The 57,671-nt window shown below is 41.9% G+C and carries 55 protein-coding genes, 1 other RNA gene and 3 pseudogenes (1 of these 59 running past the window's edge); 20 read left to right on the forward strand and 39 right to left on the reverse strand.

The genetic code is table 11. The annotated features are described in order from the left end of the window. Positions 1-215: 215 nt before the first annotated feature. Positions 216-821, forward strand: a complete 606-nt coding sequence (locus V7K38_RS00720) for a sporulation/spore germination protein (RefSeq protein WP_334854809.1) — start codon at positions 216-218, stop codon at positions 819-821. Positions 822-1,026: 205 nt separating this feature from the next. Here the strand turns inward: V7K38_RS00720 and V7K38_RS00725 are convergent, their stop codons facing one another. Next, entirely contained in the window at positions 1,027-3,657 is a 2,631-nt protein-coding gene (locus V7K38_RS00725) for a DNA polymerase III subunit alpha (RefSeq protein ID WP_334854810.1), read from the reverse strand. Positions 3,658-3,849: 192 nt separating this feature from the next. On the opposite strand from V7K38_RS00725, the gene V7K38_RS00730 reads away from it, so the two are divergent. Then, positions 3,850-5,142, forward strand: a complete 1,293-nt coding sequence (locus V7K38_RS00730; protein WP_334854811.1) for a dicarboxylate/amino acid:cation symporter — start codon at positions 3,850-3,852, stop codon at positions 5,140-5,142. A 20-nt stretch (positions 5,143-5,162) separates the two neighbouring features. Here the strand turns inward: V7K38_RS00730 and V7K38_RS00735 are convergent, their stop codons facing one another. The 3 genes from V7K38_RS00735 to V7K38_RS00745 form a co-directional block, all read right to left on the reverse strand. Next, positions 5,163-5,342, reverse strand: a complete 180-nt coding sequence (locus tag V7K38_RS00735; RefSeq protein ID WP_323230256.1) for a hypothetical protein — start codon at positions 5,340-5,342, stop codon at positions 5,163-5,165. Between the two features lie 406 nt (positions 5,343-5,748). Continuing rightward, positions 5,749-7,461, reverse strand: coding sequence for a diflavin flavoprotein (locus V7K38_RS00740; RefSeq protein WP_334854812.1), 1,713 nt, complete (start codon positions 7,459-7,461; stop codon positions 5,749-5,751). A 266-nt stretch (positions 7,462-7,727) separates the two neighbouring features. Further along, entirely contained in the window at positions 7,728-9,467 is a 1,740-nt protein-coding gene (locus V7K38_RS00745) for a diflavin flavoprotein (RefSeq protein ID WP_334854813.1), read from the reverse strand. Positions 9,468-10,578: 1,111 nt separating this feature from the next. Between V7K38_RS00745 and V7K38_RS00750 the strand changes: the two genes are divergently transcribed. After that, positions 10,579-11,034, forward strand: a complete 456-nt coding sequence (locus tag V7K38_RS00750) for a helix-turn-helix domain-containing protein (RefSeq protein WP_334854814.1) — start codon at positions 10,579-10,581, stop codon at positions 11,032-11,034. A gap of 225 nt (positions 11,035-11,259) precedes the next feature. Here V7K38_RS00750 and ssrA read toward each other — a convergent pair. The 11 genes from ssrA to V7K38_RS00805 all read right to left on the reverse strand — a co-directional run bounded on the left by ssrA (position 11,260) and on the right by V7K38_RS00805 (position 20,638). Continuing rightward, positions 11,260-11,649, reverse strand: a transfer-messenger RNA (tmRNA) gene (gene ssrA / locus V7K38_RS00755). A 401-nt stretch (positions 11,650-12,050) separates the two neighbouring features. Further along, positions 12,051-12,998: a F0F1 ATP synthase subunit gamma gene (locus V7K38_RS00760; protein WP_334854815.1), complete on the reverse strand. Its 948-nt coding sequence runs from the start codon at positions 12,996-12,998 to the stop codon at positions 12,051-12,053. 143 nt (positions 12,999-13,141) lie between these two features. Then, on the reverse strand, positions 13,142-14,656 hold the full coding sequence (gene atpA / locus V7K38_RS00765; protein WP_334854816.1) for a F0F1 ATP synthase subunit alpha: 1,515 nt from the start codon (positions 14,654-14,656) through the stop codon (positions 13,142-13,144). Positions 14,657-14,803: 147 nt separating this feature from the next. Beyond that, positions 14,804-15,358, reverse strand: a complete 555-nt coding sequence (atpH, locus tag V7K38_RS00770) for an ATP synthase F1 subunit delta (protein ID WP_334854817.1) — start codon at positions 15,356-15,358, stop codon at positions 14,804-14,806. Beyond that, a complete protein-coding gene (locus V7K38_RS00775) occupies positions 15,355-15,927 on the reverse strand; it encodes a F0F1 ATP synthase subunit B (protein ID WP_334854818.1) in 573 nt (190 codons plus the stop codon). The genes atpH and V7K38_RS00775 overlap by 4 nt, the downstream gene beginning before the upstream one ends. Positions 15,928-16,115: 188 nt before the next feature. Continuing rightward, a complete protein-coding gene (locus V7K38_RS00780; RefSeq protein ID WP_185585924.1) occupies positions 16,116-16,547 on the reverse strand; it encodes a F0F1 ATP synthase subunit B' in 432 nt (143 codons plus the stop codon). A gap of 296 nt (positions 16,548-16,843) precedes the next feature. Further along, complete coding sequence (gene atpE / locus V7K38_RS00785; RefSeq protein WP_013192016.1) at positions 16,844-17,089, reverse strand: ATP synthase F0 subunit C; 246 nt, start codon at positions 17,087-17,089, stop codon at positions 16,844-16,846. A gap of 151 nt (positions 17,090-17,240) precedes the next feature. Next, the gene (atpB, locus tag V7K38_RS00790) at positions 17,241-18,002 is read right to left on the reverse strand and encodes a F0F1 ATP synthase subunit A (protein ID WP_334854819.1); all 762 of its coding nucleotides are present in this window, start codon (positions 18,000-18,002) and stop codon (positions 17,241-17,243) included. 60 nt (positions 18,003-18,062) lie between these two features. After that, positions 18,063-18,545, reverse strand: a complete 483-nt coding sequence (locus V7K38_RS00795) for an ATP synthase subunit I (protein WP_334827130.1) — start codon at positions 18,543-18,545, stop codon at positions 18,063-18,065. A gap of 493 nt (positions 18,546-19,038) precedes the next feature. Beyond that, positions 19,039-20,226 carry a class I SAM-dependent methyltransferase gene (locus tag V7K38_RS00800; RefSeq protein ID WP_334854820.1) on the reverse strand — a complete coding sequence of 396 codons (1,188 nt, stop codon included), beginning with the start codon at positions 20,224-20,226 and terminating at the stop codon, positions 19,039-19,041. 82 nt (positions 20,227-20,308) lie between these two features. Continuing rightward, a complete protein-coding gene (locus V7K38_RS00805) occupies positions 20,309-20,638 on the reverse strand; it encodes a XisI protein (RefSeq protein ID WP_334854822.1) in 330 nt (109 codons plus the stop codon). 277 nt (positions 20,639-20,915) lie between these two features. On the opposite strand from V7K38_RS00805, the gene V7K38_RS00810 reads away from it, so the two are divergent. The 3 genes from V7K38_RS00810 to V7K38_RS00820 are packed head-to-tail and all read left to right on the forward strand — an operon-like array spanning position 20,916 to position 24,585. Beyond that, positions 20,916-21,575, forward strand: coding sequence for a vWA domain-containing protein (locus V7K38_RS00810; protein WP_334854823.1), 660 nt, complete (start codon positions 20,916-20,918; stop codon positions 21,573-21,575). Positions 21,576-21,585: 10 nt separating this feature from the next. Next, entirely contained in the window at positions 21,586-22,359 is a 774-nt protein-coding gene (locus tag V7K38_RS00815; RefSeq protein ID WP_334854824.1) for a PP2C family serine/threonine-protein phosphatase, read from the forward strand. Between the two features lie 6 nt (positions 22,360-22,365). Next, on the forward strand, positions 22,366-24,585 hold the full coding sequence (locus tag V7K38_RS00820) for a protein kinase domain-containing protein (RefSeq protein ID WP_334854825.1): 2,220 nt from the start codon (positions 22,366-22,368) through the stop codon (positions 24,583-24,585). On the opposite strand, the gene V7K38_RS00825 is transcribed toward V7K38_RS00820, so the two are convergent. The 6 genes from V7K38_RS00825 to V7K38_RS00850 form a co-directional block, all read right to left on the reverse strand. Continuing rightward, positions 24,582-25,010 (reverse strand): type II toxin-antitoxin system VapC family toxin, encoded by a 429-nt coding sequence (locus V7K38_RS00825; protein ID WP_334854826.1) that lies wholly within the window; start codon positions 25,008-25,010, stop codon positions 24,582-24,584. The two genes, V7K38_RS00820 and V7K38_RS00825, sit on opposite strands and share 4 nt — an antisense overlap. A gap of 5 nt (positions 25,011-25,015) precedes the next feature. Next, positions 25,016-25,357, reverse strand: coding sequence for a type II toxin-antitoxin system HicB family antitoxin (locus V7K38_RS00830; RefSeq protein WP_334854827.1), 342 nt, complete (start codon positions 25,355-25,357; stop codon positions 25,016-25,018). A gap of 194 nt (positions 25,358-25,551) precedes the next feature. Then, positions 25,552-25,887: a helix-turn-helix domain-containing protein gene (locus V7K38_RS00835; RefSeq protein WP_334854828.1), complete on the reverse strand. Its 336-nt coding sequence runs from the start codon at positions 25,885-25,887 to the stop codon at positions 25,552-25,554. Between the two features lie 4 nt (positions 25,888-25,891). Then, positions 25,892-26,197 carry a BrnT family toxin gene (locus tag V7K38_RS00840; protein WP_334854829.1) on the reverse strand — a complete coding sequence of 102 codons (306 nt, stop codon included), beginning with the start codon at positions 26,195-26,197 and terminating at the stop codon, positions 25,892-25,894. 151 nt (positions 26,198-26,348) lie between these two features. Next, a complete protein-coding gene (locus tag V7K38_RS00845; RefSeq protein WP_334854830.1) occupies positions 26,349-26,729 on the reverse strand; it encodes a hypothetical protein in 381 nt (126 codons plus the stop codon). 251 nt (positions 26,730-26,980) lie between these two features. Beyond that, entirely contained in the window at positions 26,981-27,556 is a 576-nt protein-coding gene (locus tag V7K38_RS00850) for a hypothetical protein (protein WP_334854831.1), read from the reverse strand. A gap of 495 nt (positions 27,557-28,051) precedes the next feature. Here V7K38_RS00850 and V7K38_RS00855 point away from each other — a divergent pair. The 5 genes and pseudogenes from V7K38_RS00855 to V7K38_RS00875 form a co-directional block, all read left to right on the forward strand. After that, positions 28,052-31,363 (forward strand): annotated as a pseudogene (locus tag V7K38_RS00855) (phycobilisome rod-core linker polypeptide); the annotation flags it as partial. Positions 31,364-31,726: 363 nt separating this feature from the next. Beyond that, entirely contained in the window at positions 31,727-32,215 is a 489-nt protein-coding gene (gene apcA, locus V7K38_RS00860; protein ID WP_094328048.1) for an allophycocyanin subunit alpha, read from the forward strand. Between the two features lie 65 nt (positions 32,216-32,280). Further along, complete coding sequence (gene apcB, locus V7K38_RS00865) at positions 32,281-32,769, forward strand: allophycocyanin subunit beta (RefSeq protein ID WP_069068902.1); 489 nt, start codon at positions 32,281-32,283, stop codon at positions 32,767-32,769. A gap of 223 nt (positions 32,770-32,992) precedes the next feature. After that, positions 32,993-33,199, forward strand: a complete 207-nt coding sequence (locus tag V7K38_RS00870) for a phycobilisome linker polypeptide (RefSeq protein ID WP_012411143.1) — start codon at positions 32,993-32,995, stop codon at positions 33,197-33,199. A 350-nt stretch (positions 33,200-33,549) separates the two neighbouring features. Then, on the forward strand, positions 33,550-34,752 hold the full coding sequence (locus tag V7K38_RS00875; RefSeq protein WP_334854832.1) for an FtsW/RodA/SpoVE family cell cycle protein: 1,203 nt from the start codon (positions 33,550-33,552) through the stop codon (positions 34,750-34,752). 494 nt (positions 34,753-35,246) lie between these two features. On the opposite strand, the gene V7K38_RS00880 is transcribed toward V7K38_RS00875, so the two are convergent. Continuing rightward, the gene (locus V7K38_RS00880; RefSeq protein ID WP_334854833.1) at positions 35,247-35,387 is read right to left on the reverse strand and encodes a hypothetical protein; all 141 of its coding nucleotides are present in this window, start codon (positions 35,385-35,387) and stop codon (positions 35,247-35,249) included. A 20-nt stretch (positions 35,388-35,407) separates the two neighbouring features. Continuing rightward, positions 35,408-35,890, reverse strand: coding sequence for a tetratricopeptide repeat protein (locus V7K38_RS00885; protein WP_334854834.1), 483 nt, complete (start codon positions 35,888-35,890; stop codon positions 35,408-35,410). Between the two features lie 412 nt (positions 35,891-36,302). Here V7K38_RS00885 and V7K38_RS00890 point away from each other — a divergent pair, with 412 nt between their 5' ends. Then, entirely contained in the window at positions 36,303-36,509 is a 207-nt protein-coding gene (locus V7K38_RS00890; protein ID WP_334854835.1) for a uracil phosphoribosyltransferase, read from the forward strand. 123 nt (positions 36,510-36,632) lie between these two features. Here V7K38_RS00890 and V7K38_RS00895 read toward each other — a convergent pair whose 3' ends face one another. Together V7K38_RS00895 and V7K38_RS00900 are read right to left on the reverse strand one after the other, a co-directional pair. Then, positions 36,633-37,001 (reverse strand): response regulator, encoded by a 369-nt coding sequence (locus tag V7K38_RS00895; protein WP_334854836.1) that lies wholly within the window; start codon positions 36,999-37,001, stop codon positions 36,633-36,635. Positions 37,002-37,288: 287 nt separating this feature from the next. Continuing rightward, complete coding sequence (locus V7K38_RS00900) at positions 37,289-38,617, reverse strand: CCA tRNA nucleotidyltransferase (protein ID WP_334854837.1); 1,329 nt, start codon at positions 38,615-38,617, stop codon at positions 37,289-37,291. Positions 38,618-38,703: 86 nt separating this feature from the next. Here V7K38_RS00900 and V7K38_RS00905 point away from each other — a divergent pair, with 86 nt between their 5' ends. The 3 genes from V7K38_RS00905 (at position 38,704) to tsaB (ending at position 41,984) form a co-directional block, all read left to right on the forward strand. Next, on the forward strand, positions 38,704-38,952 hold the full coding sequence (locus V7K38_RS00905; RefSeq protein ID WP_104904694.1) for a Ycf34 family protein: 249 nt from the start codon (positions 38,704-38,706) through the stop codon (positions 38,950-38,952). 302 nt (positions 38,953-39,254) lie between these two features. Then, on the forward strand, positions 39,255-40,694 hold the full coding sequence (locus V7K38_RS00910) for an esterase-like activity of phytase family protein (protein ID WP_334854839.1): 1,440 nt from the start codon (positions 39,255-39,257) through the stop codon (positions 40,692-40,694). Positions 40,695-41,327: 633 nt separating this feature from the next. After that, positions 41,328-41,984: a tRNA (adenosine(37)-N6)-threonylcarbamoyltransferase complex dimerization subunit type 1 TsaB gene (tsaB, locus tag V7K38_RS00915; RefSeq protein ID WP_334854841.1), complete on the forward strand. Its 657-nt coding sequence runs from the start codon at positions 41,328-41,330 to the stop codon at positions 41,982-41,984. 567 nt (positions 41,985-42,551) lie between these two features. On the opposite strand, the gene V7K38_RS00920 is transcribed toward tsaB, so the two are convergent. From V7K38_RS00920 to V7K38_RS00930, 3 genes are all read right to left on the reverse strand, one after another. After that, positions 42,552-43,727, reverse strand: a complete 1,176-nt coding sequence (locus V7K38_RS00920; RefSeq protein WP_334854842.1) for a DNA double-strand break repair nuclease NurA — start codon at positions 43,725-43,727, stop codon at positions 42,552-42,554. 239 nt (positions 43,728-43,966) lie between these two features. Then, positions 43,967-44,752 carry an HAD family hydrolase gene (locus V7K38_RS00925; RefSeq protein ID WP_334854843.1) on the reverse strand — a complete coding sequence of 262 codons (786 nt, stop codon included), beginning with the start codon at positions 44,750-44,752 and terminating at the stop codon, positions 43,967-43,969. A gap of 137 nt (positions 44,753-44,889) precedes the next feature. Further along, positions 44,890-45,459 carry a Rieske 2Fe-2S domain-containing protein gene (locus tag V7K38_RS00930; protein WP_334854844.1) on the reverse strand — a complete coding sequence of 190 codons (570 nt, stop codon included), beginning with the start codon at positions 45,457-45,459 and terminating at the stop codon, positions 44,890-44,892. A gap of 40 nt (positions 45,460-45,499) precedes the next feature. On the opposite strand from V7K38_RS00930, the pseudogene V7K38_RS00935 reads away from it, so the two are divergent. The 4 genes and pseudogenes from V7K38_RS00935 to V7K38_RS00950 form a co-directional block, all read left to right on the forward strand. After that, positions 45,500-46,010, forward strand: a pseudogene (locus V7K38_RS00935) (metal ABC transporter solute-binding protein, Zn/Mn family); the annotation flags it as partial. A 129-nt stretch (positions 46,011-46,139) separates the two neighbouring features. Continuing rightward, positions 46,140-46,475: a hypothetical protein gene (locus V7K38_RS00940; RefSeq protein WP_334854845.1), complete on the forward strand. Its 336-nt coding sequence runs from the start codon at positions 46,140-46,142 to the stop codon at positions 46,473-46,475. Positions 46,476-46,575: 100 nt separating this feature from the next. Beyond that, positions 46,576-46,791, forward strand: coding sequence for a hypothetical protein (locus V7K38_RS00945; RefSeq protein WP_334854846.1), 216 nt, complete (start codon positions 46,576-46,578; stop codon positions 46,789-46,791). A 70-nt stretch (positions 46,792-46,861) separates the two neighbouring features. After that, the gene (locus V7K38_RS00950) at positions 46,862-47,527 is read left to right on the forward strand and encodes a prolyl oligopeptidase family serine peptidase (protein ID WP_334854847.1); all 666 of its coding nucleotides are present in this window, start codon (positions 46,862-46,864) and stop codon (positions 47,525-47,527) included. 172 nt (positions 47,528-47,699) lie between these two features. Here the strand turns inward: V7K38_RS00950 and V7K38_RS00955 are convergent, their stop codons facing one another. The 8 genes and pseudogenes from V7K38_RS00955 to xseA all read right to left on the reverse strand — a co-directional run bounded on the left by V7K38_RS00955 (position 47,700) and on the right by xseA (position 53,863). Further along, positions 47,700-48,419, reverse strand: coding sequence for a chromophore lyase CpcT/CpeT (locus V7K38_RS00955; protein WP_334854848.1), 720 nt, complete (start codon positions 48,417-48,419; stop codon positions 47,700-47,702). A gap of 69 nt (positions 48,420-48,488) precedes the next feature. Beyond that, the gene (gene bioF, locus V7K38_RS00960; protein WP_334854849.1) at positions 48,489-49,691 is read right to left on the reverse strand and encodes an 8-amino-7-oxononanoate synthase; all 1,203 of its coding nucleotides are present in this window, start codon (positions 49,689-49,691) and stop codon (positions 48,489-48,491) included. Between the two features lie 30 nt (positions 49,692-49,721). Then, positions 49,722-50,354: a Holliday junction branch migration protein RuvA gene (gene ruvA / locus V7K38_RS00965; RefSeq protein WP_094328759.1), complete on the reverse strand. Its 633-nt coding sequence runs from the start codon at positions 50,352-50,354 to the stop codon at positions 49,722-49,724. Next, a complete protein-coding gene (locus V7K38_RS00970; protein ID WP_334854850.1) occupies positions 50,354-51,112 on the reverse strand; it encodes a sucrose-phosphate phosphatase in 759 nt (252 codons plus the stop codon). Before V7K38_RS00970 ends, ruvA begins: the two co-directional genes overlap by 1 nt. A 254-nt stretch (positions 51,113-51,366) precedes the next feature. Further along, positions 51,367-51,537, reverse strand: a complete 171-nt coding sequence (locus V7K38_RS00975; RefSeq protein WP_334854851.1) for a hypothetical protein — start codon at positions 51,535-51,537, stop codon at positions 51,367-51,369. Positions 51,538-51,622: 85 nt separating this feature from the next. Beyond that, a pseudogene (locus V7K38_RS00980) lies at positions 51,623-52,186 on the reverse strand (sensor histidine kinase); the annotation flags it as partial. 182 nt (positions 52,187-52,368) lie between these two features. Further along, positions 52,369-52,602 (reverse strand): exodeoxyribonuclease VII small subunit, encoded by a 234-nt coding sequence (gene xseB, locus V7K38_RS00985; RefSeq protein WP_094328767.1) that lies wholly within the window; start codon positions 52,600-52,602, stop codon positions 52,369-52,371. Beyond that, positions 52,595-53,863, reverse strand: a complete 1,269-nt coding sequence (xseA, locus tag V7K38_RS00990) for an exodeoxyribonuclease VII large subunit (protein ID WP_334854868.1) — start codon at positions 53,861-53,863, stop codon at positions 52,595-52,597. The genes xseB and xseA overlap by 8 nt, the downstream gene beginning before the upstream one ends. 100 nt (positions 53,864-53,963) lie before the next feature. Here xseA and V7K38_RS00995 point away from each other — a divergent pair, with 100 nt between their 5' ends. Then, positions 53,964-54,131: a hypothetical protein gene (locus V7K38_RS00995; RefSeq protein WP_334854852.1), complete on the forward strand. Its 168-nt coding sequence runs from the start codon at positions 53,964-53,966 to the stop codon at positions 54,129-54,131. A 3-nt stretch (positions 54,132-54,134) separates the two neighbouring features. Here the strand turns inward: V7K38_RS00995 and V7K38_RS01000 are convergent, their stop codons facing one another. The 3 genes from V7K38_RS01000 to V7K38_RS01010 form a co-directional block, all read right to left on the reverse strand. Beyond that, positions 54,135-54,410, reverse strand: coding sequence for a peptidase (locus tag V7K38_RS01000; RefSeq protein WP_334854853.1), 276 nt, complete (start codon positions 54,408-54,410; stop codon positions 54,135-54,137). A 136-nt stretch (positions 54,411-54,546) separates the two neighbouring features. Next, positions 54,547-54,972 carry a DUF4363 domain-containing protein gene (locus V7K38_RS01005; RefSeq protein ID WP_334854854.1) on the reverse strand — a complete coding sequence of 142 codons (426 nt, stop codon included), beginning with the start codon at positions 54,970-54,972 and terminating at the stop codon, positions 54,547-54,549. Between the two features lie 176 nt (positions 54,973-55,148). Continuing rightward, on the reverse strand, positions 55,149-57,671 hold the 3' portion of the coding sequence (locus V7K38_RS01010; protein WP_334854855.1) for a GAF domain-containing protein. 2,229 nt of this gene lie beyond the right edge of the window; only the last 2,523 of its 4,752 coding nucleotides appear in the window; the start codon falls outside the window, past its right edge; its stop codon occupies positions 55,149-55,151.

The following is a 57,671-nucleotide window of genomic DNA, read 5'->3' on the forward strand; positions in this document are numbered from 1 at the left end:
TAGGGGTCGCCCTACGCAAAAATAGCTCGATGCCAGGGATAATCTTACAACCGAAAAACCCTAAGCAAATATGTCTGCTTAGGGTTTTTCTTTTTACTATAATATTTTTTAATTCTTAATATAACATAGACTGGCTCAAAATTCATGAATACATGCGGAATGCATACCAGCGACACTGAAGTTGATAGCAGCAACATCATTTGTAAGCAAAATTTATGAATTCAACTAAGAGATATTTTTTACCCCTTCTTTTTGTGACAATGGTTGTCAGCCTCAGCAGTTGTAGTTCTAAACCCAGCGCTCCTAAGATTGACAGCGAAAGGCCATCCTCTATAGGAATACCGACGAATAGGTCATCGCTTCAGACTTCTAGGCAAATTCCTAGCGTAGCTCAGTTGAGAGAAAAATCTCCTAATCAAGAACTTCCTAAAGAAAATACATCTTCCTCATCAACTCCTAAAGCTGTTACTAGTAAAACTACCAACGCCACATTATACAGAAGTGATGCACAGTGTCAAGATTTCATTTCAGAAAAGGTTACAGTATTAGCCGATAAACCTGTGGCAAATGTTGTAAGTAAAATCTTAGAAAAACGAGATACAAGTGACTTTAGCTTGTCTGGATATCGTGTCAACATTAAAAATGGTATTGCTACGGTTGATTTGCGAATATCTCCTGAATCAAAGCGACAAATAGCTTCTCTTTCTAGTTGTGAGCAGTTTGCTCTGTTTGGGAGTCTCCGCAAAACTTTAACGAGTAATGCCCAATGGAATATTAAAGAAGTTCGCTTCACTGAGCGAGGTGAAGACATTGTTCTTTAGTTTAATATGGTGGTAAGTGCCGTTATCAGCTAGCTAAAAAAAGATTTTTCAAAATGAATAAACATTGCGAGTCAGCAATATGGCATCTGTCAATTCGGTAGTTTGGCGCATCTTCATACAGAATTGGTATTACTATCACACTTATAAAAGTCTCTAAGCCCTAATTCTTATAGCAAATGAAGAATATTTCCAATACTTATCCTGGCTAATTGGGCAAACCCTCTACCCGCTTCAAATCCAATTCCCGCTCAAATATTTCATCAATTGGCAACATTTGACCATCAACAGTCATAAATTTATGATCTTTTGTTGCCCGAATCACTGAACCATCTTCCAAACAATACTCAAACACTTCTTGCTGTCCGCGATTGTGCCATTGTGCTAGAGGTTGCGTATAAATATTTCCATTATTATCAACGCTGTACACAGTACATTCAATGCATTTTTCTACAATCTCCCCAATCGGCAACAATCCATATTCTACCGTCAATATTTCCGTGTCATAGCTTAAACAATATTCAGCAAACTTCAGCATTTGCTCAAATAATTCATCCGCAACTTTTTTCTGAACGCCATTTTTTGCAGCGCCATCGACGAATTTTTCTCGCTGCTTTTGCATCTCAGAAACTTTCTTTTTGCCCATCGCCCGACGCAGCAAGTCAGCTTGTCCTAAAGAATATCCAGCCATATCTTGAGCAATTTTCATGATTTGCTCTTGATAGACCATAATTCCATAGGTTTCGTCTAATATTGGCTCTAAAACAGTGTGTGGATAATCAATATTTTCTCGACCATGTTTGCGGTTAATAAATTTAGGAATTAGCCCTGCATCTAATGGCCCCGGGCGATAAAGTGCCAGAATTGAAGAAATATCTTCTATATTAGAAGGCTTCAAATCTCGCACTATCTGACGCATTCCAGAAGATTCTAATTGAAATATCCCTTCTAACTCACCTGCTTCTAATAGATCGTAGGTTTTTTGTACATCTTTTGGCAGATTACTATGTTCACCTTTAGCTAATATCTTCTGCGCTTTTCTTTCTTGGTGAGTGATTTCATCAGGATCAACACGATATCCTTTAGTTTCTTGAATTAAATCAAGGGTTTTTTGAATCAGCGTCAGGTTCCGTAAACCCAGAAAATCCATTTTCAACAAACCCATTGATTCCAAGTCTTCCATGAAATACTGGGTAATCACGGAACCATCATTATTCTTTTGTAGCGGTACAATTTCATCCAGTGGTTTGTCTGAAATTACTACACCTGCTGCATGAACACCAAAAGTTTTGTTAGTTCCTTCAATTCGCATAGCCATATCAAGCCAATGACGAACATGGGGTTCTTTATCATATTTCTCTTTAAATTCTGGTTCTGGGGTTTCATTAGAAATCATCACCTTGAGTTTTGTTGGTTTCCCCCGTACCACAGGAATTAATTTCGCCATTTTGTCGGCTTCACCGTAGGGAATATTCAATACTCTGGCGACATCTTTTAAAACTGCTTTAGAAGTTAGGCGGTTAAAAGTAATAATTTGGGCAACTCTATCTGCACCATATTTTTCAGTTACATAATCAATAACTTTATCCCGTTGTTCAATACAGAAATCCGTATCAATATCAGGCATGGATTTACGTTCTGGGTTGAGGAAACGTTCAAATAGTAGCCCGTGATGCACAGGGTCAATATTAGTAATTTGCATCGCATAAGCAACTAATGAACCAGCCGCCGAACCACGACCTGGGCCTACAGGAATATTATTATCTCTAGCAAATTTGATGTAATCCCATACAACTAAAAAGTATTTGGAAAAACCCATCTGCTGAATCATTTTCAGTTCGTATTCCAATCTTTCTTTATAAACGGAATCGACTTCTTGGCGAGATTTGCGATTTAAGCGTTCTAAAAGTCCGTTCCATGCAACATCTTCGGCGTAAGTGTCAGCAGTATGACCGGAGGGAATGGGGGGTGTAGGAATCTGAGGCTCACCCATGATATGGTAAGGCTCGACTTTATCGGCTACTTCTTCAGTAGTAGCGATCGCTTCGGCAATAACGTCATCCGGTAAATGGTCACGAAATAGCTGCCCCATCTCCTCACCAGATTTGAGATACTCTGTGCCGCTATAACGCATCCGCTTATCTTCAATAATTAGCTTACCAGTTTGAATACATAGCAAAGCGTCGTGAGCTTCAACGTCAAAACAAGAAATAAAATGCGAGTCATTAGTAGCAATAATTTTAATGCCTAGTTCCCTAGCAATTTTGACTATTTCAACATTCACAATCCGGTCTTCTTGGGAACCGTGGTCTTGAATTTCTAGATAATAATCATCACCAAATACATCTTTATACCACTGAGCAACTTTCCGGGCTGCATCTGGTCTATTACTGAGAATCGCTTGGGGAACTTCTCCACCCAAACAAGCACTAGTGACAATCAAGCCTTCATGATATTCTTTGAGTAAATCTTTATTAATACAAGGACGAGAAAAAATTCCTTTGCCTTGAACACCTTTGAGGTGAGAAATAGTGGTTAATTTGACTAAATTTTTGTAACCTTTGGTATTTTTAGCTAAAACGACTTGATGATATTTCGGACGGCGTTCTTGTTTCTCGATATCGCCGTTAATTATATACATTTCATTGCCGATAATCGGCTTAATATTTTGACTACGGCAGATTTTGATCAGTTCGACGGCTCCATACATGACACCATGATCGGTAAGGGCGATCGCTTTCATTCCCAGTGCGATCGCTCGATCCACTAACTCTGGTAGCTGACTTGCTCCATCTAGTAGACTGTAGTCACTGTGAATATGTAAAGGGACAAAGGACATAAGCATCTCCAACCACAAGCCAAGATATCTCTAGGGGTCTACCTTGTGGTATACCCTTTCAAGCCGGATTTTGCAAAGCAACGGAATATTACATTAGCAGTTTTTACCTAAAATTAAAGCTGTTCTTTTCCGAAATTATCACTGTCAACAGTGTTGTTTTAATAGTTACAGCAGTTAATCAGCATCTAACTAATGAATGAAACAGAGAGTACTACTTCGCCTAAAACCAAAGCTAGCCCTTGGTGGCAGCGTATCCCTCTCACATTGCAAATTCTCATCGCCCTTGTAGCCGCAGTCAGCGTTGGAATTGCCCTCGGTGCGGGGAATCCCAATCCCAGCAACGCCACCTTAATCAATAATTTAGTAATTCCGGCTGATTTAGTGTTAAAGGCTCTCCGCGCCCTAGCTACGCCTCTGATTCTGGTAGCGGTTCTGCACACCTTAATGACTACTAACATCCCTGGTACAGCCGGACGGCGGCTAGCAGTGCTACTTTTAACTAATACTACCGTAGCTATTTTAGTAGGACTTTTGGTAGCAAATGTGCTGCGTCCAGGGACTTGGGGTAAAGTAACCACCTCAACAACTACACAAATAACTGCTCAGAGTATCGATCCTTGGGGAATACTAAAAGATGCTGTACCAGAAGCTATCCTCAAGCCATTAGTTGATAATAATGTCATCCAACTAATTGTTATTGCTCTGAGTTTTGGCATTGTTCTGCGGGCATTAAAATCTGAACAAATCGCCCAAGGAAAAAAAGGATACCAGCCGATAGAGGATGTCATTGGGATTTTGTTTGAGGCGGTAGTCCGCGTCCTCAACTGGGTAATTGCCTTAGTGCCTTTCGCCGTCTTTGGGATTGTTGCGAAAACCGTTGCTATGCAAGGATTTGCACCATTTAAATCTTTGGGTGCATTTATTCTGGCGGTGTTGTTAGCGCTGGCATTGCAGGCGTGCTACTATCTGACCAGAGTAAAATTTGGTTCTTGGGTACCTCCGTTAAAATTCCTCGCTGGTGGTTCTGATGCCTTTTTGACAGCTTTCTCAACTTCTTCCTCTGCGGCGGCAATGCCTGTAACTTTTGAGGTTTTGCAAACAAAAGTCGGTTTAAGGGAATCTTCTGCTGCTTTGGGGGCATTAGTCGGGGCTAATTTCAATAATGATGGCACTGCCCTTTATGAAGCAATGTCTGCGTTGTTTATTTCCCAACTAATTGGACAACATCTAAATCTGGGACAACAATTAATTGTCATCCTGACCTCAATTTTTGCCTCTGTAGGTGCGGCAAATATTCCTAATGCGGGACTGGTAACAATGACACTGGTGTTCACTTCTGTAGGCTTACCTACCCAGTACATCGCTTTGCTAGTTACTGTAGACTGGTTTCTTGATCGCTGCCGCACCATGATTAATGTCATGGGAGATATGACTGTCAGTGCTTTACTTGACGGCAAAAAACCTCGTTCTGTAGACGAGGCTTAGTCTGACGGCTTTTTAGGTAGCTAATGCTGTTGAGGCCCTTTAGCATCACATTCTTTAGCCCAACAGCGTTCTAGAAGTCGAAGATGCCAGATCAATGCAAAGCGTTGGGGATTTAGTACTAATTTAGTATCCTGACTAAATAAAGGCTGGTTCAAATATTGCCAAAGGGGAAATTTAATTTTGGTGTGTTTTGGAGTCATAAGAGCAACAAATATTATAAAAGTTTAGTGGCCATAGTTGGCATTTTCTCTAGCAATAGCCCGATCTGTTTTTCTAGTTAAAGGCTACACTCTGGTTTTACAATTGTCCTGGTGGCAATTGCGGAATTTCATCAAGTGAATTTATGTTATTTCCGCTTTAATACTGAAATTACAAGCACTATTTTTCTGATTCTACATTCTCCGATCGGTGAGTTTTCTCACGGGCAAACTAAAACAGCGCTAAATAGACATCTTTGCAACTGCCTAAGCTGTTTTGCATTGCATCTGGACAAAAAACTGGGATGGGCATCTTGCCCATCCCATAATCAAAAAGAAAATTTTTGTAATAGAGTGCCTTAGCTATATTTGAGCTTAGGCGGTTTCGTTAGGTAAAATTTCTCACTATTTAATAATGAGTGCCAGTTTTACGATGGTTGATGGCAGTAACAGCATCAGGCTTGAGTAATTTACCTTCATCCACAGTTGCATAGACAACCCAATGATCGCCACATTCTAGACGTTGATTCACTGAGCATTCTAAATATGCCAGTGCGTCGGTGAGGACGGTACAGCCGTTATCTGCAACTGCTGTACTAAAGTTGGCAAATCGATCTTCCCCAGGCGCGAAAGATTTACGGAAATGCTTCATGTAGTCTTGGTGATTGCCTTCAGGTAGAATATTTAAGGCAAACTTACCGCCTGGATACATCAAAGATTCGATCGCTCGGTCTTTGGCGATCGCTACACTGATTCCAGGTGGGTTAAAGGTGGCTTGAGAAACCCAAGCGCCTAACATTGCGGTAGATACTTCTCCAAGTTTCGCTGTCACCACACATACTGAACCAACAATCCGACCAACAGCCTGTTCCACTGGGGTAGCAGCTTGTTGTGGTACGCGTACCTTTTTAGCTTTTTTCAGGGCTTGGGCAAAGTCTGTACCTAATTCTTCACAGAATTTGAGGGTGACATCATCAGGTTTAAACTTCACCTTCAAGGTGTCAAAGCCAAAGCGATATCCAGAATCCCGGAGTTTACCTTCGATTAAGTCAAAGGCTTCGCCACTCCAGCCATAAGAACCAAAGACCCCAGCTAGTTTGCTGTTGTCACCGCTTGAGATCACAATTCCTAAAGCAGTATGAATGGGAGTTGGTGCATGACCACCAATGGTAGGAGAACCGATGATGAAACCTTCTGACTGTGCTAGGTTGATGCGAATTTCATCAGGGGTGGCAAATTCGCAGTTGATGGATTTGACTGCAACTCCACCTTTAGTTAGTCCGAGAGCGATCGCTTGTGCTAAAGTCGCCGTATTGCCGTAAGCTGAAGCGTAAAGTAGGGCAACGGAAATCTCGCGATCGTTATGAGAACGGCTCCATTCTCCATAAGCTTTGGTAAGCTCGATTAAGCTGGTGCGTACTAAGGGCCCGTGACCCACAGCATACATTCTCACCTGCAAATCTGATATTTTCTCCAAAGCTGCTTGCACATGAGGAGTTTGGGGAGCCATCAGGCAGTTAAAGTAGTAACGCTGATCTTCTTTAAGCGCTTCCCAGTTATCATCAAACACTTCATCACCACAGAGATGAGTTGCAAATAACTTATCTGTGTAGAGAATTTGGGTTTGCTGATCGTAGGTACAAAGTCCTTCCGGCCAACGCGGACTGGGAGTGGGTAAGAATTTTAAAACATGACCCTTGCCTAAGTCCAGAGTTTCTTTCCCCCGCATCACCAAGACGTTCAAATCTTGCTCTAGGAAAGCAGCACGCAAATTGTTCGCACCGGGAAGAGAACAGACAAAAGTTACCTGTGGTGCCAGTTCTAAAATTGCTTTGAGGGTTGCAACTCGATTGGGACTAAAATGACCCAGGATTATATAATCCAATGTTGTCAAATCTAGAGTCTGCCGCAATGCCTCTAAATAAATTTCGGTAAAGCTTTCTGGCGGTGGATCAATAAGTGCGGTTTTATCAGCTTCAATTAAATAGCAATTGGAGGTAGTACCTCTTTCAAGTGCGTATTCAATTTCAAACCGCAGACGTGACCAACTACGTGCCCTTAAAGCCTTAGTATTTGTAGCAATTGGTAGAACTTGTACGTCGCGTGGCTTGGAATTGGTCATAGCTGTTAAAAATTAAAAGTTGGGGAATTGGGCATTGGGCATTGGGCATTGGGAATTGGGCATAGGGCATTGGGGGAGATGAGGCAATACGGTTCGGTTAAGATCCCCCCGCCTACGGCGACCCCCTTAAAAAGGGGGTAAAAGATGGTTATAAGCCCCCCTTTTTAAGGGGGGTTGGGGGGATCTTCGAGGAATAAACACCTTAACCCAACCATATTGGGAGATGAGGGAAACAGGGAAAATAACCCATGCCCCATGCCCAATCTTTAATAGTAATTACCTACTTTGCGATGGCGAACGGCTGTGAGTCCATCGTTTTTGGAGACACGACCTTCTTGGACGGTGCAGTATAAAATCCAGTGGTCGCTGCATTCCATGCTGCTCTGTATTTCACATTCCATGTATGCCAAAGCATCTGTCAGAATCGGAGAACCGTTTTTCGCAGTTTGAGTTTTCACTCCTGCAAATCGGTCACCACCGGGATGTAAGCGCTTGAGAAAGTGCTTTTTCAATTCTTGATAATTGCCTTCTTCCAAAACATTGAGGACGAAGCGATCGCCTACTTGCATTAAGGAATCAATGGCACGGTCTTTAGCAACGGCAATTGTTAATCCTAATGGTTGCAAACTCGCTTGCGTTACCCAGGATGCCAGCATTGCACTTGAGGCATTATCTTTTTTGGTCGTGACTATATATAGTCCACTACTAATCCGACCTAACGCCTTTTCCATGTTGACATCAAGGGACTTGATATGCTTGATGTTGCGATCGCGCACTAGCAATTGCCCGAAGTCTTTACCCGCTTCTTCACACAACTGGAATGTTGATGCGCTGGGAGCCTCTCTAATCCGAATGGCTGGGAAGGCTTCTTTAATGCCAGAGTCAAGAAATTTTCTGCGGAGTGTATCAATGGGTTCGTCATCCCCACCGTAACATTCAAACAGCCCAACAAGTTGCTTGTTCTTGGCGACAGCTAGCACTGAACTGATACTAGCTTGAGCGGCGGCGGCAGTAGTCGGGGGCATACCGATAATGATGCCAGCTGCTCTCCCGGCTAGTTCTTGAATTTCTTGGCTCCCAGCAGTACTCAAATCTAGTACTTCTACGCCAACGCCAGTTTTCAGTATCCCTTCGGCAATTGAATGGGCAAGGCGTTCGCCATAACCATAATCTGAGACAAAAAACAAGCCAACTGTTGTTTCTGCTTTAGCTTGTTTTTGGCTCCAATTTTCGTAACACCCGGTTAGAACATCTAGATGGTGGTATAATAAAGGGCCGTGACCATTTGCGATTATATTAATCTTTCCTAGTTCACCCATGCGCTTCATGGCATTCACCAAAGAACGAGCATTAGGGCCCATCAAGCAGTCGTAGTAAAATCTAAAGTCAGCTTCGATCGCTTCTAAATCTTCGTCAAAGGTGCGATCGTCACAAAAATGCATCCCAAAAGCATCACAGGTGTAAAGAATTTGGGTTTTGCGGTCAAAGCTAAAAATTGTATCCGGCCAGTGCAGGTTAGGCGCACTCACGAATTCCATTTCGTGTCCTTTGCCAATATCTATGCGATCGCCAGTTTTGACAACCCGCTTGGAAAATGGATCGTGGACTAACCCTTCTAAAAATTGAAGTGCAACTTTTGAGGCTAAAACAGTAGCTCTAGGAGCTAATTGCAAGACATCTTCTACCAAGCCGCTATGGTCTGGCTCTGTGTGGCTGACAATTATGTAATCAATTGTCTTGGGGTTAACAAGACCTTTTAGAGTCTCTAAATACAGATCGCGAAACTTCTGGTGAGAAGTATCAATTAAAACTGTTTGTTCGCCCCTAATTAGATATGAATTGTAGGTTGTGCCGTTTTGCAGCCCGAATTCGATATCGAAGCGATCGCGATCCCAATCAAGAGAGCGAATCGCCGTTGTGTTAGGGGCAATTTCTACAGTTTGTATAGTTAGCCGATGTTGAACGTTCTCTGTGTGGGCATTGCCTGTCGTAGACATCGCTACCATTATTCGTCTCCGAGCGCAAATTGTCAGGTTTTTATTCTGCCTCCATTGTCCCTATTATTTTTTGTTTAAGTTGTAATGAATATCAGTTTTTGAGAAATTTAACCTGTATCACTTATTGCTGTTTTTCAGCAATAAGTGTGACTCAAAAAATCTACTTAATCTTAATTATTCCAAGAAATATACTGAGTATTGAATTTAGCTATTTATTTAATTTTATCCTAGTTTCAAAATATTATGTTAGTTATCTTATTTGTTAATAAGAATTTAATAATTTAAAATCAATATCATATCTTATATCCATTACAAAAGTAAGTTGATAAATCAAAGTAGATTCTTTATTTTGGTAATGACGGATGAATGCTAAAAGTATCCAAGGTTTCATAAATAAATTCTGTAATTATGGCCTAAAATAATTGTCTTAGGAAAATAGATTAAAAGTTAGCTTTTTAATACGTTATTTTATAAATAAGTAGGAAAAGTAGGAAAATTAGGAAAAGTGGGAAAAATAGGAAAGTCAACAAAAATTTTCTATTTTCAATAGGTATTGAATATATTTATGTCTCAACCAAGAATGTTGTTACGTAAAATATAAAATTTACGTAAAGTCGAGAAAATAGATGTTTTTTGGAGAGCATCAAGACTAATTTACAACGATGAGTTGAAGGAAAAGGAACTAGGCTTGTATATATATGTTTTGCTACTCATTCAAATGGAAAGTATCGTAAAAATTATTTTTAAAGTTTCGATAAATCACCCTGAACATACAATTAATCTAATAATTTTAATGCTAAAGTTCTTTATCATCGCCTTTAGACATTAATCAGCACAACGCCAGCAAATTATTATTGTCATAGCTGCTTTTGGCTATTGAATCAATTTGCCTACATAAGCTAATGGTGTAATTTCTGATTTGCCTAACTTTTTATGAAATTCCATTGTCAATGATAAATGCCAACTTTGATAGCGTTCTAAAGCTAATACTTGTTGGTAATAACCTTTTTAGTACTTACATCCTTCATATTGTGGTTCAGCTTTCAGAGCGTGCAAGTATATAGGCGTGAATAGATATAAAGAAAATAGCAAAAATTAATCGTGTAAAAGGTTATTAATTATGGGCTGCCGATTAAAAGTCTTTCTAACTGCTCAAGAAAAGCTGACTTTAGAAGAGTTAAGAAAAGCAAAAGATGTTCCTCAACGTACCAAAGATCGGGCTCAAGTCTTACTGCTGAATAATCGTGGCTTAAAAAATGAGCAAATTGCTAAAGGCTTGAACTGGGCAATTTCAACAGTACGTCAAACCCTTCATCGTTGGGAAAAGATGGGTTTAGCAGGTCTGTGGGATGCTCCTGGCCGAGGTGGAAAACCCCGATATTCAGAATCAGATTTAGTTTATCTAGAAAACTGTTTGGCTCAAGATTCACAGACTTATAATTCAAAACAATTAGCAAATAAACTGGCATCTGAACGTCAGGTAAGCTTAAGTGCAGATCGGTTACGACGGGTACTTAAACAAAGGGGAAAGAAGTTTGGAAGCGCACGCAAACAACTCCAAGAACAGAATAATTAGCTGAAGAATAATAACTGTTGAAGAAAAATTCAGAAACCTTTTCGTGCGAGTCTTAAACCCTATGATTCAAACGTTCTCTACGATCCACTACACGTAGCTAGCTTTCGAGCAGGGGTATGCTGACTCACGATCCGCTTTTTTGGTCAGAATATCCAACTGAATTCTGTTTATTAAAACAAAATCCACCTAAACATTAAACTGTTTGGTGGACTTGTTATTTATTCTTAGTGGATCCGAGCAGAGTCGAACTGCTGTCCAAATTGGGTATTGACCCCCCGCTCATTCACAGGTTTAGCCTTTCTGACCCTCAAGGCGGGAATCGTTCATTATCCCGAACGTAGGATGCTCTGATTTAATCTTAGCCAGCAAGCCAACCAGAGAACGCTTACTAGAGCATCCGTTGGGGTTTGGTCTTCAGTCCTTAACGGAGTCAAACTAAAGACGCTCGAACCTATAAGAGGTGTTTAGGCAGCTACTAGAGCATCCTTACGAGCAAAGCTAACGATGTTATTCGCATTTACTTTTTGTTTGAGCCTTTGATTTCCGAGAGGAGACTCACTCTCGACCTGAATCACAGAGCAGCGTTCGCCAACCTGTCGAAACCGTGACGGACCCATGCGCTTCATAACTTCAATTATAATACGCAATTTGGTAATTCGTAATTCGTAATTCGTAATTATCAAGAAAGGCAGGAGGCAGAGGGGAGTTCTTGCTGGAGGAAAACTGCACTTCTTACAAAATCTCGCGTCGGGAAACCCGGACGCGCGAGCTTTGCGCTCTGTCTCCTGCCGCGACCAGACGGGTCTTGGGTTTAAGACGCCCACCAAATTTTTAATTTGGTGGCTCTTATTCAGGAGGGGTCTGAATCCCCAACTGAGGTAAAACCTTCTGCCTCCTACCTCTTGCCTCCTTCAACAAAGTCTGGATATATGGCTCCAATTACTCAAAATAGCCAATCGCTAATTTTAAAACCATTAGCAATTGGCTATTTACCACGATCCACAACAAGTATTTTTCTAAGTTAGTGCTTCAGCACCACCAACAACCTCTAGGAGTTCTTGGGTAATTGCAGCTTGTCGAGCTTTGTTGTAAGACAGGGTGAGGCTATTAATCAATTCACCCGCATTTTCGCTGGCATTACTCATAGCTGTCATCCGCGCTGCTAATTCACTAGCTGCTGATTCTTGCAGCGCCCGCAATAGCTGGTTACTCAGATACAGGGGCAACAGAGAATCGAGAATCTGTACTGGATCTTGCTCGAAAATCATGTCAGGAGCCAACGGGCGGACTTCCTTAGTCACTTTTTCGCGTTCAACTTCAAATTTACCGCCACGGGTTGTCAAGCGGAAGATTTCGTCATCGGCTGCTTCTAGACCTTGTGGATCGAGGGGCAGTAGGGTTTGGATCACAGGACGTGAACTAACCAAGGAAAGGAATCTGGTATAGATTAATTCAATGCGGTCAACTTCTTCCGAAAGGAACAAGGAAAGTAGTTGATCGGCAATTTGATTGGCTTCGGCTGCGGTGGGAATTTGCTCTAGGCCGCTGTAGGTAGCATCAATGGGCTGATCGCGGCGTTGAAAGTATTGTGTTGCTTTGCGTCCGACTAGCACAAATTGATAGTTTAAACCTTCTGCCTTGATTTCTTTGGCGCGGTTTTCTGCACGACGGATAACGTTATTATTATAGCCGCCGCATAAACCGCGATCGCCTGAAATTACTAACAGCCCGACTGACTTAACTTGGCGTTTTTTCAGCAGTGGCAGGTTGGCTTCTTCAAAGCGCAGACGGCTTTGCAAACCATACAATACTTGTGCCAAGCGATCGGCAAAGGGGCGAGTCGCTAGCACTTGTTCTTGCGCCCGACGGACTCTAGCCGCAGCTACGAGACGCATGGCTTCTGTGATTTTTTTGGTGTTTTTGACCGACTGGATGCGATCGCGTATTGATTTTAGATTGGCCATAATTTTTTCCTTAGTACTTAGTCATTTGTCCTCTCTTACAAAGTTCTGAGCGGAGAAAACCTCCGCTCAGACTTTGCGCTTTGTCATTAGTCAGTAGTCATTAGTTCTATACCAATGACCAATGACCAATGACTCATGACTAATTACGCTGTAGCTTTGAAGGTCTTCTTGTATTCGGTAAGCGCTTCCTTCAAGGCTGCTTCTTCTGCGTCACCTAATGCTTTAGATGCTTGTACTCCTTGGGCATATTTACCAGCCTTTAAGGACTCCCGCAGACCTTGGGTAAAGGTGGTGACTTTATCTACAGGTACATCATCTAAGTAACCATTAATACCTGCATACAAAATTGCCACTTGTTCATATACTGAAAGTGGCGAATTTTGTGGCTGCTTGAGGAGTTCGCGCAACCGTTGACCCCGTGCCAACTGGTCTTGAGTGGCTTTATCTAAGTCAGAAGCAAATTGCGCGAAGGCTTGCAAGTCGTCAAATTGGGCTAGTTCCAATTTAATTTTACCGGCAACTTTTTTCATTGCCTTGGTTTGAGCCGCAGAACCCACGCGGGATACTGAAATACCAGGGTTTACAGCCGGACGGATACCAGCGTTAAACAAGTCAGAAGACAGGAATATCTGACCATCGGTAATAGAAATTACGTTGGTGGGGATGTATGCTGATACGTCACCAGCTTGGGTTTCGATGATTGGTAGGGCGGTCATGCTGCCTTTACCTAATTCGTCACTTAGCTTTGCTGCTCTTTCTAGCAAGCGGGAGTGAATGTAGAATACATCTCCGGGGTAAGCTTCGCGTCCGGGTGGGCGACGTAGCAAGAGGGACATTTGGCGATAAGCTTGGGCTTGCTTGGAGAGGTCATCGTAAATTACCAGGGTAGCTTTGCCTTTGTACATAAAGTACTCGGCAATAGTTGCGCCTGTGTAAGGAGCTAGGTATTGTAGGGTTGCTGGTTCACTGGCACTAGCAAAGACAACGACGGTGTAATCCATCGCGCCTTTTTCTTGCAATGTCTGCACCACGTTAGCTACGGTGGAAGCCTTTTGACCGATCGCAACGTAGACACAAACTACATCTTCTTCTTTTTGGTTGATGATGGTGTCGATCGCGATCGCAGTTTTACCGGTTTGGCGATCGCCAATAATCAATTCCCGTTGACCGCGACCGATGGGAATCATTGAGTCAATAGCTGTGATACCCGTTTGCATGGGTTCGTGTACAGATCGACGAGCAATGATACCGGGTGCTGGAGATTCAATCAAACGGCTTTCGGAGGATTTAATGTCTCCCTTACCATCTATGGGAAGACCCAAAGCGTTTACAACTCGTCCAATTAAGGCTTCTCCTACGGGTACTTGGGCAATTTTACCAGTAGCGGTTACAGAACTACCTTCTTGAATTTCCAACCCTTCACCCATGAGAACCGCGCCCACGTTGTCTTCTTCTAAGTTCTGGGCGATGCCAATTGTGCCATCTTCAAATTCTAAGAGTTCCCCAGACATAGCCTTTTCCAGACCATATATCCGGGCAATACCGTCACCTACTTGTAAGACAGTACCAACATTAGCAACTTTGACCTCTTGATCGTATTGCTCGATTTGTTGTTGGATAATGCTGCTAATTTCGTCAGGTCTAATTGATATGCTCATGTGTCTATGTTGTTTGCTTTCGAGACGGAAGTAAAAGTGACTAGGGATTAGGGACTGGGGATTAGGAATTAGGAATGGAAAGAATTTATGACTATAATCTTTTTCTTAGTCCCCAGTACCCAGCCCCCAGTCCCCAGTCCCAATTTTCTAGCTATTAGTTAAGCGCAATGAAAGGCGGCGCAGTTGACCCCGAATACTGGCATCAATTACCTGTGAGCCTACTTTAATGATCACACCACCAATTAACTCACTGTCTACCTTGGTTTCTAGTTCTACCTGGCGAGCATTACTGATGGCAATCACTTTTTCTGTAATTGCCTGCTGTTGAGCTTCTGTGAGGGGAACGGCTGAAATTACTTCCGCTAATACGGTTTGATTCAGCTGCCGCAACAGCGCCAGATATTGTTGAAAAATCGATTCCAAGAATGCAATGCGGCGTTTGTCTACTAGCACTAACAAAAAGTTGCGTAAGTAGGGGTTAGCGCCTTCACCGAGTATTTTTTTGATGAGAGCTTTTTTGTTCTCAACCTGAATAAACGGGTTGCTGAAGAAGTTGTGTAGTTGTTTGTCTGCTCTGAGCAGTCCTAGAAAAGTCCGTGCATCTTCCCCGAACTCTTCTGTCAAATTTTTTGATTGCGCTATTGACAAAAGCGCCTGTGCATAAGGCTGGGCGACTTCGGCTGCGGCTATTTGACTTGTCATACATTGCCTCCCAGTTGTGCGATGCTGCGATCGATTAAACCTTGTTGAGCATCGTCGGCAATCCCGCCTTTAAGTTGTGATTCGACTTTTTGCAATGCTAGTGTAGCAACTCGTTGCCGTAGTTGAGCGATCGCTCGCTCGGTTTCGGTGTTTAAGTCTGCTGCTGCTGTTTGTTTCAAGCGTTCTACGTCTTGCGCTGCTTTCGCTAACAAGCCTTCTTTCGCTTTTTGGGCGTTTTCTACGGCCGATTGGCGGATACGTTCTGCTTCTGCCTGAGATTGCTTCAACTGCTCTTGCGCTTTGGAAAGGGCTGTCTTTGCCTCTTTTAAGCGCCCTTCTGCTTCCTGAATTGCGGTGGCAATATTGGATTGTCGCTCGTTCAGGATATTGCTTAAAACCTTACGTCCGAAGTAGAATAATATGCCAATCAGAATCGCTAGATTGATCAGATTGGTTTCAAAAATGTCTAGGTTTAGACCGAAACCACCTTCTGCTGCGCCTTCTGCCAATTCAGAGTGAACAGCGTTCGCTTCTGCGGCAAGTAATAAGAATGTCCCCATGATACCCATTTACAAGTGCGTTGCTCGCTTGCTAATACGTTGTATTTTCCCGTAGGGAAATTAAGTATCTTTTCCCGTAGGGAAATTAAGTATCTTTTCCCAGAAGGGAAAAAGTGCCTGTTTTTGACACTTAAATTTTGCGCTCTGGACTAGGGGCCCAGTTGCGCGTATGCTTTCACGGAACCAGTCTAGTTAGCTTATCTAACTGGAGTTGGCCCCAATAGTTTTTCTAGAATCTGTCTGCTTAGAGCATCAACTTGTTGCTCTAAGGTACGAAAAGCTTCTTGCTTTTGTTGTTCTATTTCAACAGAAGCTTGTTCTCGTTGAGACTGAGCTTCTTTTTGAGCTTCAGCGATTTTCTCGGCAGTAATTTTCTTAGCTTCAAGTTGAGCGGCTTCTACAGTAGCTTGCGATTGTCTGCGAGCGTCTGCGAGTTGCTGCTCATATTCTGTAGCCAAGCGCTCGGCTTTTGCCAAGCTCTCCCGTGCCTCAAGGGTATTCGTTCGGATATAATTATCGCGATCGTCTAGTACCTTGGTCAGTGGCTTATAGAAAATTGCATTCAACAAAGCTGCTAATAGCAGGAATTGCAATGCCATGAAGGGCAAGGTAGCATCGAAATCAAACATTTGTCTCCTCTTTGGCTGGAGTAGCAGTTTTCATGGCTAGCAACATCATCCAACCTTTCATATTTTAGAGACCCATAGCCAACAAGGGTCAAGGGATTTTGGATTTTAGATTTGCGATTTTAGATTTTTAGAGGAGGGATAGCTCAGGGGCATGTACCGAAAACTCTTGATCGTCCAAAATCCAAAATCTAAAATTGGTAATCCATTACATCAAAACGGCTAAGTTTCCCAAATATTTTGTTTGATTGTAGAGGCGTGATGATTCACGTCTCCACACTCACAAAAATTTTCAGGTCTTATGCGAAGGGGTTAGCAAACAGCAATACCAAGGCAATTACTAGACCATAGATAGTCAAAGATTCCATGAATGCCAAGGTTAATAGCAGAGTACCGCGAATTTTTCCTTCTGCTTCAGGTTGACGAGCAATACCTTCTACTGCTTGTCCAGCAGCGTTACCTTGACCGATACCAGGGCCAATTGCAGCTAAACCAATCGCTAAAGCAGCAGCGAGAACTGAAGCAGCCTGAACTAATGGATCCATGTTGATTTTCCTTGCTTTAATTACAAAACTAAAAGACATTACGTTAACGATTAGAAACGTGGTTTTCACGCTGCACATGAGTTCTTTGAAATCGCGCTTTGCGATGTTTTGAGCGAATATGCTCTGGGAACTGTGCTATCAACTGAGAAGTTTAATGCTCCTCATGTTCTTCTCCGCCATGTCCCTCCATTGCCTCATGAATGTATGCTCCGGCTAGGGTGGCGAAAACCAGGGCTTGAATGGCACTGGTAAATAAACCCAAGGCCATTACAGGCAGAGGTACAAAGAGAGGAACTAGCAGCACCAATACCGCAACTACCAATTCATCCGCCAAAATATTACCAAATAGCCGGAAGCTTAGGGAGAGGGGCTTGGTGAAATCTTCAAGAATTGCGATCGGCAACAAAATGGGTGTTGGCTCTATATATTTCTTAAAGTAGCCTAAACCCCGCTTGCTAAAACCTGCGTAAAAGTACGCTAAGGAAGTTAGCAATGCCAATGCAACAGTCGTATTGATGTCGTTGGTGGGAGCAGCCAATTCACCCGAAGGTAGCTTGATGAGCTTCCAGGGAATTAACGCCCCTGACCAGTTCGATACGAAAATAAACAAGAACAATGTGCCAATAAATGGCACCCAAGGGCGGTACTCTTTCTCACCAAGTTGGTTTTTTGCCAAATCACGAATAAATTCTAGGGCGTATTCCATCAAATTCTGGATGCCCTTGGGAATTCTTTGTGCGTTGCGAGTAGCAGCTATTGAAGCCACTACTAGAATACTAATCACAAACCATGAGGTAAGAAAAACTTGCCCATGAATTTTAAGATTGCCCAACTGCCAATAGAAATGATGTCCTACTTCTAATGCGGCGAGGGGAAAAGAATTAAAGGCGTTTAAGACACTAAGCATTTGCATTCTTCAAGCATTTTCCCCAACAAGCGAGGATGGGATTACTATCTTTGTGAGCCTGACTTTTTAAGAATCAGGAAGGAACGCAATTTGCACCATATAGACGAGGAGGGTGGCTTTGTAAGTTAGAAATCCCAAAAATATGGGCAAAATCTGTAGCTCACGCCATTGAGTTGCTACGATCATGACTCCCATAAATAGAGCAAAACGAGTTTTGCTCAAACTGGTTTTTTCACTACCAAGTTGCTCAACGTCTCTAGCCAACATTTTTAAGTAAACCACACCTGTACACGCCCCAATTAAATAATTTAGGGCAATGTTTAAGGAATAAAAAATCCACACAGAGATAAAAATAACCCCCGTCAAGACAAGCGTGATTACCAACAATCGCTGGAAGAGTTGATGAAACTCTTGCATAGAGTTACCTGATTCTGTGTCTCCAGAACCAGTTTTAGCATCTTGTTGCGTTGTCGGAGTGGGCGCAATTGATTCGTCTGACAAGCTCACGAGACTTGAAACCAGTACAGCTAAATTATGATGACTGCACATTCAGTCAGATGAATCATATCACGATGCGGTAACAATACTTTAGGAAAAAACAATTAACTTCTTGGCAACGTTAGACAGTCAGTATAAATCGCGCTTTCAGAAGCGAGAAAGCGGCTGATGATGTAAGAGACTGTGCGGGTGAATAATCGCCTGAAAATTCAAAATTTCTTCCAATTCCAGCTTTTTTAAGTTGATTATTTTCCTCCAAAGTCGTTGTATAGCATCTTGGTGTTTGAATTAATTGGGTGTCAATAAAATCAACTGGTGCTTGAGGAGTGTATAGGCTTACCGCAAATCAGAAATCGGAGAGTAACGGTTTGTCATTAAGCAGCGCACTACTGCTGAATTTCAGAAAACTCCAACTTTGGGGATGTAGAATACCTGTTTGTTGGTCACTTTCCTAATTTACATTAATTTACCAAAAGTGGTGATGGGCGATCGCTCCTCGCCAAAATAGTGCTAAGTAAAAAAGTAAACAGCATGAAAGTCAAGTCTAAAATGAAGCAGGTGTCAACAAAATCAGCTGCTGCTGAAGAAGTTTTCTTACTTCATCCAATCCCAGTTGCACACCTGCCAAAATTTCTGCAACTGTGGAATTCGCATCACACTTTTGCATAAATTCAAACTCTGCTATAGATAAATTAACAATCTGGTAATTGTAATTAAAGAAACATTGACTAGGAAATCCTTCAATACAAGGATTAAGTTCGGCAATGGCTGCCAATAAAGCCTTATCGTCTGACCAGTCAGCTTTGACTAAGGGAGGACGACCGAGGAAAAACTCGTAATGAGTTACTTCTGGATCTAGTAATTCTATCAGGCGATAAAGCTGGCGATCGCTCAAATTTTTTGCCCGTTCTACTAACTCCGGTGCTTTAGCCAAAAGCCTCTCTAAATCCCAGAAACTTGGATTCGAGAAACCAATAAACTCTAATCCCGAAGCATCAATTAATTCAAACAGTGTCTCAATGTTGTAGTCAATTTCTTGGGGATGAACGTACATATCAGCAAAATGTTCATCCTTGTGGTTTTCTAATGACCAGCGTTGCTTTTCTGATTTGACAATTCGGTTATTTTCTGGTAAAGAAGCAAATATTTGTCGCCCCACTTGGACACCATCGCGGTAATCGCCTTTTTTGTCACCTTGAAGAAGTGCGATCGCTTTTTGCATGAGTTGAATTTCCCAGCGTCCCAATTCTCCATACACAAAAATGTGCATCAAACCGCCTGGGGCTAACTTCTTAGCCAAAGCTTGAATACCGCGAATGGGATCGGGGGTATGATGCAAAACGCCAACACAGTTAATTAAATCAAACTCACCCGGTAACTGTTCCACATCAAACAAGCTGAGGTGATGAAACTCAACGCGGGTAGCTCCAGAACGATGACAACGTTCTTTTGCTACAGCCAAAGCACCAGTACTGAGGTCAATTCCCACAACCGAAGCCTGGGGGTTGAGGTGAACCAGGTACTCTGTACTCACACCAGTACCGCAACCTGCATCTAAAATCCGAATGTCTTGCCTTTGGGGTTTTTGACCTGTGCAGAAATTATGAGCGGCTAGCCAATTCCAGCGCCAGTTATAGCCTGGAGGAGGTTCATCCAACAGGGCTTCGGGCGGAAAGGGGTAGGTATTGTAGAGTTTGGCAACAGCAGCACTAACAGTTTGGGAATCGGACATGATGAGGAATAACGCAGCATTTCTGAGTTTAGCGGATAGTGGATGCTTAGGGCAAAGATTACTATTGCTTATTTCCTGCTACTTATCCAACCGCAAAGTCAGTAAATTCGCGTTTATAAGCAGCGTAAAATCCTAATACAATATCTTCTTTCGGTACACCAGCAGCAATTAATTCATTAGCTATACCGATTTCTGTACTATCTCTTTGTATCCAAATTTTGTTGTCTTTGATATCAACATGAATGATAACTCCATAAATTCTCCGTTGTTCTTTCCAGCCAATATTTAATACTTCATAATGATGGCGTTCTGCGTCAAACAATAATTGAATCTCTGTACCATTAGCTATGTCATTCGTAGAATGGTTACTTAAAATATATTGAATGATTTGAGAGTAATTTATTCCTTCCATAAAACAATGTCCTGAATTAATAAACAACAGCAGCGCTAACGGTTTGGGAGCCTGACATTTCAGAAGCAATATTGCAGCAATTCTGAGTTTAGCGAATGCGGAACACTTCAGGTATACAAATAATTGCGTAGGCGCAGCCCGTCGTAGACATCGCCATCAGCCCATATATTTTAGGTAGGGAAGTTGTTTCAGTAAAAACACTACTGTTTAAGTATCTATTAGCTAATAAACTTTAATTGTAATTTTGTATAAGAATTTACTTATCAAGGAGCATTAAATGGCTGTAGGATTGCCTGAATTCGTTGAAAATCCAGAAAATCGTTGTCCTGTAATTCTCTTACTTGATACTTCTGGCTCTATGTCAGGTAAGCCTATCCAAGAGTTAAATCGAGGACTTGCAGCTTTTAAAGAAGATGTACTAAAAGATTCTCAAGCATCGCTGAGTGTGGAAGTGGCAATGATCGCATTTGGCCCCATAGTTAAACTGAAGCAAGACTTTGTGACGATTGACCAATTTACACCGCCTATATTGGAAGTAGGTGGTTTAACCCCAATGGGTGGAGCGATTGAGTATGCTTTGGATTTTCTAGAAAACCGCAAGCAGACTTATCAAGACAACGGTATTCTCTATTATCGCCCTTGGGTATTTTTGATTACAGATGGAGCGCCAACAGACTCCTGGCAATTAGCCGCGCAAAGATTGAGAGAAGGAGAAACACAAAGCCGACTGTTATTTTTTGCAGTTGGTGTACAGGGTGCTGATATGAATATCCTTAAACAAATTTCTCCACATGAACGTCCACCAGTTACGCTAAATGGCTTAAATTTTCGTGAGTTGTTTGTCTGGCTTTCTGCTTCGATGAAACGAGTTTCTAGTGGCAAAGTGGGGCAAGCTGTAGCTTTACCGGCTGTGGGATGGGGTCAAATTACTACTTAAGGGAAATTTTGTGAATTGGAAAGCTGTTGCGGATTCTGCGATCGGAACAAGTCATCAAAACCAGGGGATACTTTGTCAAGATTATGGGGATTATCTCATCTTTGATGATGTAATTGTAGGCGCGGTTGCTGATGGTGCTGGTAGTGCGAAACATTCTGATGTTGGTTCTAAGTTGGCGGTAGAAACGGTACTCAAATGCTTTTCTGATATTAATAAATATCCTCAAAAGCAAACTTTTTCTCAACCACTATCCAAAGAAGAAGCTCAGAAAGTATTTGCTGAGATTGTAAACCAAGTTATTACAGAATTACAGAAGCAAGCAGATGAAGGAGATTATTCTGTCAATGATTTAGCTTGTACTCTTTTGGTTTTTATAGCAACTCCTGAATGCATTACAGCTATGCAAATTGGGGATGGATTTATTGTAATGCATTCTCAAGATTCAGAATATCAACTGTTATTTCAGCCAGATAAAGGCGAGTTTGCTAATGAAACGACTTTTATCACTTCAGCAAATGCAGTAAAAGAAATGCAGGTAAAGGTTATTCATGAAAAACAAGAGTTTATTTGTGCTTCCACTGATGGACTCGAAAAAGTTGCAATTCGCTTGAGCGACTGGAAACCTTTCTCACCTTTCTTTAAACCTTTGGAGGAATACTTGCACGAACCTGTTAATCAAGAGGAAGAAAATAAATATCTAACAGAATTCCTCAACTCTGAACGGCTAAATTCTCGCACTGACGATGATAAGACTTTGCTTTTATGTCTTTTTAATAAAGACTAAAATTCGATGACAGTTCTCACCTGTGCTAGTACGGGAAAATCAATTACTCTGCTGGGTGAACCGATAGCTGATAGTGGTGAAGGTAAGGTTTGGCGAACTAATCACAATGGTTACTTAGCAAAAATGTACCACTCACAAACTCCTGAGCGTGTGCAAAAATTGGCGGTGATGATAGCGCACCGACCCAAAGAGCCAAACTCTCACCTGAATCATATTTCTTTTGCTTGGCCTAAGTCGGTGCTGAAAGATGCTCAGGGTGATTGTGTGGGCTTTTTGATGCCGGAAATTAAAGAAGCAAAAGAACTTATTGATGTATACAACCCCAGCAAAAGAAAGGCTTTAAAACTTGATGTTGATTGGCGTTTTCTCCACACAACGGCCTTGAATATAGCCTCAATTATTGAAGCAATTCACATTTCTGGCTATGTTTTGGGTGACATCAAGCAGCAAAATATTCTTGTTAACGATCGCGCCTTACCTTCAATTATTGATACTGATTCCTTTCAGGTTCGGAATCCGGTAAATGGCAAGATTTATCGTTGTCCAGTTGGTTCACCAGATTATACACCACCGGAACTGATTGATAAAGATTTTTCTAGTATCGATCAAACAGAAGTACACGATCGCTTCCGGTTAGGAGTCATTATCTATCAGTTGTTGCTTGGTGGTCAAACTCCTTTTGCGGGAAAGTGGATAGGCGCGGGGGCTACTCCAGAAACTAATGAACTTATCCGCCGGGGTTTATGGCTGTATGCACCAAACAGTTTGATTCAACCTGTAGAAAGGACAACTCCGCTTGAGATTGTTCACCCAGAGGTTCAGCGATGTTTTCTCAGATGTTTTAATGATGGTTATAAAAATCCTAACTTGCGCCCAACTGCTGGGGATTGGGTAAAGGCGCTCAGACTGGCTGTTAATGAGTTAACTATCTGTGGAAAGCTAGACAGCCACTATTACAGCCAAACTTATGGTAAGTGTTATTGGTGCGATCGTTCTACAAAACTTGGTACTGATATATTTCCTGGGTTTGTTAGACCAAAACAACAGTCTGCTGTAGTTGAATCAACATCACAATTTAAAACTTTTGCCACAGATAAAACTTTAGAAAATATCGCAATAGCAGGCCAAATCCATACCCTCCAAGGGCATTCTAGCTCTGTTTATTCTGTAGCTTTTAGTCCAGATGGCAAAACCCTTGCCAGTGGAAGTGATGACAAGACTATCAAGCTGTGGGATGTCACAACAGGAAGAGAAATCTACACGCTTCAGGGGCATTCCTCCTATGTTCATTCTGTAGCTTTCAGTCCAGATGGCAAAATCCTTGCTAGTGGGAGTGATGACAAAACTATCAAACTGTGGGCTATGACAACAGGAGGGCGAATCCGCACTATCGAGGCGCATCCCGACTCAGTTCGTTCGGTAGCTTTCAGTCCAGATGGCAAAACCCTTGCCAGTGGAAGTTTTGACAAGACTATCAAACTGTGGGATGTCATAACAGGAAAGCAAATCTGCACTATTCAGGCACATTCCTCCTGGGTTAATTCTGTAGCTTTTAGCCCAGATGGTAAAACTCTTGCCAGTGGAAGTCATGACAAGACTATCAAACTGTGGGATGTCACAACAGGAAGGAAAATACGCACTATCCAGGTGCATTCCGACTCAGTTCGTTCGGTAGCCTTCAGTCCAGATGGCAAAACCTTTGCCAGTGGGAGTGATGACAAGACTATTACACTGTGGGATGTCACAATAGGAAGGCAAATATACACTATCCATGTGCATTCCGACTGGGTTTGTTCTGTTGCATTCAGCACAGATGGCAAAACCCTTGCCAGTGGGGGTTGTGGTGATATTAAACTATGGGATATTGCAACGGGAGCGCAAATCCACGCTTTCCAGGGACACTATTTTTCGGTAGCCTTCAGTCCAGATGGCAAAATCCTTGCCAGTGGAAGTGGGGACAAGACTATCAAGATTTGGCAGGTTGCATCATTACCATCGGTAACATCCAATATTACGACTACTTTATTTTCAGTTCAGCCAACTCAATCTCAAGTTTCGCAATCATCTTTTGATATGCCTATATTGTGGTGTTATTTACTTTTATTGTTTGTTTTTTTCGGTTTTGTTAGTTTTGTCTCTGGTTTTGTTGTTGGGTTTGTGGTGTGCATTATGGGAATTGGGTGTTGTTGGCGTTTTTATCGATGGTTTTGGCGAGGAAAAATCTAAGATATAGTCCAGTCTTCTAAACGCAAATTAGGCACTTTTTCAAAATCCTTGCGGTTGCGAGTAACTAAAATCCCATTCACTGACAGCGTAATTGCCGCAATGCGTAAATCTTGAGTGCCAACTCGAATTTTTTGCTTAACTAACTCAGCATAAACATTACAGGCTTTAGTATCAAACTCAAGTAATTTTATATTTTTGAAATATTCTATTTCATCCCATAATCCCTTGTATCCCCATATCAATTTTTCATACTTAGAAGCTTGATTCTTATATTTGTTGATAACATTCAGCCATCCTTTAACTTTCTCCTCAAATGTAATCACTGTTATGGCTAAATTTTCAGGATTCTGCTGTCTTATGCGTTGCGTGACTATTGGATGACTATTTTGAAATAGGGACAAATGATCTGTATCTAATATCCACATAAAACTCACTTTGTCTCATTGTCTAAGTCAACTTGACTCCGTTCAGCTTCTATGTATTCCAGTACATCAGCAAAAAGAGGGTTATTTTTGTGCATTCCCGCGAATTTCATCCAAGGATGTTCGGTTTGGGGAGGTTCAATTTCTAAAGTTACTATTTCTGGTTTTCGCTCTTGTAAAAGTTGAATTAGTTTGTTTAGTGCTTCTTCTTTAGTCGCACCAAAGCTTTTAATATCTGGTAAGCCTAGCACTGTCGCACTAACTCCGCTATCCTGTTGATTTTCAATCAGCACATCATAAGTTAACTTGGGTGCAGTATTGTTAGGATAAGTTTTTACAGTTAAATTCATAATATTTTTATCTTTGAAGTTTTATATTGATTATAACATTACTGTTTTTATCGATGGTTTTGGCGATTTTCACAGCTAAAAAGTTCTGATTTTAATTGGAGTCGGAACTTTCATAGCGATTTGTATGTGCTTCTCAAACCTTTTTACTAACCCAACATAGCGTTGATTTTTTTGCTAAAAATCTATTTTGAAAATTAGTGCGGGGTAAACTGCAATGCCTCATAAATAGCTTGAGGATTGGCAGCAATAACCTTGAGGTAAGCCTGTGCAGTTTGGTCGGGTTCAGTGCGTCCCTGCTCCCAATCACGCAAAGTGCCAAGCGGAATATGATAACGCGCCGAAAATTCCTCCTGCGTCAATTTCAAGGCGCGCCGCATGGTTTTAATACGGGGTACACGTCTGGCGTTGCGTAATTCAGCTTCTGTCATAGGGCGGGCATCAGGGTCGCTAATAGCCGCAGCGTGAATTTCTTCTTCTGTCATGGGACGCAGGGGCTGCTCTGGAAAGGGTCTTTCACTACCGTCAGGCAACACTTCAACCGCCGTTCCATCCTTGTGCATTCTCGCGGTAATAATCGTTTCTTTCATGCTTTTCTGCTTTTCTGGCTGATATTAAACGGATACGCTCTCCCCGTTCGGTATAGGTGACATGAAGTAGTACCCCGTCACACATACCCATCAGGTTGATGCGCTCTTCCCCATAATTTTCACGATCATCAAAACGTTCTACCGCAAAAGGGTCGTCAAATGCTTTGATTGCCTGATGGAAGCTGACACCATGCTTTTGAGAGTTAGCAATTGCCTTGTCATTATCCCATTCAAAATTACCCCCATCCTTCATAAGGTACGGAATACCAGTAGTTTTGTCAACTCTTTACTGTAAATCAAAGCATGGCACAACGGATTATTTCTGAATGAAAAACACGGGGGGCTGGCTGGTAATTGCCTCTCTTGAAAAAGTGAGACATGATCGGTATCAAGTATCCATAAACTCACTTAGCTTCATTCTCCACATCGAGTTGCTGGTAATATTCCTCCATTTGTGCATCAAGTTCACGACGATATTCTTCTATATATCCCAGCATCTCGTCAAATTGCGGATCATCTTTGAACATTCCCGCAAATTTCATCCAAGGGTTTTCTACTTTGGGTGCTTCAATTTCTAAAGTCACAATTTTGGCTGTTTTTAATCGAGTTTGCAAACTTTGACTGACTTTTTCTATTGCTTCCGTTTCAGTATTTCCTAAGCCTTGACAGTCTGGTAAACCTAACAATATTGCTTTAACTGTGCCGTCTGCTTGGTTTTCAATTAAGACATCATAGTTTAACTTAGGTGCAGTATTTTTCAGATAATTTTCTACAGTTATATTCATAATATTTTTAACCTTGAAGTTTTATATTGATTATAACTGCTGACCTAGAACAAGTTCGTTGTCAGGACTTTAATACTGAATTTTTAAGCACTGAAGTGCTTACTACAAACCTTTAATTATTTACACTGGATTGGTTAATTTGTGGTTTGATTTTGATCATATTGTCTATTGCGATCGCACTAATGATTGTTAGTGATTGCGTGCCTTTATTTACTGATAATGCTTATGTAAATTCCAGGCTACGCAGTTAATTAAAGGTCGCATTGATTAGTTTGGCAATATCTGGCATTTTTTATAAAATCTTGCAACTTATTCAAGGGAATTATCTGCAATGATGACCCATCCTGCACCGCCGCAGTGATGTAAGCAAACTTTTGCCCGCGATAATACTGATCACGTCCAACTTTGGTGACATACTGAGACTTCTGGAAATCATTGGCAATATTGGAAGTATAAATATTTTGTAACAGTTTCACCGCTTTGGCATTTTTTGTGGTGAATTTGATGCTTGAGTCACCACTAACGGTTATTCCTTCTTTAGTCACTGTCCCCTTTTCAGAAGTGACATCAGCATAAAAGTATAAATTTCCCTTTGTACCATCATAGCCGTGAGCTTCGCTGTTGTATCTCAAAGTTGGTAATTGCGATCGCGTTTTCGCCCACTTCACAACGGTACTGATGTTTTGTTCTGGAAGCGCATTTGCCGGAGTGACGGTTAAAATAACTGCGATCGCAGACAGGGCAACATTGAATAAATAGTTAAATTTAAAACTTTTGTGTATAGTATTTCCCCGGTAAAGAATGCTGATAGCTAAAGCTGCAACCACCAGAGTTTGATAATTATTTCCAGAGTGGCGTTATTTCTTAATATTCAGTTATCAGTAGCAAAAACAACTTAACATCGGCTAATGACTACTGTCCAGCGATCGCTACTGAAGGAAATTTGGTTTCAGCTAAGATTTTGTAACAGTTGCAATAATCGTAAAATAGATACTGACACAAACATCAAAATAGAGGTTTTCGGCATCAGTAGACCATGCCTAGCTTATTTCTGAGTTACAAAACTTAGATTTGATCTCAGCCAAACAAGAGTATGTACTCTTAGGACTGGATGTATCTAAGCTACAGGTTCTACACACTTCTTAATAAACCAGCCTTGAGAACGCAAAACGTTCTAATCTAAAAGCTAACCGGGTTAATTTACTGGCAGTTTTGCAGGCATTACTCTCAAGCTCATAAAGCACAGACACACCGATGTGTCAAGCCTCAAAGCGATCCAGACTTAACACATAAATGATTATGATGGGAGTTTTACAAATCCGATGAGTGTTAAGGCAAGTGGTGGAAGCTCAGTTGCGCGTCCGCAACTATATCAAACCCTAGCTGTAGCGACAATTATTCAAGCCGAGCAGCAAGACCGCTTTTTGGGAAGTGGTGAATTAAATGAACTGGCAAGCTATTTTGCATCTGGTGCAAAGCGTTTAGAAATTTCTCAGACGCTGACGGATAATGCCGAGATTATTGTGTCTCGCGCTGCCAACCGGATTTTTGTCGGTGGTTCGCCAATGGCTTTTTTAGAAAAGCCCAGAGAAGCAGAATTCGTAACTGCTGGTGGTGGTGCCAATGTTCAGCAAGGGATGCAACTGGGAACTGTAACCTACGTTGAAAGTCGTGGTGGTTTCCTAGAAAATTTACGATCGATATTTAATTCATCCCCCAGTGGCCCGACACCTCCAGGTTTCAGACCAATTAATATTGCTCGATATGGCCCAAGCAATATGGCCAAGAGCTTGCGGGATTTATCCTGGTTCTTGCGCTACGCTACTTATGCGATCGTTGCTGGTGACCCGAACATCATAGCGGTGAATACACGGGGTTTGCGGGAAATAATTGAAAATGCCTGCTCTGGTGAAGCAACGCTAGTAGCTTTGCAGGAAATCAAAGCTGGGTCACTTTCTTTTTTCCGCAACGATGCTGAGGCTACAGAAATTGTGTCTCAGTACATGGATGTTTTGTTAACAGAATTCAAAGCAGCCACACCTTCAAATAAAGTTCGCCAACGCCCCTCAAGCGACCAGCAAGGATTGCAACTGCCGCAAATTTACTTTAATGCAGCAGAGCGCCGTCCCAAGTTTGTGATGAAAACTGGGTTGTCAGCTAGCGAAAAAAATGAGGTAATCAAAGCGGCATATCGGCAAATTTTTGAGCGCGATATTACCCGTGCTTATAGCTTGTCTATATCTGACCTAGAATCCAAAGTGAAAAATGGCGACATCTCCGTAAAAGAGTTTGTTCGTCGTCTAGCTAAATCTCCCCTTTACCAAAAACAGTTTTACCAGCCTTTTATTAACAGCCGAGTCATTGAACTAGCTTTTCGTCACATTCTGGGACGGGGCCCAAGTAGCCGCGAAGAAGTACAAAAATACTTCTCGATTATTTCTAACGGTGGTTTGCCAGCCTTAGTAGATGCTTTAGTAGATTCTGCTGAATACGGCGACTATTTTGGTGAAGAAACAGTACCCTACCTCCGGGGTCTGGGTCAAGAAGCACAAGAATGTCGCAACTGGGGCCCGCAGCAAGACCTGTTTAATTACAGTGCGCCTTTCCGCAAAATACCTCAATTCATCACCACATTTGCGGCTTACGAACAGCCACTACCAGACCAACATCCTTACGGTTCTGGTAATGACCCCTTGGAAATTCAGTTTGGGGCGATTTTCCCGAAAGAAACTCGCAACCCCAGCACCCGTCCGGCTCCTTTTGGCAAAGATACCAAGCGTATCCTGATTCACCAAGGGGCAGGGATTAATAACCAAAATAGTAATCCCAAAGCGCGGGGTGAAGCTCCTGGTACTCTAGGCCCCAAGGTGTTCAAATTAGATCAACTGCCTGGTACTAGAGGTAAAAAGGCTGCCAAAAATTCTAGCGTCAGATTCTCCGAAAGCTCCACGCAAGCACTGATTAAAGCTGCTTACTTGCAAGTTTTCGGTCGTGATTTATACGAAGGTCAGCGTCCGAAGGTATTGGAAATCAAGCTGGAAAACGGCGACATCTCAGTGCGGGAGTTTATCCGTGCTTTGGCTAAGTCGGATGTATTCCGCAATCTATACTGGTCATCGCTCTATGTTTGTAAAGCGATCGAGTATATTCACCGTCGCTTGTTGGGTCGTCCGACCTATGGCCGTCAGGAAATCAACAAGTACTTTGATCTCGCCGCTAAACAGGGCTTTTACGCGGTGGTTGATGCCATCATTAACAGCGTAGAATACAGCGAAGCATTTGGTGAAGATACAATTCCTTACGAACGGTATCTGACTCCTGGTGGTGTATCAGGGCGACAATTGCGTGTTGGTAGCATTCGTGAAGATGTTGCGGCGAAAGTTCAGAAGCAAGTAACGCCAACCTTTGTGACATTAGGTACAGTCACAGAACAAAGGTCAGAACCAGATATTCAATTCCGCATTAACCAAGGTGTTAGCAAGCAACGCGAACAAACCAAAATCTTCAAATTGGTGGCGAATACCAGTGATAAAGTTGCAGTGCAAACTTTGATCAGTGCTGCGTATCGTCAGATATTTGAGCGGGATATTGCACCATACATCGCCAAAAATGAATTTACGGCGTGGGAAAGCAAGCTGGGGAATGGCGAAATTAGTGTGAAGGAATTTATTGAAGGTTTGGGTTATTCTAACCTCTACCTGAAAGAGTTCTACACACCTTACCCCAACACCAAAGTGATTGAGTTGGGAACCAAACACTTCTTGGGACGTGCGCCACTAGACCAAGCAGAAATCCGCAAGTATAACCAGATTTTGGCTACTCAAGGGATTCGTGCCTTTATTGGTGCTTTGGTAGATAGTGTGGAATATAACCAGGTATTCGGTGAAGATACAGTGCCTTACCGTCGCTTCCCGACCCTACCTGCGGCAAACTTCCCGAATACCGAAAAGCTTTACAATCAGCTTACCAAGCAAAATGATGACGTAGTTGTGCCTAGCTTTAAGCCAGTGCAAATTCGTCCAGGTTCTAGCGATACACCGCTTTTGACGCAGGCGATCGCAGATATAGCAGCCCAAACAAACGGTATCAACAAGAGCAAGCCCGCCTTTGCTGAACTGGGTCGTTCCTACAACGATGGTAGTGGACAACCCGTGGAACTAAGTGTGCGTAAACATGCACGCATTTACCGTCTAACAGAAAGCGCAAACCAATCCGAAACACAACAGGCAATCAACGCCATTTACTGCCAGGTATTGGATGTATTTAGCGGTGAAGTTCCTGATAATTTCCGCCGTACTGACCTAGATAGCAAACTCCAGAGTGGTGAAATTTCTGTGCGCGAGTTTGTGCGCGAACTAGCCAGTTCCGAAATCTATCGTCAGCGCTTCTTGTCACCTTATCCTCATGCCAAGGTCATTGAGTTCCTCTTCCGTCATCTGTTGGGGCGTACACCCGCAACTCAGGAAGAAATTCGCCAGTGTAACCAGTTGCTAGCTGATAGTGGTTTGTCGGCTGCTGTAGAAGCAATAGTCGAAAGCCCAGAATATAGCCGCTACTTCGGTGAAGATGTTGTCCCTTACAACCGCTTCCCATCTCTGCCAGCAGGTAACTACCTTGGCAGTGTAAAGGTGGCTGAGTAGGTAATAGGTTACAGGGTACAGATTATTTTCTGTGATCTTTACCCTGTAACCTTCGTAACCTTTCGTAATATCGCTCTCAGATTACAGCTAAAACAGGGAATTCTGAAAGGCAATATTACAAAGTGTTAAGAGCAGTCATACATGCTCAACAGAATGCCGGAAAATGTTTTGCGGAAGGTAACTGAGTTTAAAAGCTTGTGTACTTGTGTGGACTCAAGCAAACTCGTAATTTATTAGCCGTAGCAGTTATCAAACTGTTGTGTCTAAAAGAACAAAAGAGCAAACTCAGTAAACCAAATTTAAAGTCGCACCAGTTTAATCAAATCCTGGTTTCATTCGTATTGGAGGAATCCATTAATGAGTATTGTCACGAAAGCTATCGTGAATGCTGATGCAGAAGCCCGCTACCTCAGCCCTGGTGAGTTAGATCGGATCAAATCCTTCGTTGCAAGTGGTGAGCGCCGCGTGCGGATCGCTCAAATTTTGTCAGAAAATCGCGAACGCCTTGTTAAGCAAGCTGGCGATCAACTGTTCCAAAAGCGTCCTGATGTTGTATCTCCTGGTGGGAACGCTTACGGTCAAGAATTGACTGCTACTTGTCTGCGTGACCTAGATTACTACCTCCGCCTCGTTACCTACGGTATCGTTGCTGGTGATGTTACCCCTATCGAAGAAATTGGTGTTATCGGTGCCCGTGAACTATACAAGTCCTTGGGAACTCCTATCGATGGTGTTGCTGAAGGTATCCGTGGACTGAAGAATGTATCTGCTACATTGCTGTCTGGCGATGATGCTAGTGAAGCTGGTAGCTACTTCGACTACCTAGTTGGCGCTCTTCTAGGATAGGTTAAAGCTGTTTACCTACTGAAACAGAAGTATTGCAATACGGTTGGAAATAAGGAATTAACAACATGGCTCAAGACGCAATTACCGCTGTCATTAACTCCGCAGACGTTCAAGGTAAATACCTCGACTCTTCTGCTTTAGAGAAGCTAAAAGGCTACTTCGCTACTGGTGAACTACGGGTGCGTGCTGCTAGCACCATCAGCGCTAACGCTGCTGCAATCGTCAAAGAAGCTGTAGCAAAATCTTTGCTGTACTCTGACATCACCCGTCCCGGTGGTAACATGTACACAACCCGCCGTTATGCTGCTTGCATCCGCGATTTGGACTACTACCTCCGCTATGCCACCTATGCTATGTTAGCTGGCGATCCTTCCATTTTGGATGAGCGTGTATTGAATGGCTTGAAGGAAACCTACAACTCTTTAGGAGTTCCCGTTGGTGCTACTGTGCAAGCTATCCAAGCAATCAAGGAAGTAACCGCTAGCTTGGTTGGTTCTGACGCTGGTAAGGAAATGGGCGTTTACTTAGACTATATCTCTTCTGGCTTAAGCTAAGAGCTAGTTTGCGCTTAAGAATTTAGGTGCGGCTTTATTAAGGTCTGGAAATCAACTGTGAGTGCTAGAACGTTATATTGCTTATCTTGGTAAATTATCAGTGATGAGTGTGGGTGGTCTAGTATTGATGTTTGATTTCCAGCCTTGGAATGATTAAAAGATTTGCACTCAAGATTTTGAGATAAAAAAAGTTTTCACAAAGTTTACAGGAGATTTTCAAAATATGTCCCGTTTGTTTAAAATTACTGCTCTAGTTCCCAGCCAAACCCGAATTCGTACCCAACGTGAACTGCAAAATACTTACTTCACTAAGCTAGTTCCTTATGAGAACTGGTTCCGCGAACAGCAACGTATTCAAAAAGCAGGGGGCAAAATTATCAAAGTAGAACTGGCAACTGGTAAGCAAGGCGCTAATACTGGCTTGTCGTAATCTGTAAATAGAATATTATTTTAGGGAATTGGTAAGAGGTCAGCAAAGACCTCTTTTTTGTGCATAATTAATACTACAAAAAATCATTAATTAAGCCATATATAAACAAGGTACTGTGATTTATTTATCTGAAGAAGATAAAAAACGACTAGAATATATTGCAGACAACTGGGGAATATCTCAGTCTTCGGCAGTACAAAGACTAATTCGTGAATATAAAAACCACGGTGACTAAAGTCACTCGTGCCGCTTTCCTCTCAGCACTGAAGTGACTGAGTTTCACGCATCCCATGCATTCCTATGAGTTTTATTTCTAACTTCTAATTCTTAACTTTTTACCTATACTGCTCGTGAATCTACGCCGCCTGATTCCAATTTTTGATAGTTCAGTCTCCAACTGGGGATTAGAGGCGCGGTTGTTGCGCTGGTTAACATTGGTTTGGCTGTTTGTTGGCTTGATAATGCTATTTTCGGCATCCTATCCTGTCGCTGATGCCCGTCAGAATGATGGATTGTACTATTTTAAGCGTCAACTGCTTTGGGTTTTAGTTTCCTTAATAGGATTCAATATTATTGTTAATTTGCCATTGCAGAAAATTTTGGGAGTATCCCATTGGTTTTTGTTGCTATTTTTGTCATTAATTTTCGTCACACTTATCCCAGGATTGGGAAAAAAGGCTTTTGATGCAGCGCGTTGGATTGCGATCGGGCCAATTCCAATTCAACCCTCAGAATTAATTAAACCCTTTTTGGTGCTGCAAAGTGCGCGGCTTTTTGGTCAGTGGGAAAGAATTAGTTGGCGGGTTCGCTTGGCTTGGTTGGGTATTTTCGGTCTGGTACTTTTAGGAATTCTTGCCCAGCCTAACTTAAGTACAACAGCACTTTGCGGCATGACTATTTGGCTAATTGCTCTAGCGGCTGGCTTACCTTACAAGTACCTGGGAGGCACAGCAATTGGCGGAGTTATGTTGGCAGTACTCAGTATTAGCATAAAAGAGTATCAACGTAAGCGGGTGATGTCATTCCTCAATCCGTGGGCAGATGCCACAGGAGATGGTTATCAGTTGGTGCAAAGTTTACTAGCCGTAGGTTCTGGTAGAACTTGGGGAGCAGGATTTGGGCTTTCTCAACAAAAGCTGTTTTATTTACCAATTCAGGATACCGATTTTATTTTTGCCGTGTTTGCCGAAGAGTTTGGCTTTGTTGGCAGTATAGTGTTATTGGCACTTTTAGCTACATTCGCTACTCTTGGATTAATTGTGGCACTGAAGGCTAAAAATATAGTGCATCGATTGGTAGCGATCGGCGTGACGATTTTGATGGTAGGACAATCATTGCTCCATATTGGTGTGGCTACAGGTTCTCTACCAACTACTGGCTTACCTTTGCCGATGTTTAGTTATGGTGGTAATTCTATGATTGCTAGCTTAATAGCTGCTGGGTTGCTGATTCGGGTAGCACGCGAGAGCAGTGAGGCTGAGGTAGTACCGTTGCGAAAACCCATGCTTGAAAATGGGCGCAGACATCGGGGTTTTGATAAAACCAGGAATTGAGCTAACAAAAGCTTTTTACTGGAATTAAATAGACTATGAAAGACATAACAATATCGAGTCCGGGTAGTTACTATACGCTTCCTACAATCATTGCATTTGCACCCCATTAGTAAAACCGGACTTCGCTTTCAGAACAGGTCAACAGGGAATGTTAGCAGAAGTAGAGTATATAAGAGTTTAGTTGCTTTGTTGGGATGGGCGATGAGACACTGGGGATCTTTCTGGAAAATTGCTGCAATTGTGATTTTGGGAATAGCTTGTATTATGGCGTTCATGACACCAATGCCATAACCTATAAAAAATCTACTGCATCCCTGATCAATAATTGAGTACCACGGGGAACCTGGAGACGACCTATTTTAATTAATGGTGACATCTAAACTGTGGTCTTTGTAAATATCAGTAGCGCAGGCGCAGCCCATCGTAGACATCGCCTGATGAAATCCGCCGTGTTTTGCTTGTACTATCTAGTTTATGGCGGTAACTTTATCCAACTAAGAATTGTTAGTTGACGCTTGGTTGGTGTTAGTACAAGCAGCAAAAACGCTACTACCAATATTGATAGAACCGTATTTAATGAAACTGCGGTGAGTAAGGCGATGAATTACTGGTGATGAGGGCGATAACGGATTCATAAAACAGTATGATGTTTCTCCTATCTGCCGTTGTAACTGAATCTAAATGTACATTCTAGAATCAACTTTTGATTCACTAGCGAATAGGGCTGAATTTCTAGAGCGCGTTGAAAAGCTCGGATAGCTTCACCATACTCTCCTAGTGCGGCGTAACACAAGCCCATGCCATGAAGTGCCCCAAAATGTATCGGATTGATCTGTACAACTATCTGACAATCTGCCAGAGATTTCTGATAATCACCAATACTGTAATAGAGGAAAGCCCGACGATTCCAAGCTTCGGCGAAATCTGGCTGTTCTTTGATTAATGCTGTAAGTGCTGTTTCTGCTTCAGCAATTTCACCTGCATCCAGTAACTTTTGACTACGGTCAATTATTTCCAGCCCATAGATTCCCTTTTGCTGAAACCAGATCCGCCAGATTTTTCTGGTTGCCTTGTCCCGGACTGTAGCATCTGGGTTTTTCAACTCTTCAAGTAAGGAATTGATAGATAAAGAATCCATAAATTTGAGATCAGTGAATATACCTTTGTATTAACTTTCTCACAAAATATATCGATTCAATCGTTTTTAAAGTCATCTTTAAATTTGCGGTGATTAATTGCTATTTATGAATTTTCTGTGTTGTTGATTCAATTCAATAATACGACTAATAGCACACTCGAAATTTAAACACATAAAAATAAAAATTGACTAGGGGTAGTTGAGAATTCCCTAGTGACTAATAGCTGATAAAAAACATCCCCAAATAATCCTGATTATGCCGATTTTGGATTTAATTAGCGCTATAGCATTACAGAAGCACAGTTGCATGGTGCTTTATTTAAATCAAACTAGGGGGTGTTTCCAGAAGATCGCATTGGGAGGCATTTTTGCCGCCAATTGTCACTGAATCTTAACAAAGCTGTGGGTGTTGATGATAAATGTAACAGTTCGGACGTGTTTCGCTGAAATATTTTCCCTTATCCGCTTATTCGCTTTATCGCAAGATATCAAGTGTTTTTGTAAAATACATCTTTATGTGTCTCTCTATACTACCGCTATTGATGACTACTTAGATGAATATAGCTATATTCTTTCTGGATTAGGAGATGGACGCGATCGCTTGTTTGGCACAAAATAAGCTGATTACCCATCAGCAGATAATGATTAATGCAGTAATTAACCGATACTCCACGAATCACTGATGAACCATTTTACCCAGATTAAATTAGATATTTTTTCAAATAAATCCATAGAGGATACATCATATATAGCGACTGATTACTACTTCTAATTGATTAAAATCATAAGGTTTGGTAATACAATCATCAAATCCTGTGAACATAGTGGATTCATCCTCTTGAGCAGCTGTTAGAGGTGTGACTGCAATGATTGGGATAGTAGCAGTTTTTGCATCATGTTTGAGGTCATCAATGACTCGGTTAGCACTCCAATTTGATAGCATTGTATCTAGAAGAATTACATCTGGTTGATGAGTTTGCGCCAATATCACAGCCCTCACCCCTTGTTTGGTACAAATGCATGAGAAATTCAATATTCCTAAATGAGAATTAAGTAGCTCTAAATCATGTAGACTCTGTTCTACAACCAAAATTAAAGGCTGTCCATTCATCAGTAGTTATTTCTATCCAAGAAAGGCTAGGCATAAAGACTCCACCCATCAGGAAAACGAAGAGGTTTTTTTTCTGGTAAGTACTTAAGTAATTGTACGAGGGTGCATTCAGACGACTGACTAGGGCATAAAATGAATAGGCTGGTATATAATCAATCGGCGCTGAATTTGAGGAAACAACACAACATCTAAATATCAAGCAAATAGTAGCATAAATGATGTATATACTTGCAACTATTGACTAAATGATTTGGATCTTGCATAGCGCGTCTCAAAGCCGATATATTTTAATTACCTTCTGCCTCCTCTTGTAACTGACGTGCAAATGCGATCGCTTCTGTTGGCGTTGAGACTTTCCCTTCAGCTTGTGCTAAGGCTATTTCTGTCAAAAGTTGGCCGATGATTGGTGAAGCTGGAATATCTAATGCTATAATCAACTCCTTCCCGCTCACTAGTTGAGGGGGATGAGCGACCAGATCATCAGGGTTCAGGTAGCGGTTGATCAAAGGTATCCAGACAGGGCAGTTCCTTGCTCTGGTTTCTAAACTTGTAGAGACTGCTGTGTGTAGTGGCTTGTCACCAGACATCGCCTCTACCAAATTATCAACTGCCATAGCCAGCAATACCGCAGTGGGAAACACAATATCTGCGTCACGGAATAAAAAGTATTGTTCTCGCAAAGACATATCAACTACTTGAAACTGCGGTAACAATTTTAGAGCAGTGGTTACACCCCGGATTTCGGCACGACTATAAGTTAGTTGCTGTAGCTCTATTTCTGCTAATTCTGGGTTTGGATTGACTAGACTTGCAAGTTTGGCAATACCTAACCAAGTAGTTTTGACACTATCGCGGACATAAGCTTGTAGTTGTGCGCCTAATTGTTGCCAATTTTCTGTGAGTAATGCGGCTGCATTGTCAACTGCTGCTAGTTTGATTAAGCTTTCACGAGTAGCATTTTTGAAGAAAGGGGCAAGTAAACCATCTTCCCAAGCACTTGTAATCCAAGGAGTACCCTGAGAATTTGCCAGTAGATAGCCAATTTCTACGCGAACTCGTTCGGCTGCAACTTTGCTCAGATGTGATGTCAAAGAACAAATTGCCGTTCGGGTAGCTGGCTCAATAGTAAAACCTAGTTGGGCGGCTTGGCGATAACCTCGCATTAACCGCAAAGGGTCATCTTCTAAGTTTGCGGGTGATATCATTCGCAAAATGCCCTGTTGTAAGTCTACATAACCTTGTAGAGGATCGATGATTTCTTGTGTATGGGGATTATAAGCGATCGCATTTACTGTAAAGTCTCGTCTGTGCAAATCAACTTCTAAACTATCTCCTTCTTGTTGAGCAAAGTCAGCCGTGGCGTGGGGAAAAACCACACGGGCAATTTGTCGTTCTGCATCGAGTAAGACAAAACCAGCTTTGTAATGACGAGCGATCGCTCTTGCTACCTTTACCGCCTTAGATGGTATAACAAAATCTAGATCCAGATATTCACGAGTTCTACCAAGGAGCGCATCACGCACAGCGCCACCTACCATGTAAGCGGGTTGTGGCAAGAATTCTAAACTAAAAGGCCAATTTTCGGGAGCTAGGGTAGAAGGAATTGATTCATGCATTGTAATAAAAATCAACCCAGCAACTCATGAATAACGGTTGGGCTTAAGTTAGATTAACAATAAAGGCCCCTGGAGTTGGTTCTATTATGTGTATTTGTGTGAACTGCCACTATGTAGACAGCTGTTTTACCTATCATGCCGTAGAAGGGCAGCACCAACAGCCTCACTTGACTGAAACACCAAATTTTGATCCGAATGAACCTTCTATCAATGTCAACATTCGGACTCAAGATGATGTGATTGAGATGGAATGGGATGTTGTTGGTTGTCTCAGTTTTAAACGGGAAACGGGTAAGTGGTCGAAATTGCGTCCTGGTGAATTAGTACCGACTTGATAGAAAATGATTGGTATATCTTAAGGGTGACTACTACACTAAACAGCAATAGTCGTAGATATTTTTGTAAGTAACTATAAGGACAACTTTACCCGCATTTCTCACCTAGACAAATGCGGGTAAAAATTTTTTCCTCTCGTTTACCTTCTTATGCATAACCTAAAACTGGTGAGCATTAGCCATTCATGAGTTAATCTTGGCTTAATCTTTACTTAAAAATAGCTTAATTACTAGGCATAAATAATAAAGTAAAAAAAATACAATATCTCTCAGTAAATATTTCCCCTACAAGGAATACTAATATGCTCAAGAGAAATCTCATTCTGTTCTTGTTAGCGTCATTTTTTGCTGCCCCTGCCGCCAAAGCAGAGGTTAAGCTGATCGCAATTGGGAGCTTAAGTGGTAACATTAGAGACCTCTCCAGGCAAACGTCAGATCCCCTTGAAAACGGTGTTTGGGGAAATCTCCTTGGTGGTATTGGATCGGGACTAGCTTATGCTGGCTGTAACACCTTTATTGCTATCCCAGACCGAGGCCCAAATGCCCTGTCATACAACAGCGCTGTCAGTGACACAGCATCCTATATCAACCGCTTCCAAACTATCAAAGTGAAACTTTCACCAAGCAATCTTGGTTCAGCGTTACCTTTCACACTTACCCCTTACTTAGTTGATACGACTTTGTTATTTAGCAATGAGCCTCTTTACTACGGAAATGGTGCGGGATTAGGGTTAGGCATTGGTGTCCCAGCCTTGAATACGAAGAATAAAAACTATTTCACTGGACGCTCAGACAACTTCAACCCCACCCCCCCCCAAATCTCGACATATCCCAACAATGCCCGTTTCGATCCTGAAGGGGTACGTGTATCCAATAATGGAAAGGATATATTTATCTCGGATGAATATGGCCCTTATCTATATCAATTTAACCGCAATACAGGTAAGCGGATTAGGGTCTTTAACCTACCTAGCAAGTTTGCAGTCAGCAAATCAAGTCCCGTTGGTGATACAGAGATTAGTGACAATACCTCTGGTAGGGTTGCGAACAAAGGCATGGAAGGGCTTGCAATTACTCCCAATGGTAAGACCCTGATTGGTATTTTGCAAAGTCCACTGCTGCAAGACGGTGGTACTAATGGTGCTTATACCAGAATCGTCAAAATTGACATAGAAACAGGTTTTACCAAGGAATATGCCTATCAGTTAGATAATATTGGCACCTCGGCTAAACCGAAATATCCCACCGTCAGCGAGATTTTAGCCATCAGCGATCGCGAATTCTTAGTAGACGAACGAGATGGCAAGGGTTTGGGCGACGGCTCTCAGGCTGCTTTCAAGAAGATATACCATATCGATCTGACAAATGCTCAACAAGTAAGCAATATCACTGGGGAAAGCAATCTGGCTAGTAAGGCAGTTAGCAAGACCCTGTTCCTTGATGTAGTAGCTACACTTACTCAAAATGGGATCAAAGCAGAAGACATACCTGCCAAGCTTGAAGGTTTGGCTTTCGGATCGGATGTGGTTATCAACCACGTGGTAAAGCATACACTTTTCATCAGCAACGATAATGACTTCATTGGTACCATAAAGTCGGACACTTACCATCCAACAGGTATCGATAATCCCAACAAGTTATTCGTCTTCGCAATTGACAGTACTGATATTCCCGGCTTTGTACCCCAGAAGATCAAAGGGGATGATGAATATCGTACCCCAAAAGATCGAGAGAGAAGATAAATATCCGGCGTTCTTGAAAAGAGAACCTAGCTTGATTAGGCTTTCCTCGTTCCTATGCTCTGCACGGGAAATCAAGCTTTTTTCGACTTGTATACAGCACCATAGCAACCCTTGTAGGGAAGGGCGTATAGGGTTAGGTCTTTTTCTTATAATGCATGCACTCTAATGTACTCAAGTTAAAATCGCTATAAGTAAGCATTAGCTTGTACTTGTAGCGCTTCGGGATCTATTGAAGTACATCTTAAAACCTCACCCCTAACCCCTCTCTTTGCTAAGGCTACGGTGGGTGTATACAGAAGTCTGAAAATAGCTGACTAACCAAGGTTTTACCCCACCCTAACCCTCCCCTTATAAAGGGGAGGGAACTGAATCTGCTATTTCCCCCCTTTCTAAGGGGGGATTAAGGGGGTAATACGACTCGTGACCGTAGCCGTAGCCTTGCTAAGGAGAGGGGAGATAAAGCTTATTCTTTATCGGGGTGAGGTTAAGCTGTACCTCGGTTGCTTAGTAAAGGCTATATGTCAATAGCATAGTAAAAAAAATTGAGTCTATTCAATTAATAACCGCTATGTTGTTATATGCTTGAATAAATAAATCTCGTTAACTCTATAAAAAGAGATATTTTAAGTAACTTTGACAACAGAACTAGAACACCTTGCAACAAATAAATACACATTGGCACTACACACCACTACTCCCGAATTGGGATTGGCAATTAGTAATTTTGCTGGTGAGACACGCTCTCAAGTTTGGAATTTGGGGCGTGATTTATCTAGCCTAATCCATCAATATTTAATTGACTTTATCAAACCGCAAACTTGGGCAGATTTGTCATTTATCGCAGTTGCAAAAGGCCCTGGCGGTTTTACAGGAACTCGGATTGGCGTTGTCACTGCTCGAACATTAGGGCAACAATTAGATATCCCTATATTTGCGATTTCAACTTTAGCTGCGGTAGCTTGGTCAGAAGCAGGCAAAAGTCAAAATTCCAAAACTATTGCTGTGGAAATGCCAGCGCAACGAGGTCAAATTTTTGCTGCTATTTATCAGTTTGAGCCAAATACTTGTAAACTAAAAGTGTGTTTGTCAGATAGAGTGTTCACACCAGAAGCATGGCAGGAAACTTTAGCGAATTGGAACACTAATTATCAGCTAATTCACGCCCAATCTGGGTTAGCAGCGACGGTGACGAGTATTTTGGAACTAGCTAATCTTGATTGGCAAGAAGGTAAATATCCTAATTGGTCAGAGGCTTTGCCATATTATGGGCAACATCCAGTAGAAGTTTAATTAACTTGAATATAAAAGTATCTCAGTCTGATTTACATACTTTAAGGCATTAAGAAGATGATTACAATGTGAATAAGACTTACGCACTTTACAAAAGAATTATGTTATATATCAACGTAAATAGGTCGTTTCAGATTTTTATCAATCATTCTTTGATGGTAAATAATCGGCGCTGTAGGGGCAATTCATGAATTGCCCCTACGAAAGATATGGTTTTTCGAGTTATCCATATTTAATTTTTCCTCTCAATGCGTAAGTCCTAGTGAAATAAGAACAGTGTGAGAAAAGCGATCGCCACTCTACTTAATCAAGAGCATCTGTTACACAAAAGTGTATCCTCACTACTAGAGCAAGTACCAAAAAATCATCTATTCTTATCGCTCACTAGCGTTCAATTTTTGGTAATTGTAGTGCTAGGCAGACTCTGGAGTAGCTCAGAAATAGTCCAAAAATTTGAGATAATAGATCAAAACTGGGGCGAGTAGCATTTTTCTGTCTGTGTTTGCATAAAAACCTCCAGAAACCAAAATAGATAAATACAATTTATCCCAGTTTATTCAGTCTGGTTCATGCAATACTCCCCCGCTTTCTGGCTTCTTTGTAGGAAGTTCCGACATTTTTTAAACCAGCTTTAATCATTTGTTGTTCAAGCAAGGCAAAAAAACGCGCTCGATCGCCACCTTTTACGACTGCTTGATTATGCGCTTCGGCGATCGCTACTGGGTAGCCATATCCTTTTTGCACTTGTGCTAACATTAGTCCCAGCGCTTGATCTAACATGGTTGGATTCTCCGCTACCCATGCGGGAACTTCGATGCGGGCAATTTCAGTACCGACGTGGACATAGCAAAAATAAATGGTTTGATCGCCGTAGAGTTCGAGAATCGGAGAATTACTCCGCCAAAGGGTACTGCGTTGTCCTGGTTTTAGTCGGGTTGCCCAAACAGAAGTATCTCGTAACTGTTCAAAAATTTTACAAGGTACTTTTTCTAGCTGATTTGGGCAATGACTTTTACAGTCTGGCACTGGATGAGGACAAGCCAACAACCGTAAAAAATTCATTGTTTCGATGCTACGAGAGGCGCTGAGATAACCCATCAGGGGAATTTGAGCATCACGCATTTGCTGCCAAGCTTCCAGGATGGGGGGTAAAATGCGATCGCGCGCGTCCATCGGTAATTGTTCTAAAAACCAGTAAATTAACGAACCATCTACCATTGCCAATGCTGGTGCTTCCCCCTTCGCTGCACAGGCAAGTTCTGCCAAAACCGTTGCTTCGGAAGCAGTGCGGCGAAAACTCATCCATTCTTCGGTTCTAATTCCCCACTGCCGAGACATATATAAATCTTCTGGGCGATAAAATACTTCTGGCAAGCTATCAAGTAGCGGATGGCGGTTTTGTCCGTAGTGTAAGACGACTCTGCCAATATTTAAGAGATAACAGTAAGCAATTTCGTGATGGTTGGGGGCAATTTGGGAACCATCGGTAGCAATGACAGTATGAATTTTTGGCGGAACTGGGATATCGATGCAAGTTTCTAGCGGCTCAATTGGGGTAGCATTAGCAAAGAGAATGCGATCGCGCCATTTTTCCTGGCGATCGATTAAATCTTGTTGGGACTCATAAGCATTTTTTAGATGTTGTTGCGCCAATTCTAAACGTTGGCGACTGGCAGCAGCTTCTAAGGTAAGATGCTGACTTAAGCCCTGCATTTGTCGCGCCAGTTTTGTTAGATCAAGCATGAAGGTAAGTGATAAGTTAGGAGCTAGGAGACGCGATTAATCGCGTTTGTACAAGAATTAGGAGTAGATAGGCAATAATCACGTCTCTACAGGAGTTTGGAGTTTTCCGAATTTTTTATTATTTACCTACATCTTTTATAAATACACATCTCCAGAAATTAAATATGCTTTATTCATAACCCTTGTAGAGTCGTAGCAATGCTACGTCTCTACATTATTTTTCGGAGATGTTTAATATATTAAAGCCAAGCAGAGAAATCTCTGGCAAACTGAGACAATGACAACAACTGAATCCGTAGATCGTTTTGGGCAACTTCCCTTTCTGTTTGGGTATTATAGCCCCAATCTGCAAGGAACAGTTTCACATCTTCAAGGTCTGTTTGCTGCTGGACTAACTGCAATGTCTTGAGTCTATCTTCAACAAACCAGAGACTAACTGGCTTGTTTTCTGCTTCTTGCTTTAATTTTCGCAGAATTTCGTACTTAGGACGCTTGACTTCTTTACCAAAAAATAATTCTTTCGGTAAATTAACTCCTTGTTGTTGCAGCAACTGCTGTACAAAACGTACTTCTTTAGTGGTTACAATGTATAGCTTAACTCCACTGTCAAGAGTTAATTTGAGTTTTTCTACGACACCCGGATAAAATCTATGCAGACTTAGCCAACCGTCTAAATCCGTGCTAATCCATTCATCCCGTTGGTTATCTAGTTTTGCAGCAATTTCTTTTGCTTGTAACTTATCATTTAACAAAAGTTGTGGAGCGATGCTTAACCATTCATGAAGAATTTTCTCATCAGAAATTCCATCTACTAGCGCTTTGATTAAAACTGGCATTTCCCAACCTGTTTCAATTACAGGCCGTAAGCGATAGAATCTCAAAGCTAAGTCATCTGCTGGTGTGTCGTTAGCTGGCGACCAAATTTCACAGTAGGTACGCCACGCCACCTCAAAATATTCAATTAGTCCATCGCAAATCACTCCATCAAAATCCAGGGCTAAAATTGTGGGACTACTTGCGGTCATTGTTTTGAGGATGAAACTGCTGTTGTCAGCTTACCCGACAAATTTAAATTATGCAGTAATTTTTGTTAGTCTTTTATAATTTATAATTGGCTCAAAAAGTATGGTGGCATTGTCTAATCTAATTTAAAATTGATAGCTTAACGAGGATCTACAGCAGGTTTGCGATCGACTAAACGAACTTGGTTTTGCTTGACTACTACAGTGATCAGTGGTAGAGAACGTTTTGCAGGGCCATGAATCACTCGACCCTGAGAATCGTATTGAGATCCATGACAAGGACAAATAAAGTGATTTTTCTCAAGATCCCACTCAACTGTACATCCTAAATGGGTACAAGTTGGATTGATAGCGTACTCAGCAATTTTTGGCCCGTCTTGAATGATGAGATAATCAACGCTATTGTTTGGCAAGCCTTTTACAAGAATCGGAATTCCAGGCTTCGCGGTTGTCAATAGTGCATTAGTTTCAATTTTCTTGCCGTCTTTGTCGAGTGCCTCAGATCCGGGAAGATAATTTTCACAGCGCGAATTCTTTGGATACAGAGAGCAAAGGGTTTCTAAGCCGATCTCACGACTTTGGCTGACTTTGGGAAATAGATATCCGATCGCTACTGATGCGACTGTACCACCTAGCGTGTAAGTTAAAAAATCCCGGCGCGTTTTTATCCTAGCTGAAATTTTGCCATTAGGAGAATAATTTTCTTTCATGACCCGATTTACCAAGAAAGGTCTACTAATATAGTACGGTGCGATCGCAATGACGAATGCGATTCAAGATCGATTAATTGAGTTATCGCCTAAAGATAGAGATAAATTTACTTAGAAGGCATCGCAAACAGTTGCATAGTTGGATTAATCAAGAGATTAAAACTATCCCCATAGATAAGCGCAAACTTGTAACAACCCATGATGCATTCCAATATTATGGACGTGCTTATGTGATTGCGATCGCAGGTACTTTAATTGGTTTTAGTATCGAAGAACAACCAAGCGCTCAAACAGTCCAGAGATCAGTTGATTGAGTCAATTAAAAAGATCGGCGTTCCCACAATTTTTTCTGAAACTACAATTAACCCAGCTTTAATTAAAACTGTTGCTCAAGAAGTAGGAGTGAAATTAGTACTAAATCAACTTGACTCTGATTCAATTGGTACAAAGGTAAGTCCAGGAGATTCTTATATCAAAATGATGGAGACAAATACCCGTAGTATTGTAGAAGCGTTGGGGGAAAATATATGCCATTTCAACTAAAGAAGTAAATTCATCAGAGAAAATCTCTAACCTAAGACGTGTTCTTCTTAAAGTCTCTCTAGAGAAAGAAGTTTTTGTATTCTCGATTTTTTAAAGTGTTATTTAGTAGAGCTAGATTTTCAATATCGCAAAAAGCCATGACTGATAAAACTCAAGAAAATAAAATTAATCAACCAGTAAGTGAAGATACAAATTTACGCGAAGAAGCAAATGTTAATGAAAGAAACTTAACAGCGAATCCAGGAGATAAAATTTCTGATGAGCCTGAATCTGTTGAAGAAAAGGCTAAACAGGTAGCTGTGGATGATGTACCAGACATTACAGGGGACAAAATTACAGTCCCGACTTACTTTGTTGTGGATGAACCCGACGGCGAAAAGAAAGCACTCCACCACGTTAAAGATGCTGAAGAAATTTCCGATGTAATTCGGCAAGCACGAGTTGACGAAAATGGAAACAGAGTTTGGTGGTAGTCATTCATTAAACAGATACGGATACGTGGAGAGTTGGTTGTTTGCGTGTCCGTATCTGTCTTCTTGGATCGACCATCTAGTTTTCCCTGGATGAAGGCTAATGGTAGATGTCACAAGTACCAAAGAATTGACATATTGGACTACGCTAGAAATAAAAAATGAAATTTTAGAACTTATTAAAGTTAAAGACCGCAATCTAGAGACGTTAAAAGCCAAAGTAGAATTTTATAAAAATGAATTAGCACCATATTTTGCAGAGTTGAGCCGACGCAATCTCTATATAAATAATGACTTTCGGTTAGTTAAGATTCAATGAGAAGCAACACAGCCACCAAATTATACAATAGCTGTTTGTAGACCTTGAACTAACAAAGTTATTTAATGTTATGCTGCCACTACAACAACAAATTATTTCTCTCGACAGCTATAATTACCTACTATTCTTACCAAATGGCGGCAATGTCTACGACGGGCTACGTCTACGCCACGAAATACAACAGCTACTTTTGCCAACAATCCTATTCTTACACGGTGCGGGTGAAAGAGGTTCTTACTTAAATCATGTAAAAACGAAAGGTGTTGCCAAGGTTGTAGAAGAACAGCCAGATTTTCCTTTCATTGTCATTTCTCCCCAATGTCCGCGCGGTGAATATTGGAATATAGAGCGATTAAATACCCTGCTGGATGAGGTGATTACATCCTATCCTGTCGATCCAGATCGGGTTTACCTGACCGGTTTAAGTATGGGTGGTTACGGAACATGGCATTTAGCGGCAGCACAGCCAGAACAATTTGCTGCGATCGCGCCTATTTGTGGGGGTGGTAATCCAGCCCAAGCAGGTAAGTTGAAAAATCTTCCCGTGTGGGCATTTCACGGAGCCAAAGATAATGTTGTTCCCTTAAGTGAGTCTGAAATCATGGTTTCTGCACTCAAAGCCCACGACGGGAATGTAAAATTTACAGTTTACCCAGAAGCTGAACACGACTCATGGACGCAGACATACAATAACCCAGAGTTATATGAGTGGTTTTTGCAACATTGGCGGCAGTAAACTGTGGTTTAAAGATGGTTTTGTTTGCATTTGAATACTCTCCAAATTAGAATCTTGAGTTGTATTTTTTCAATGTCCCATGAATCCTTTGAGATGGTAAAAGTACCTCACCCAATGTTAGAACCTTTGTGAGATATTGCCGTTTATGCCGCGTAATTGGATAAAGTCGAGCTTACTTGACGATCGATTTCTGTTTGTGTTTGCGTAAAATTGTTTTGCTTGTACCCCAGACACCTAGAGCTAGTATTCCTAATGTTAAGGAGGGTTCAGGAATAGAGTCAAGTCGGCGAAACTCAATCGGCGTAGCGACAAGTAAATTACCATTGGCTCCAAAAATCTTGTCTAAAGAATCGATGCCATCTTTGGAGACAGTTACACTAGAAATTACTTTACCACCAGAACTGGTTGGACAGCCATTAGGAGAGTTATTCCCGATATAATCAATCGGTTCCCATAAAAGTTCCAAGTTGCAGCTTGTTCCCAAAACTTTGCTAGAGTCAATAATATGTTCCGAATCTGGTCGATTACATAATCCAGTCACAGAATAGTTTGTATCAAAGGCACGAATACTGAGATTTACTGCTGAATTCTCTTGGTTAAAAGAATAAAGACGGAAGCGATTAATACTTTTTTGTTCAAGATAAATATTCTCTGTTCCACTTGCAGGGTTGGCATTGGTCAATTCCACACTACAACTTGATAGAGTAATAAGTGGAATAGAAGGGTTTGTTGCCACTTGTTGGGAATTATCGAACAAACCAGTAAACCACTGTGTAACTTGCTTAACCTGTATGTCAAGCGGTGGCTTAGTAACAGCAGTAGCGCAAGTTGCCTGGGCAAATGTAAATGCTGAAAATATGGCTGTCAGAATATATACTTTGACGAAATTCATAAATTAATACAATATCTGAAATTTCAAAGTATTTTATCTTACTTTTGCTGCGACACAATGCCCAGATAGCTAGCTGACATCCTTCAGCACCGCTACCAATTTTTTAATATGTGCTTCTTCATGAGTTGCCATGACAGATATTCTGATTCGACTTGTAGGCACTGTGGGAGGACGAATTGCTGGAGCAAAAATGCCAGCATCTTTTAGCTGTTTTCCAACTTTGAGGGCATCTTTAGCATTAGGTAATTGAAAACATAATATGGGTGATTCAGAAGGCAGCAATTTTAAGTTAGGTAATTGTTGTTGCAGCAAAGTTTTCAAGTAATGTATGTTGCTCCACAATTGGACGCGGTGTTGCGGTTCTTGTTGCACTATTTTGATTGCTGCTAAGGCGGCGGCTGTATCAGCAGGTGAAAGCCCAGTGGTATAAATCCAACTGGGTGCGCGGTTCCGCAAAAAGTCAATTAAGGCGCTACTTCCCGCTACATATCCGCCTAAGCTACCCAAAGCTTTACTCAAAGTACCAATTTGAATTAATTGCTTTCCTGTACACCCAAAATGCTCAACACACCCAGCGCCAGTTTTTCCTAGTACTCCGGTAGCATGAGCTTCATCAACTAGCAGCATACAGCTAAATTCATCAGCAATATCCAACAGCGCAGGCAATGGACATAAATCGCCGTCCATGCTGAAGACAGTATCAGTAAGAATCAAACAGCGTCGGTAATTTTGTCGTTGTTGACTCAACTGAGTTTTTAGGACTTCAACATCACAGTGCGGATATTCTACAACTGCTGCACCGCTAAGAATCGCTCCATTTTTCAAACTGGAATGATTGTACTGGTCAGATAAAATTAAATCACGCTTGCCCACAAGGGCGGTAATTGCCCCCAAATTGGCTAGATACCCGGAACTAAATACCAAGGCATCTTCTGTTTGTTTGGTAGATGCGATCGCCTTTTCTAACTCCCGATGTAATTCTCGATGCCCACTGAGTAATCTAGAACCAGTACTACCAGTGCCAAATTCAGCGATCGCAGCAGTTGCGGCTGCCATCAACCGCTCATCACCAGCTAATCCCAAATAGTCATTACTGGCAAAATTAATTACCTCTTGCCCAGCTAAAACCACCGTTGCACCCGGACGACCGTTGATAGGTTGTACCGAACGATACCAGTCTGCCCCATGAATTGTTGCTAAGGACTGTTCTAGCCAAGCATAAGGATCGATTGGGGATTGGGGATTGGGGATTGGGCATTGGGAATTGGGCATGGGGGGAGAATGACAAATGACAAATGACAATTAAACTTGTTCGCTACTGAGATGAGCGATCGCTTGTTTAATCCAATCTTCGACGTAGGCATCTTTGGGTAAGCCGATGTCTTCACTCACTACATGTAGGGCGTGACTGACTTCATGGGCAGTATATCCCAGGGCGAAGAGGGTCATTTGCACCTCTTCGAGAATTCCTGGTGCTGGCCCGCCTGTGGCGACGAAGAACCCGGCTGATTTGCGCCACTCGACTAATTTGCTTTTCAGTTCCAAACAGATGCGCTCTGCGATTTTTTTACCGACACCTGGAGCCTGAATTAAGATTTGTGTATTGCCAGCGATAATTGCTTGGACTAAATCTGGTAGTTCCAGAGTGTCCAGGAGGGCGATCGCTAAGGCTGCACCAATTCCTGTGACAGTCAGCAAGTGACGAAATAAATCGCGTTCGGATGGCGAAGCAAAGCCATATAGAAAAGGCACTTCTTCCCGAATTTGGAAATGGGTAAAAATTTGCGCCACTCCTCCCGACTCTGGTAACTGGTTTGCTAGCCGTTGGGGAACTTGCAAATCATACCCCAAGCCATTTACTTCCAGAGTCAGAATCACGCGATTAGCGCCAATTGTTTGGATACCAGCGACTATACCTTTTAGATAACTAATCATTACAAGAGACCAAAATAATTTAAACCTTCAATAATTCCACCTGCACAAAAACCTTTTGCGAGGTAGCGATGCGTAGCGGGATGCTCATCGTGCCATTGGATTAACTCTTTTCGGGCATTTCCGACGATGATTCCCCGTTCGTTGCCTACAGCAAATAAAGCAATATCATTACCCGAATCACCACAGACAACTGTTTGTTCTGCTGCAAATTTCCACTTCTGGCGTAAAAACTGCATTGCCTGACCTTTATCGCTGCTATGGGGTACAATGTCAAGGTCAATACCGCTACTGTAGATTAACTTTACATTTAATTTAGATTTCTGCAACTCTGTTTCAAGTTGTGGTAGAACATTTGCAGATGCATCTTGCTCTAAAAAAAAGCTTACTTTGAAAGGACGCTGTTCTGAATCTGGTTGCCGAACTAACTCACGGTATTTCTGGGTAATAGATAATACAGTTTCCCGTTGCCATCCCGGAGAGAGGATTTCTGACCAATCTGAGTCTGGAGTATCAGTACCATTGAGATAAATTTCAGTCCCCACAGAAAGGACGAGGGCATCTGGTTGTAAGAGATTTTTTTGACCTTGGAGTTCTTTGTAAAGTACAGGCGATCGCCCGGTAGAATAAACAATTTTAGTGCCGTATTCTTGGCGATGTTTCTTCAGCAGTTGATTCAGTTCTGGTAAAGCGCTGTCATCGCCTACTGTACGATATACAAGCGTATCATCTAAGTCGGTTACAAACAGAAATGGTTTCATGATTAGAACTCTTGCAAAATTTCGTTATTCTACCGCGTGAAGGGAATTTTGCAAGAAGTTTACTAAAAATAAAATAAGTTTAAACTTGCGTTTACTGATAACCTAGAAATAATTTTTCATATTGCTTGATTGTATAGCGGTTTCCATTCAGATGCGGTACAAGATTAATCGCCAAGTGTAAGGGCACGGCATGACCTCACTCAACCGAGAACCGCTATAGGTGCGATCGCAATTGCGAATGCTAGTCTAAGTTCCTAACTATAAATCCAAGGCTCTCGCTCTTGCCCTTGAATCGATTGTACAGTTCCAAACCTTTCCTCAAGTTTCCGTGGTAAAGTGCGTATGCCAAAGATGTAAACGCAAGATTCTTCGGGTTGAAGTGTCAAAACACGAACTCTGGCTTCGTTATCTTGTAAACGCTCCATGAAAATAGATGCACAGATTTCAACATCTTCAGAAAGTTCAGGCTACCAAATTAGAGAGCAACTATATTAAGGAACGCTCTTGAGCATGAGCCTCAACTAACTGCCGGACAATCGCTAACCCCAATCCTAACCCGCCATATTTGCGAGTAATTGAGACATCTTCTTGGCGAAATGATTCAAAAATATACGGGAGAAATTCATGGTTAATGCCTTTGCCAGTGTCACTGACAATAATCTGCGCTTGATCGTTGACTCGCTCTAGTCGGATTTCTACCCGTCCTCCGTTGGGTGTAAACTTGATAGCGTTGGAAAGTAAGTTCCAAACGATTTGTTGCAAGCGGTTGGAATCTCCAGAGACTTGCCCAATCTTTGGCAGTACTGGATGCAAAGCAATTGATTTGGCAATCGCTGCTGTATTTACTGTGTCGATCGCAGATTCAATCACAAATGCCAGATTTACAGGAGTAGCATCTATGCTAAGTTTACCCCGCAGAATCTTGGCAACATCAAGCAAGTCATCAATCAGTTGAGTTTGCAGTTTAGCGTTGCGTTCGATGGTGGCTAAGGTTTCGGCTGTTTTAGCTTCATTTTTGCGGGTTTGTAGCAGTTTTGTGCAGCCCAAAATCGGGTTGAGAGGCGATCGCAATTTGTCAAATTAATCGTCTCATCAGTCATTTTCCGCTTCTCAAACTCCTCATTTGGGGATTAAGCACAAGGAAGATTTAAATATGAGTAAAAACAGAGATTTCCTAAAAATTATTTGTTTTTAGCTGTTTAGCTTTTTAATTATATTTAACTGACTAATTTGACTCACCCTCTCGACTCAGACTTCTACTCTTCGCTTAATGTTTCAATCAACAAATCCACCTGCTGCTGTCGCTGCTGCAAAAAACTTTCACACTGACGTAAATACTCCACAGCACTTGCAAATTGATCGAACACAGCTTCTAATTCCAACTCACCCGCCTCAATGCGAGTAATAATTCCCTCTATTTCAGCAACCTTCGCCTCATAATTCCAACCTTCCATCGAATCAGAATTAGAAGCACTTTTACGTTTAATCATTAATCTCTCTGTGTCCTCTGCGCCTCTGCGGTTCATTTACTTCCATAACCTTCACTTTAACGCCACCCTGCCCCAACTGAATCACCAACTCTTCCCCCACAGCCAACTCCGCCGCCGAACGAGCGATCGCGCCATCTTCCCTTCTCACCACCGCATAACCACGCTGTAACACCGCTTTCGGGTCAAGACTAGCCAACTTTTGCCGCAATAACTCTAAATACTGCGTTGCTTGTTGCGATCGCCCCGTGGTAATTTGTACCAAATGCTGACGCTTCCAAGCTAGCTTTGCCAATTCCTGCTGCACTTGCCGATCTAACCGCAACCGTCGCAAACGATTCCGTAATCCTTGCAGTTTATTCTCAGCAGTTTCCCAAGAGTCATGCATCACCTCATGTAAAGCCACAACTCGCTGCCGATGTTCACTATACAACTCTGAAAGGGCTGGCACAACCATTTCCGCCGCCGCAGTTGGTGTATGCACACAGACATCTGCAACTAAATCCGCCAAAGATTCATCTCGTTGATGGCCAATACCAGTAATTACCGGAATAGAACAAATAGCAAGCGATCGCACTACTCGTTCATCATTAAAACAGGCCAACTCTTCCACCGCGCCACCACCCCGCGATAAAATTAGCACTTCGGCGCGTCCATCTCTTTCCACCCGCTCAATCGCTTTCACGATAGATTCCGGCGCTTGCTCACCTTGTACAGTCGCCGGAGAAAATAAAACGTGTAAACCTGGATACCTTTGTTTGAGAGTTTTTTGAATATCACCCCAAGCCGCAGCCGTTGGGGAAGTGACAACAGCGATCGTTTGCGGGTGAATGGGGAGCGATCGCTTTCTTTGCGCGTCGAACAATCCCTCAGCCAGCAAGCGATTTTTTAATTGTTGATAGCGCAACGCCTGTAAACCCACACCAGCAGGTAAAGTCTGCCAAACTGATAACTGATATTCTCCCCGTTGTGGATACAGGCGAATACTACCCAAAATAATTATCTGCTCACCAGCAACTGGCATTTGGGCGAGTTTTGACAATTGGCTATTCCATACCACACATTTAATTCCGGCGGTGCGATCGGTATCTTGCAGCGTAAAAAATAAACCACTGCGATGATGGTTAGCACTGGAAACTTCGCCAGTTACCCAAACTTGCCGTAATTGTTCATCTTGCTCTAACAGCAAGCGGATATAGTCAGTTAATCCAGAAACTGAAAGTGCAGTATTGAGAATGAGTGAGTCGGGAAGGTCGGAAGTCATCAAAGATGCCTGAAAGCATTCGTGCTGGAGCGATTCTAGCATTTTTAACGAAAACAGAAATTAGCTTCAACGCCAAATGCTACAAGCTTTATGACAAAATTTGGAAAAGCTTAAAGCCCCGAACATAATTGTTTTGCGCTCTTACAAAATTCTAGTCTGTTTTGAAGCAGGAGTAATACCGATAGAAACTGCTTCTGCAATGAGTTTTGCAGCACTGGAGACAATGGATTATACCTTGATTACACTTATTGCGATCGCTTTTGACTAATCCTTACTCAGATTTTGGTCTTTTCCTAGCAAACAAACTAGTCATACTTAACCCAGTAACCAACAACCCTAATAGTCCTAGTCCGTTCAAAATCGGGTAGATTCCCTCTAAACCCAAGATTTCACCACGATGGATCGAAAGTAGTAGACTACGCGGAACTCCGATGTTAGCTGACCACTCACCTACTAGGGTAGCTGCAATACCAGTTAACAATGTTACAGCAAGTGGTAAAGCCAAAATAATCGCCAGAATCCGGTGGTACTTGCGAAATGAACGCATTATCCAAAATCTCCAGTGGAAACTATAGCAGTTTGCAACTTGATCAGGTACAGAACTATTTGTCTCAAAGCCAGATATAAAGACTTTTTTCCTGATTTCTCTTGTATTTTGACTCCTGCTTTATGTTAGTTCTGCCTCACTTTTTAGAAACAGTGGCGATATTTGTCTCAAGTGTTTGTAACCCCTTAAGAGATTTCGCTTTATCTTTTGCTTTCAGCGAACCCTTCACTTGGGTTGCAGCATCTTCAATGACATTATAGGTTTTTGAAGATTTAGTTTTGACACCATCCTCAACCTTAGACCAAGAGTTTTCAAACTTATTAAATTCCTGTTGACCTTTGTCAAAGTTTCCGGCTTGCACCGCAGTTTTTGTATTTGTAAGGACACCGACCAAAGTATCAAAACCTCCTTGTGTAGCACCAGGAGTTTTAGATACTGTTGTCGCCGCAGTGTTTTCAGTGGTAGCAGGAGTCTGGGTAGCAGATTTTTGATCGCTGTTGCATCCTCCCAATGTTAGTAAGCTAATTGCAGTAACCGGGATAATGTAGATTAAGCGTTTCATAAGACCTCTTGAATAATCATAAACCGCCAACTAATGACGGTATCAGCTACTATATCAGCTAAAGTTGCTGGAGACGCAGCAGATGGTATGCAAGTTTTTCTCTGTGTCAATACTGCAATATTTTATCCAATTTATGACTTACACAAATAATAGTAGTGGCAATTCCTGAATTGCCACTACTGCGGATGGTTTTGTGTAAGTCCTACTGAATTGTTGACTGCTAAAATTTCTTGAATAGAGTTGACAAATCCTTTTAACTCTAAAATTAAGTTATTAGCCTCTCTAAGGTCTTGATGGTAAGCTAATTTTTCTAGTTTATCAGCGACTAGATACATAGCTGTGGCTCCAATGTTGGCAGTAGCACCTTTGAGATGATGAGTTTCTCGCATAATTTGCCCAAAATCATGAGATGCGATCGCAGCAATAATTATCTCTAGCCGGGGTTTAATATCTTCAAGGGATACTTCTAATAGATTTAATTCAAATTCTGGGTCATTCCCTGATATCTGATGCAAGTGTTCCCAATCAATTACTAAGTTAGATGTGTCGTTGTTTGTGATGGAAACTGTCTGTTCATCAACAACTGGCTCTTGTTTTGAGCGGATCACACCTGTCCAATGCTCTAGAGTTGCAGCCAATTGTTCTTTAAATACTGGCTTACTGAGATAGTCATCCATTCCGGCATTAAGACACATTTGCTCGTCTTCTTTCATCGCATTAGCCGTCATCGCAATCACCACAGGACGACGACGCAGAGCGAAAGCATCCTCTTGCCAACGATGAATTTCTTTTGTGGTTTCCAAACCGTCGAGAATTGGCATTTGGCAATCCATTAAAATTAAATCGTAAGGAATGTTTTCTAATAGCTGCAAGACTTCCTTACCATTGGCAACGACATCGGCTTTGTAGCCCAAACTCTGGAGTTGCTTTAAAGCAACTTTTTGATTCACCAAATTATCTTCAGCTAAGAGAATCCTTAACTTGGATTGAGTAGAGGAATCAGGATAAGAGGAAGTAAAAATGCTGGAAGTTTCTGTACTTGAAATTTCTTTGTTAGCCTCTAGCATTTTTTCTTTAGCCCCTGCTTCTGGTTTCGGCTGAGTTTTTAGAATATTCATGATGGTATCGAGGAGTCGAGAGGATTTGACGGGTTTGACTAAATAAGCAGAAAATCCTATTTTGGCTGCCCGTTGCAATTGGGCGCGTTGATCGATAGAGGTGACTAGAATCAAAGGGAGGTGAGCAATTGCAGAATTGGCTTTAATTTGTTTTTCTAAAGTCATGCCAGAAGTTTGAGCTATTTGCATATCTACCAAGACGACATCATAAGAATTGCCATGCTCAGAAGCTTCCTGAATTGCAATGAGTGCAGCTTCAACACTCTCAGATCGATCTACCTGCATTCCCCAACCAGTAGCTTGATGATAGATAATTTTGCAATTAGTAGCATTATTATCCACCACTAATAAGCGGCGATTGTTCAAAAGTCCGCGATCGCCGTTGTCGTTGTTAGAACATGTTGCAGACAAGCCATCATCTTTTGGCAAAACAGGCTCAAGTTGTTTGACAAAAGGTATCTCAAACCAAAACTTAGATCCTTTCCCCATCTGACTTTCCACCCCAATGACTCCTCCCATCAAAGTCACCAGTTGTTTGCAGATGGCTAATCCCAAACCGGTACCACCATACTTGCGAGTGATAGAAGCATCCACTTGGGTAAATGGCGTAAAGAGTTTGCGTTGGTCTTCAGGGCTAATACCTAGACCTGTATCTGTGATGGCAAAATGGATAGTGGCTCTAGTGGAAGAAAGGGATTGTTTTGCCAAGGGCGATCGCAATTCTACTTTGACTACGACTTCACCAAAGCTTGTGAACTTGATCGCGTTGCTGATTAGGTTGATTAGAATTTGCCGTAACCTACAAGCATCGCCTTTGAGGTGGTTAGGGACGTTGCCATCGATTAGTGCAGCAATTTCTAATCCCTTATTATGGGCTGATGAAGCCAATAATTCCACCACTTCTTCAACACAAGTGGATAAGTCAAAATCTAGAGTTTCGAGAATCATCTCTCCCGCCTCAAGTTTAGAAAGATCCAAAATCTCGTTGATTAAACTTAAAAGGGCATCTCCACTAATCCGAATTGTTTCAATAAAATCTCGTTGTTCTGGATTTAAAGGAGTATCTAACATCAAACCAGTCATCCCCAACACAGCATTCATGGGAGTGCGAATTTCATGACTCATATTTGCCAAAAAAGCACTTTTAGTCTGAGAAGCTAATTCAGCTTGGCGACGGGCAATTTCGAGTTCTTGTCGCTGGCGAGTTTCTGCTTTTAAAAGTTGAGCTTGGGCTAAAGCAATACCTACCTGGTCGGCTATTTGCCGCAAGAGATGAGTTTCAAAAGTAGACCATTGGTGAGAATCATCACATTGGTGGACTATGAGCAAACCGCCAAGTTCTTCTTTGACCAAAATAGGTACAACAAAGTTGACTTTCACCCCAAAGTGTTGGATTAATTTCAGGTCACTTTGTTGGACTTCGAGTAAATTTAACTCAGCTAGTCCTAAAATTTTTCCTTGACGGTACTGCTGTAGATAGTACTGTTGCAGGTATTCTGCTCGCAAGTAAGGGGCGGTGATGTTTTCCTCTTTGATTGCTGGTAAGCCAGAAATTACTGCTTCAACAACGGTGGTTGCCGA

The sequence above is a fragment of the Nostoc sp. genome (assembly GCF_036917465.1).
Taxonomy (GTDB): domain Bacteria; phylum Cyanobacteriota; class Cyanobacteriia; order Cyanobacteriales; family Nostocaceae; genus Nostoc.

Coding starts and splice junctions, on each gene's coding strand:
- V7K38_RS00720 (WP_334854809.1), top strand. CDS start 216: ATGAATTCAACTAAGAGATATTTTTTACCCCTTCTTTTTGTGACAATG.
- V7K38_RS00725 (WP_334854810.1), bottom strand. CDS start 3,657: ATGTCCTTTGTCCCTTTACATATTCACAGTGACTACAGTCTACTAGAT.
- V7K38_RS00730 (WP_334854811.1), top strand. CDS start 3,850: ATGAATGAAACAGAGAGTACTACTTCGCCTAAAACCAAAGCTAGCCCT.
- V7K38_RS00735 (WP_323230256.1), bottom strand. CDS start 5,342: ATGACTCCAAAACACACCAAAATTAAATTTCCCCTTTGGCAATATTTG.
- V7K38_RS00740 (WP_334854812.1), bottom strand. CDS start 7,461: ATGACCAATTCCAAGCCACGCGACGTACAAGTTCTACCAATTGCTACA.
- V7K38_RS00745 (WP_334854813.1), bottom strand. CDS start 9,467: ATGGTAGCGATGTCTACGACAGGCAATGCCCACACAGAGAACGTTCAA.
- V7K38_RS00750 (WP_334854814.1), top strand. CDS start 10,579: ATGGGCTGCCGATTAAAAGTCTTTCTAACTGCTCAAGAAAAGCTGACT.
- V7K38_RS00760 (WP_334854815.1), bottom strand. CDS start 12,998: ATGGCCAATCTAAAATCAATACGCGATCGCATCCAGTCGGTCAAAAAC.
- atpA (WP_334854816.1), bottom strand. CDS start 14,656: ATGAGCATATCAATTAGACCTGACGAAATTAGCAGCATTATCCAACAA.
- atpH (WP_334854817.1), bottom strand. CDS start 15,358: ATGACAAGTCAAATAGCCGCAGCCGAAGTCGCCCAGCCTTATGCACAG.
- V7K38_RS00775 (WP_334854818.1), bottom strand. CDS start 15,927: ATGGGTATCATGGGGACATTCTTATTACTTGCCGCAGAAGCGAACGCT.
- V7K38_RS00780 (WP_185585924.1), bottom strand. CDS start 16,547: ATGTTTGATTTCGATGCTACCTTGCCCTTCATGGCATTGCAATTCCTG.
- atpE (WP_013192016.1), bottom strand. CDS start 17,089: ATGGATCCATTAGTTCAGGCTGCTTCAGTTCTCGCTGCTGCTTTAGCG.
- atpB (WP_334854819.1), bottom strand. CDS start 18,002: ATGCAAATGCTTAGTGTCTTAAACGCCTTTAATTCTTTTCCCCTCGCC.
- V7K38_RS00795 (WP_334827130.1), bottom strand. CDS start 18,545: ATGTGCAGTCATCATAATTTAGCTGTACTGGTTTCAAGTCTCGTGAGC.
- V7K38_RS00800 (WP_334854820.1), bottom strand. CDS start 20,226: ATGTCCGATTCCCAAACTGTTAGTGCTGCTGTTGCCAAACTCTACAAT.
- V7K38_RS00805 (WP_334854822.1), bottom strand. CDS start 20,638: ATGGAAGGAATAAATTACTCTCAAATCATTCAATATATTTTAAGTAAC.
- V7K38_RS00810 (WP_334854823.1), top strand. CDS start 20,916: ATGGCTGTAGGATTGCCTGAATTCGTTGAAAATCCAGAAAATCGTTGT.
- V7K38_RS00820 (WP_334854825.1), top strand. CDS start 22,366: ATGACAGTTCTCACCTGTGCTAGTACGGGAAAATCAATTACTCTGCTG.
- V7K38_RS00825 (WP_334854826.1), bottom strand. CDS start 25,010: ATGTGGATATTAGATACAGATCATTTGTCCCTATTTCAAAATAGTCAT.
- V7K38_RS00830 (WP_334854827.1), bottom strand. CDS start 25,357: ATGAATTTAACTGTAAAAACTTATCCTAACAATACTGCACCCAAGTTA.
- V7K38_RS00840 (WP_334854829.1), bottom strand. CDS start 26,197: ATGAAGGATGGGGGTAATTTTGAATGGGATAATGACAAGGCAATTGCT.
- V7K38_RS00845 (WP_334854830.1), bottom strand. CDS start 26,729: ATGAATATAACTGTAGAAAATTATCTGAAAAATACTGCACCTAAGTTA.
- apcA (WP_094328048.1), top strand. CDS start 31,727: ATGAGTATTGTCACGAAAGCTATCGTGAATGCTGATGCAGAAGCCCGC.
- apcB (WP_069068902.1), top strand. CDS start 32,281: ATGGCTCAAGACGCAATTACCGCTGTCATTAACTCCGCAGACGTTCAA.
- V7K38_RS00870 (WP_012411143.1), top strand. CDS start 32,993: ATGTCCCGTTTGTTTAAAATTACTGCTCTAGTTCCCAGCCAAACCCGA.
- V7K38_RS00880 (WP_334854833.1), bottom strand. CDS start 35,387: ATGAATCCGTTATCGCCCTCATCACCAGTAATTCATCGCCTTACTCAC.
- V7K38_RS00885 (WP_334854834.1), bottom strand. CDS start 35,890: ATGGATTCTTTATCTATCAATTCCTTACTTGAAGAGTTGAAAAACCCA.
- V7K38_RS00890 (WP_334854835.1), top strand. CDS start 36,303: ATGATAAATGTAACAGTTCGGACGTGTTTCGCTGAAATATTTTCCCTT.
- V7K38_RS00895 (WP_334854836.1), bottom strand. CDS start 37,001: ATGAATGGACAGCCTTTAATTTTGGTTGTAGAACAGAGTCTACATGAT.
- V7K38_RS00900 (WP_334854837.1), bottom strand. CDS start 38,617: ATGCATGAATCAATTCCTTCTACCCTAGCTCCCGAAAATTGGCCTTTT.
- V7K38_RS00905 (WP_104904694.1), top strand. CDS start 38,704: ATGTGTATTTGTGTGAACTGCCACTATGTAGACAGCTGTTTTACCTAT.
- V7K38_RS00910 (WP_334854839.1), top strand. CDS start 39,255: ATGCTCAAGAGAAATCTCATTCTGTTCTTGTTAGCGTCATTTTTTGCT.
- V7K38_RS00920 (WP_334854842.1), bottom strand. CDS start 43,727: ATGCTTGATCTAACAAAACTGGCGCGACAAATGCAGGGCTTAAGTCAG.
- V7K38_RS00925 (WP_334854843.1), bottom strand. CDS start 44,752: ATGACCGCAAGTAGTCCCACAATTTTAGCCCTGGATTTTGATGGAGTG.
- V7K38_RS00930 (WP_334854844.1), bottom strand. CDS start 45,459: ATGAAAGAAAATTATTCTCCTAATGGCAAAATTTCAGCTAGGATAAAA.
- V7K38_RS00940 (WP_334854845.1), top strand. CDS start 46,140: ATGACTGATAAAACTCAAGAAAATAAAATTAATCAACCAGTAAGTGAA.
- V7K38_RS00945 (WP_334854846.1), top strand. CDS start 46,576: ATGGTAGATGTCACAAGTACCAAAGAATTGACATATTGGACTACGCTA.
- V7K38_RS00950 (WP_334854847.1), top strand. CDS start 46,862: ATGCTGCCACTACAACAACAAATTATTTCTCTCGACAGCTATAATTAC.
- V7K38_RS00955 (WP_334854848.1), bottom strand. CDS start 48,419: ATGAATTTCGTCAAAGTATATATTCTGACAGCCATATTTTCAGCATTT.
- bioF (WP_334854849.1), bottom strand. CDS start 49,691: ATGCCCAATTCCCAATGCCCAATCCCCAATCCCCAATCCCCAATCGAT.
- ruvA (WP_094328759.1), bottom strand. CDS start 50,354: ATGATTAGTTATCTAAAAGGTATAGTCGCTGGTATCCAAACAATTGGC.
- V7K38_RS00970 (WP_334854850.1), bottom strand. CDS start 51,112: ATGAAACCATTTCTGTTTGTAACCGACTTAGATGATACGCTTGTATAT.
- V7K38_RS00975 (WP_334854851.1), bottom strand. CDS start 51,537: ATGGAGCGTTTACAAGATAACGAAGCCAGAGTTCGTGTTTTGACACTT.
- xseB (WP_094328767.1), bottom strand. CDS start 52,602: ATGATTAAACGTAAAAGTGCTTCTAATTCTGATTCGATGGAAGGTTGG.
- xseA (WP_334854868.1), bottom strand. CDS start 53,863: ATGACTTCCGACCTTCCCGACTCACTCATTCTCAATACTGCACTTTCA.
- V7K38_RS01000 (WP_334854853.1), bottom strand. CDS start 54,410: ATGCGTTCATTTCGCAAGTACCACCGGATTCTGGCGATTATTTTGGCT.
- V7K38_RS01005 (WP_334854854.1), bottom strand. CDS start 54,972: ATGAAACGCTTAATCTACATTATCCCGGTTACTGCAATTAGCTTACTA.